This is a genomic window from Bradyrhizobium sp. AZCC 1588 (genome assembly GCF_036924735.1).
Taxonomy (GTDB): Bacteria; Pseudomonadota; Alphaproteobacteria; order Rhizobiales; family Xanthobacteraceae; genus Bradyrhizobium.
Genome location: NZ_JAZHSC010000001.1, coordinates 4,590,263 through 4,646,502, shown reverse-complemented (window position 1 = coordinate 4,646,502; position 56,240 = coordinate 4,590,263). Strand labels below are relative to the sequence as shown.

Here is a 56,240-nt window from a genome sequence, read left to right as displayed (position 1 = left end):
GTGTCTGTCGGCTCGCCCTGTGCCGTCGAATCCAGCGCCCTGGATTCAAGAAACCCCTTGCCGTGATAGTCCTCATAAGCGCGGGTACTTACGCTTTTGGTTCCAAAAAAAGGACTGGAACATTGCCGATCCGGAAATGAGCTGTCCCGCACCAGTTTCACGGCGGTTGACCTTGAAGCACTTCGGGCGGGCACCCAACGTGCGGTCTTGACGACGATGACGCCGGTTCTCGTCGCAACATCCTCTTTCACGACATACGCGAAAGTCATTGCGGTCGGTCTCGAAAGTCCCTGAAAGCCCTGGAAAACCTGCCATTCTCCGGCATCGTCTTCGGCCAGCAACGTGCCATTAGCAGCCTTTGCCAGGGTGGCAGCCGACAGATCGCAGCTCTCGGCGCCAATCGCGTGCGCACTCAACATTCCCAATAAAGCTGAAGCCATCAAAAAACGTATGATCATCAGAATCTCCCCGCTTCGAACATAGATAGGCAGGCCGAGAATCTCGTTAAGCCCTGGACGATTGAGGCCGCGCTCGGAACGTCCAGCTCGCCTACCCCACTACCAAGCAAAATACTCACTACTATTTAAACGCGAACATAGGAAAAGCTAACCCTGTAGATTTATCGCCAAGTATTCAGCCTGTCGAGCACAAGATAGTCCGATTCCGCCCTAGTGAGACAGCTGTCGCGCACCCATCAATATGGTGGACAGACAGTTCTGGGGCGCCCCCGTGGGCCAGGCAAGACCTTGTTGGCGACGCCGGCCCATCCATGAAACGAGTGGTATCTCTCTCCAAGCTCGTCACGACGCGAAGAAGCGTTGCGCCGTCGACAAGGGAAACTTCTCACCGGCCACGCGATGCAATTACGATGTAGCAACGTCCGGGCTCGTCTCGGCCATCCAAACGGTGGTGGGCACGGCGCAATCGCGCCTGTGCCCACTCTGCAAAATAGTCGCTACGAGCCCTCGAACTTGAATGAGACTTTCAGCTTGGCGCGGTAGGCTTCGACCTTGCCTTGGGCGTCAAGCTGCAAGTCAAGCTGGACCACTTCGGCAACACGAAGATCCCGCAGGGTTTCTCCGGCGCGGCTGACCGCGCCAGCGGCGGCCTTCTCCCAGGATTCGCTGCTGGTGCCGATCAGCTCGATGACCTTGTAGACGCTGTCCGCCATGTCGTCCTCCCGTTGACGCAGGATCATGCAAGACAGGAGGCAGATGCTCCTGCCGCGATACAACCTATCATCGAGAAATACGCACAGATAGGATGCGCTGCACCATTGCGCGAACGGGCATTTTCAAAATCAAATGGCCGGACGGCGTGATGCCGTCCGGCCATTTTGAGGGAGTCTGGTGTTTAAGACCGCGGCCTCATTCTGTCGAGTACTTGAACTCCGGCATCGCCTTGAGCTGATCCTTCGTCGCGCTGAACACGGCGTGATCCGGATACCACGGATTCTTCTTCGGCGCGGCAGGCGTCGTCGCAGCACCCGTCGTGCCCGTGCCTCCGCCTGCGCCTGTCCGTGCGCCACCTGAAGCGGGCGCGCCCGCGGTGCCGGTGTAGGCAACCGGCTCATCAACGAACTTCACCTTGTCGATGGGCACCGCAACCAGATGCTCGCCGACGCCGAGGAAGCCGCCGACACCGATCACGGCTCCTTTGATATCGCCGCTCTTGTCGGTCAGGAGATCATTGATCGAGCCGAGGCTTTCGTTGCTATCGTTGTACACGTTCAGGCCGACCAGCTTCGAAGCCCGCCACGTACCCTTGAACGACGAGGTATCGGTTGCAGCCGCAGGCGCGGCGGTCTTGGCGCTGTCAGTCGTTGCCGAAGGACTTTGCTGCGCAAACGCTACACTCGCCAGCAACGCGGACGCCGCGAGGCCGGCAACGGCAGTTTTCGTTAACATATCCGTTCTCCTCAGTTCAGAAACGCTCTGAGGAAAACCCGGCACTTCAACAAGTGTTCCACGCGTTTTCGCATGAAACAGGCCGTGCGACACGGCATCACAAGGCGCCCCAGTAAGGCGGCATGCGGTAGTAGCGATGCAGCTCGGCTTCCTTTGCGCGATCGCCCCAGTCGAAATCCTTGTCCGCACGGAATGACGGCGCGCGCCTCAACTCTTCATCGTCGATGTCGAGTTCATAGGCTTCGAACTTCGTGTTGTAGCGAAGCCGTCCCCAAGGCAACGGCAGCAGATTGGCTCCGATGCCCAAAAACCCTCCGAAACTCAGGATTGCATAAGATACTTTACCAGTGACCTTGTCGATCATCAGCCGTTCGATGTGGCCGATCATGTCGCCGTTCGGCCGGCGCACCGCGGTCCCCTCGACGCGGTCGCTCGCGATCAACTGATGCGGCTTGGCCATGACATCGCTTGCCATCGGACCCTCCACATGTGGATGAAGGAATCAACGTGGCAGCGCCCGGCTGGTTCCGCCCTGTGGCAACCAGCCTGCCCTATTCGGAATTTACGAAATGCGCCGACGTGGCCGCTCCGCCGCACGCAATATGGCGACGGCGCCGGCAATGATGCTGCAGCGTCGAATGAAGCCCGTGCGCGTCAGGCCGCGAGCGCGTCGGGGTCGGCCTCCTCGTAGATTGCGATCGCCTCGAAGCGATAGTCGCAGGCGCGGCAGAACCAGAGGAAGGATGTGCGGCCCGGACTGCTCTCCACCCAATCCGGTCTCGGGATCGGCTTGCCGCACTGGGCGCAAGGATTTCCGCGAGGCAGATAGCTGGAGTCGAGTCGAGACATGGCGCATCTCCCTGGACTTCGGACGTCCAAATGACGTCTCGCTTTTTAGAATGTCATTGAATGAGACAGGTTTGCTGTCGGAATGAATTGGTTTGTCGCGGCGTCTTCTTTACACCTTGACTGCGTCTTTTGCACGACATTCCTTGCGCGTCCGCATGACGCAGATTCGCGTCAACAGGTGCGATGCATCGCACGCACAACGTATGCGTCACGCTGGACGTGTTCGTTAAGGCGTGCATCGGCCGCAGACATCTCGCCGCGATGTCGTCCGTTTTCTGCCACATCTTGGCCCGTCGGTGGAACTAATCGAAAGCGCCACTCTCTCACGTGCCCACCCGCCGAGATCATTTTTATGAAAAGTTTTCCGAAATTCGCCTGGCTCGCCGCCGCGGCCGTGCTGCTGCTTTCGCCTTCGGCAATGGCGCAGAGTCGCGCGCAATATCAAAGCATGGTCGCAGCCCACGCCGCTGCCAACAACGTGCCGGAAGCGCTGGTGCATCGGGTGATCGTGCGCGAGAGCAAGTATCATGCGAACCTGGTCGGACGCGGCGGCACCATCGGGTTGATGCAGATCAAGCTGCCGACCGCGCGCGGCCTCGGCTACACCGGCGACGCCGCGGGCCTGCGCGATCCCGACACCAATCTCGCCTGGGGCATCAAATATCTCGCCGGCGCCTATCGCGCCGCGGGCGGCGATCACAGCCGCGCCGTACGCTATTATGCGAGCGGCTATTATTACGCCGCAAAGCGCCAGCGGCAGCAAAAGCCGCTGCAGATCGCGCCCGTGCTGGCGAGCGGTGCGACGCCGAAAATCGTCGCCGCGCCGGTCGGAACGCCGGCTGACGCGAACGCGCTGCAGGCGGCAAAATAGCTAAATCCAAATAGCTAAATCCCGTGTCCCGGGCGCGGTGCAGCGCTGTCCCGGCGATGCGAAGCATCGTCCGGTGCGCTGCTCCGCAGAACCGGGACCCAATGCCAACCGTGGACCCCGGGCTCTGCAGCGCACCGCTGACGCGCTGCGCTGCGTCCGGGGCACGGCAGCATTGCAAGTTCCTGTAAAGCCGCGTTGACACCTCCGCCCAACCGCCTACATTAGCCCTGTTCCGAGGGGTGCTCCGACGAGGAGCTGAGATACCGCAAGCTTGGGCAGTCAGCCTGGGACCGCGGTGACCCTTTGAACCTGATCCGGGTCATGCCGGCGAAGGGACAGGGATGTACCAGAAGTCAGATCTGCGGGGGGACTCCCCCGTCTCCATCATCGGCGCGGGCATTGCCGGCGCTTGGCAAGCGCTGTTGTTCGCACAGGCCGGCCACGCCGTCACTCTGTACGAGCGCAGTGACGCCGATATGACGCTCTCCACCAGCCACTGGGCCGGCGGCATGCTGGCGCCTCATTGCGAGGCCGAGACGTCCGAGCCCGTGATCGGCCGGCTCGGCTTCCGCTCGCTCGATTTGTGGCGCGAGCTCTTTCCCAACACCCCGTTCAACGGATCGCTGGTGGTGGCACATCCGCGCGACCGCGCCGATTTCGAGCGTTTTGCCAAGCTCACCACCGGCCATGCCAGGCTCGATGCAAGCGGCGTCGGCCAGCTAGAACCCTCGCTGGACGGCCGTTTTCGCGACGGCCTGTTCTATGCCGAGGAGGGCCATGTCGAGCCGCGCAAAGTGCTGCCCGAGCTGCATGCGCGAATCGAAGCCGCCGGCGGCACGATCAAGTTCGATTGCGATATCAGTGCGGAAGATCTCGACGGCATCGTGATCGACTGCCGCGGGCTCTCCGCGCGCGACGAGCAGCCGGAATTGCGCGGCGTCAAGGGCGAGATGATCATCATCGAGACGAGCGAAGTCGAGCTGTCGCGCCCGGTGCGGCTGATCCATCCGCGCTGGCCGCTCTACGTGATCCCGCGCGGCGACAGCAAATTCATGCTGGGCGCGACCTCGATCGAGGCCGAGGACACCGGCGTCAGCGTGCGCTCGGCTCTGGAGCTGCTCGGCGCCGCCTATGCCGTGCATCCGGCCTTTGCCGAAGCGCGCATCGTCGAATTCGGTTCGGGCTTGCGTCCCGCCTTCCCCGACAACCTGCCGCGGATCACGGTTCGCAAGAACAAGATCGCAGTCAACGGCCTTTACCGCCACGGTTTTCTGGTGGCGCCGGCGCTGGCCGAGCTGACGCTGAACTATGTGCAGCGCGGCCAGATCGACAATGAGGTGATGCGATGCGTGTGACCATCAACGGCGAACAGCGCGAGATCGCTTCGGAGCGCGTCGACGCGCTGCTCTCCGAGCTCGAATACGAGGGCACGCATTTCGCGATCGCCGTGAATTACGACGTGCTGCCGAAAAGCCGCTGGGCGGAGACCGCACTGAAAGCCGGCGACGAGATCGAGATCATCACGCCACGGCAGGGAGGGTGATGATGGGTATGTGCACGCCTCGCACTTCGCTGTCATCGCCCGGCTTGACCGGGCGACCCAGTACGCCGCGGCTTCTCGGTTCGATCGCAGGCTTCCCGGCGTACTGGATCCCCGCCTTCGCGGGGACGACGAGTGGTGGGCGCGATGACGAGTTGTGGAACGGACACTGACGCCATGCTGAACTTCTACGGCAAAACCTTCTCCTCCCGCCTGCTGATCGGCACGGCGCTCTATCCCTCGCCGGCGATCATGCAGGAGGCGATCCGCGCCTCCGGCGCCAACATCGTCACGGTGTCGCTGCGGCGCGAGGCCGCCGGCGGCAAGACCGGGGATGCGTTCTGGTCGCTGATCCGCGAGCTCGATGTCACCGTGCTGCCGAACACCGCCGGCTGCCGCAGCGTGCGCGAGGCGGTGACCACCGCAAAGCTCGCGCGCGAATTGTTCGGTACGCCCTGGATCAAGCTCGAAGTGATCGCCGACAACGACACGCTGCAGCCCGACGTGGTCGGCCTGGTCGAAGCCGCCGGAATCCTGATCAAGGACGGCTTTGAGGTGTTCCCCTATTGCACCGAGGATCTTTCGGTGGCGATGCGGCTGGTCGAAACGGGGTGCAAGGTCGTGATGCCCTGGGCCGCACCGATCGGCAGCGCGAAGGGGATTACCAACCGCGATGCGCTAAAACTGATGCGCGAGCGCCTGCCTGACGTGACGCTGGTGGTCGATGCCGGCATCGGCGCTCCGTCGCATGCTGCCCACGCCCTCGAGCTCGGCTACGACGCCGTGCTGCTCAACACCGCGGTGGCAAAAGCTGCCGATCCCGTCGCGATGGCGAAGGCGTTTCGATCAGGCGTCGAAGCCGGCCGCACCGCCTATGAAGCCGGCCTGATGGAAGCCCGCGACTTCGCCTCGCCCTCCACCCCTGTGATCGGGACACCGTTCTGGCATGCCGTATCCTGATCGCCACGCGTATCCTGATCGATTTTACCCCGTCGTTGACAGCGTCGCCTGGGTGGCGCGGCTGGCGCTGCTCGGCGCCGGCACCATCCAGTTGCGCGCCAAGAATCTCGACGACGCCGGGGCGCTGCAGATCGTGACCGACGCGCTGGAGGTCATCAAGGGCACCGACGCCAAACTCGTGGTCAACGACTACTGGCGCGCGGCAATCGTCGCCGGCGCAAAGCACCTGCATCTCGGCCAGGAAGATCTGGTCGACGCTGACCTCAACGAAATCCGCAAAGCAGGGCTGACGCTCGGCATCTCCACCCATGACGACGAGGAGTTGGCGACCGCGCTTGCCGCCAAACCGGACTACGTCGCGCTCGGTCCGATCTTCCCGACCACGCTGAAATCGATGCGTTTTGCGCCGCAGGGCATTCCAAAGATCACCGAATGGAAAAAGCGCATCGGCAACATCCCGCTGGTTGCGATCGGCGGCATCAAGTTCGAACAATCGGCCGAAATCTACGCCGCCGGTGCCGACTCCATCGCCGTCGTCAGCGACGTCACCCAGAACGCCGATCCGGATGCAAGGGTGCGGCAATGGCTGGGCGAGAACGCGGAGGCTGCGTGATGCACACCTCTTCCCCGTCATTGCGAGCGAAGCGAAGCAATCCATTGGTCCGCATATTCGGTGGCAATGGATTGCTTCGTCGCGGAGCCTGTCATCGGGCGGCGCTTTGCGCCGACCCGTTGGCTCCTCGCAATGACGGACAAATTTTCCACCGGCGTCATTCCGGAGCGCGCGCCAGCGCGAATCCGGAATCTCGCTCAACAACGTCGAGGTTCCGGATCGGTCCGCTACGCGGTCTGTCCGGAACGACGCCCATAAAACGGAGGATTCCATGAACATTCGCTCCAACCCCAACACCACGCTCCCCGCCGTCACCACCGGGCCCCTGCCCTCGTCGCGAAAAATCTTTTCTACGCCGGACGCCGCGCCCGACCTGCGCGTGCCCTTGCGCGAGATCATCCTCTCCGAAGCCGCGGGTGAACCGAACCTCCCGGTCTACGACACCTCCGGCCCCTACACTGATCCGTCCGTGACCATCGACGTCAACGCCGGTCTCCCCCGCAATCGCCTCACTTGGGTGAAAGAGCGCGGCGGCGTCGAGGAATATCAGGGCCGCGAGATCAAGCCGGAAGACAACGGCAATGTCGGCGCCTCGCACGCCGCAAAGGCCTTCACCGCGCACCACAAGCCGATCCGCGGCCTCGACGGCCACAAGATCACGCAGCTCGAATTCGCTCGCGCCGGCATCATCACCAAGGAGATGATCTATGTCGCCGAGCGCGAAAACCTCGGCCGCAGAAAGCAGCTCGAGCGCGCGGAAGCAGCGCTTGCCGACGGCGAAAGTTTTGGCGCGTCGGTGCCCGCCTTCATCACGCCGGAGTTCGTTCGCTCCGAGATCGCGCGCGGCCGGGCCATTATCCCATCCAACATCAACCATGCCGAACTTGAGCCGATGATTATCGGCCGCAACTTCCTGACCAAGATCAACGCCAATATCGGCAACTCCGCCGTCACTTCGTCGGTGGAAGAGGAAGTCGATAAGATGGTGTGGGCGATCCGCTGGGGCGCCGACACCGTGATGGACCTCTCCACGGGGCGTAACATCCACACGACGCGGGAATGGATCTTGCGCAACTCGCCGGTGCCGATCGGCACTGTGCCGATCTATCAGGCGCTGGAGAAGTGCGAAGGCGATCCCGTCAAGCTGACCTGGGAGCTTTACAAGGACACGCTGATCGAGCAGTGCGAACAGGGCGTCGACTATTTTACGATCCACGCCGGCGTCCGCCTGCCCTACATCCACCTCACCGCCAACCGCGTCACCGGCATCGTGTCGCGCGGCGGCTCGATCATGGCGAAGTGGTGCCTGGCGCATCACAAGGAAAGCTTCCTTTACACGCACTTCGACGAGATCTGCGACCTCATGCGCAAGTATGACGTCTCGTTCTCGCTCGGCGATGGCCTGCGTCCCGGCTCGATCGCGGATGCCAACGACCGCGCGCAATTCGCGGAGCTCGAAACGCTCGGCGAATTGACAAAAATCGCGTGGGACAAGGGCTGCCAGGTGATGATCGAGGGCCCCGGCCACGTGCCGATGCACAAGATCAAGATCAACATGGATAAGCAGCTTAAAGAGTGCGGCGAAGCGCCGTTCTACACCTTGGGCCCGCTGACCACCGACATCGCGCCGGGCTACGACCACATCACTTCAGGCATCGGTGCCGCCATGATCGGCTGGTTCGGCTGCGCCATGCTCTGCTACGTCACGCCGAAGGAGCATCTCGGTCTCCCGGATCGCAACGACGTCAAGACCGGCGTCATCACCTACAAGATCGCCGCCCACGCCTCTGACTTGGCCAAGGGCCACCCGGCCGCCCAGCTCCGCGACGACGCGCTCTCCCGCGCCCGTTTCGACTTCCGCTGGACCGACCAGTTCAACCTCGGCCTCGATCCGGACACGGCAAAAAGCTTCCACGACGAGACGCTGCCGAAGGAAGCCCACAAGGTCGCCCACTTCTGCTCGATGTGCGGCCCGAAATTCTGCTCGATGAAGATCACGCAGGACGTGCGGGACTATGCAGCGACGCTGAACGATCCGGCGAGCGTGGGGATGTCGGTGAGCGGGACGATCGAGGATGGCCTGCCCTCCGACTTGTCCGCCGACGCCGAAGCCTCGGCGAAGGCGGAAGCCTTGGCGAAGGAGGGGATGGCGGCGATGAGCGCCAAGTTCAAGGAGATGGGAAGCGACCTCTATCTGGATGCGGAGAAGGTGAAGGAGAGTAATCGGGTGTTGTGAGCGCTACCCACTCACGTAAACCGCAATGACCGATAGCCTGACCGGTGTCTGGGACGGCACCTTCGTTCAGCGACACGTTGGCATGGTCACGTTTCTTGCGACGCTCATCGATTCCGGCGGCGCGCTCGCAGGAAACGTGACCGAACCCTGCACGGTGCCCGGTTGCCCGATCAGCACCCATAACGCCTCGATTGCGGGCCATCGATCCGGCAGCGCCGTCTCGTTCATCAAGCGTTACGACCCGCCCGGCCACGGCTATGGCGCCGTGTCCTATGAGGGCGTCGTCAACGCCGAGGCGACGGAGATCGACGGGCGATGGAAGGTGCCGGGGACGGCGGACTCCGGGACGTTTCTGATGGTTCGCTCAAGCAAGCCTGCAGAAGCGGTGGCAGCCGAACAACGGACCAAGGAGCCGGCGCGGTAGCGGGTGGCGTTAACCCTTAGAGCGGATTAGCGGAGCGTGATCCGCCATTTTACTAACTTCAGATGAATTGGGTGCCGGCGTTGCGGTTTGAAATCTTACCTGGGCTACCGCCGTACGGGCCGCGGGCCGTGTCGTTCACCGGACGCGGCGAGCACGAGTTTCGTGAAGGGCTCGTGGTACGCTTTTATCCAGAAAAGTCCGATCCGTGGGTCGGCAACTTCCTTGGAGGGATGACGAACTGCACGGCTGTGCTTGGTCATCCTAATGGAGCGGATGTGATTGTTGTCGCAGACGGTCACACCTGTGTCATCGATCCCGAATCGCGCGCTATGCAAGATTGCTTAGCATGGGACGACATCGCGGCCGTATTTCCCCTGCAACAACTCGGCCTGGTAGTATTCCAGGGACTGGTCGATTTCGCCGCCGTGCGGTCAGACAATTCCGGATGGATAAGCCCACGGATTTCGTGGGATAGCTTCCGCAACGTCAAACTACATGAAACCGAGCTCACGGGCGAAGCATGGACTCCGGTCGGAGACATTTGGGCGCCATTCACGCTCGATCTTTTGACAGGCCACTGCACTGATGGAATATATGCAAAGGATATGGCGCGAGCAGTCCGCGTAGGGTCGTAGATGGGGTAACGGGCCCCTGGTCCCACCTTCCAAGCGAGCCGCGCTTGCTACGGCGCTTTTGGTAGGCGCGCTTCGCGCGGCTCGCTTGGAAGGTGGGCGGTCGTCCCTCACATGGATGGTGTGACGGAGTCGAAGGATGAGCCTCGCTCCAAACATCGAGGAGAGACGACCATGGACCATTATGCCGGAATCGACGTTTCATTGGAATGCTCGAGCGTGTGCGTGGTTGAGGCAACCGGCAAAATTTTGCGCGAGGCCAAGGTGGCCAGCGAGCCGGAGGCGTTAATCGCCTGGTTCCGTTCGCTCGGCTTCGGCCTTGAGCGGATCGGGCTGGAGGCCGGACCGCTGTCGCAATGGCTGTTTGCGAGGATGAAGGCGGCCGGACTTGCCGTGGAGCTGCTGGAGACACGGCACGTACGCAAGGCGTTCGAGGCCATGCCGGTGAAGTCCGATCGCAACGATGCGCGCGGGATTGCGCAGTTGATGCGGCTGGGCTGGTTCCGGCCGGTGCATTGCAAATCGATGAGCGCGCAAGAGACGCGGGCAATATTGACGGCCCGCAAGCTGGTGCAATCGAAGCTTCGCGATGTCGAGAACAGCCTGCGCGGGATCCTGCGCGGTTTTGGCCTTAAGGTTGGCAATACGACGGAGCGGGAGTTTGCAGGACGGATCAATAAACTCGTTACAGCCCACCCGCATCTTCAAAAAATCGCCGATGCACTGTTGTCGGTGCGCGAGGCACTGCGGAAGGAGTTCACGGCTTTCGAGAAGCAGACCCGCAAGATGGTACGATCCGACATGCAGGCACGGCTGCTGACGTCGGTCCCGGCGGTTGGCCCGATCATCGCACTCACCTATGCCAGCGCCATCGACGATCCGGGACGGTTCACGTCGTCGAAGCGGGTGGGAGCGCACTTCGGGCTGACCCCGAAGAGGCATCAATCCGGCGAGACCGACTACACCGGCCGGATCAGCAAGATCGGCGACGGCTCGGTGCGCACGGCGCTCTATGAGGCCGCCCACCTCATGTTGACCAAGCCGATCAAAGGCTGTTCGCTCTTGAAGAGCTGGGCGATGCGGATCGCCAGGCGCGCCGGCATGAGCAAGGCCAAGGTGGCACTGGCGCGCAGGCTCGCGGTGATCATGCATCGCATGCTCGCCGACGGAACCCCCTTCAACGCCGCCGCTGCGGCAATCTGACAGGAGAACGCAAAACAGTTTTCGGGCAGGTCACGACACCAGGCCTTCTCGAAGCGAAGTCCCATCGCCGGGACGATGGATCAGGTCAGACCGCTAATCCGCCAGTGGCATCACGACCACGCGTCCGTAGATTGGTCGGCCTATCCTCTTCCAACCCCATCAGGTGGCGGCCTTGCGCCGACCCCGTACAGAAGCGAGACCCCGGCGAACGGACAACGCAAAAAGGGATTGACTGATCGAGGCCCGTTACAGAAGGGCGGATTAGCGAAGCGCAATCCGCCGCGTTGAGGCATGGATTGCTCCCGCTCTCGCTAAAGCTTCGGCGGACAAGTCGCAGTGCGGATCGCGAGGGAACGCGCCAGATGCGACGCGGCGGCTCACGCGATTATCTGCCTGCCTTTCAAAATATACCTCTAGGTGTAGCTGATCGACGTAGAAACTTTTCCGTGCTCATTAACCTTGCATTAACCATTCGCGCCCACGCTTCCCTGCGGCAGGGGGTGTGATTCCTGATGTTTCTGCTCCGCGTTTCGGAGCAAGCGTCGATCGGGAGGTGTAGATGCCCCGTGAGTATGATGACGTTTACCTCGGCCTGGACTGTGTCCCCGTGCCCGAGATTCCACTATCGGATTCTCATACCCTTTCACCCCACGAGATCGTGCCGATGCTGATCGGCTCGACGGTCGAGGCGATCGAACGCGAGCTCGTGCTGCAGACGCTGGCGCGCTGCCACGGCAACCGCACCCACGCCGCCCGCCTGCTCGGACTTTCGGTGCGCACGATGCGGAACAAGATCCGGCAGTATGCGACTGATGGCGTCGACGTACCCGGACATGGCTAGAGTGCGGCGGCACAATCCACGCTGTCTGACACTTGAACCGAAATCACCGCACCCGTCGTTGCGACAAGCGCAAGCGATGGCCTGTCCGCCGTGCCCACCATCATGAGCACGGCGTGAACTGGCAGGCACGGCGCTTCGCGCCTTTGCCCATCCTACGGTCTATGCTCCGTTGTCAGCGATCGGAGAGTCTGATGAAGCCAACGATCTTTTCCGTCATCAAGTGCTCGTGGAGACGAATGGCATTGCCGACATTCCCCTCGATCGCGGAGAATTTGTCGGGGCTGGACGAATAGACGATCCCAGCTCCAGAAGGCACGGACAAGACCTTGCCGGCGCGAACGTCTTCCAAATTCTCCGCAGAAGCGCGCAGGAATATCACGATATCGCCCGGCAAGGCTTGCTTCTCGTTCGGAATGAATGTGAGCTTTTTAGCAAGGGCGTCCCGCCAGATCGCGATATTGGCCGGCGCCATGGCGAGATTGTCGTTGTTTCCGGTTTCCCGGATCAGCCACGACAGGAACGCCCCGCTCCAAGGCATTCGTGTGTTAGTCACGTTAATCGAAGGTATGGCGCGCCAGTATTGCAGGACACGCTCGGCGGTAGCTTCCTCGTCGACGTTGCGATTGATTTCCGCAACGGCAAGACCGAGCAGCCTGGTCGCCGCTTTGGTTTGCGACGGATTTTCCGGCGGGATCGGGAGATTGTAATTTGGACGACTGAACGTCGCAGCCGCGCCGGTCGGCGGGATGCTCGGCCCCTCGCCCGGCTTACGGTTGTCAAGGAAGGTCTTGAGCGCCGCTTTGCGTGCATCGTCGGCAATCAGGCCGGCATCCAGCAGAAACGCGAGGTTGACGGCCGCTTTTTCCGGATCAGCCGTCTTGATGACCTCCAATATGCGCGCTGCCTCGGCCTTTGAATTTTCGATGCGAAGCTGACCCTCGGCTTTTTCCCGCTCGAGCTTGATCTGCTCCTGGCTGCGCGTGAGTTCGAGTGCGCGTTGCGCCTCGCCGTTGACATAGGCCAACCACGCATTCCCGAGCGCGGCGAGCGCGGCGGCGAAAACCGCCAGAACCAGCGGGTTGGTCCAGCGCGCCCATTTCTGATCGGCAAGCTTGGCTTCGAATTCGCGGGTCTTCTGCGCGGCTTCCTGCGCCGCGGCACGCTCCTTGATGTCAAGCTCGCGCTCGCGCAGCCGAAGATCGGCCTGCCAGCGCTGCTGCTCCGGGCTCGCGTCGATGGCGTCTGAAGAAACTGGAGTCACGCGTCACCTGGAGGGCCTACAACCAAAGCGAGCTTAGCGGCAGACGGGTGATAATGGCAAGTAGACGGATGGTCGGCAAAGCGATCGCGTGCCCACCATCATGAGCGCGGCGTGAGCTGGTGGGCACAGCGCTTCGCGCCTTTGCTCACCCACGGGCCGCGGACTGATTTGCCTGCTGCGCAAGCGCGATTTCGTGCTGCGGTCTGCGACCAATTGGCACGACGGGCAAATCACTTCTGATTTTCAGAAATCGCGTCAACTCCCGGAATCAAAAATATTTCGCTTAACGTGCAGGGCAAATCAGTCGCATAACTCCGCCCGTCTCACCCATTGAGGGGCGCTCGCGATCGTCACGAACGTGCGGTGAGATGCGATGGACGCTGAATGCGCAAGACGTAGGCGCGGGAAGCGTACGGCGAAGTCGTGTGGTTCTGGCGCCGCGGTGCTGGCGTTAAGTTGCGCAAGGTTCGTCCTCGCGCGGCGACGGAGGCAAAAGAGCCGTTCTCCGGGAAGAGCACGAAGTAAGCCGTAAAGCCATTGCGCAGGGAAGGCCGGGATGCTCCCGCTGTACCTGTATGCTCGTGTGCGTGTTCTTTATGCGCACCTGCACACGAGACCGCGGGTGCAGCAAGCACCCGGTCTTCCCTGCGCCCTCTATTTGAGAGGGCGGGAAGTTGAGAGCAAACCTCGGGCGCAATGCGTCGCGAGAGTGCCGACGCACACTCAATTGTCGTCACCCGCGAAGGCGGGTGACCCAGTATTCCAGAGACGTCAACGATTGAACCGATAAGCCGCGGCGTACTGGGTCGCCCGGTCGAGCCGGGCGATGACAGCGGAGGATTCAGGGACGACGGGAAAAGACCAACAATTCGGCGTCATGATGCGCCGATCGGAAATCCAAATGTCAGGGAAGAGCTGCGCTTTTTTCGTTTAATCGTTCTACTTCAGATAGCAATGACTTATTTTCGACGCAGGAAGAGCCAAGAGAAGAACGGATGTCGCGGTATCCGCCAACGAGATAAAAACACGGCAGGGAAGGATAAAAGTGGGTGAACTTCTGGGCTCTATCGTTTTTTCTTTGATTGTAATCGTTTTAATCGCCGGCGCATGGACCTGGATTTCGGCGCTGTTCAGGAAAGGGGTCATGGCGCTGCTCGGCTTCGATCGGGTCTGCGTGCAGCAGTTCGAAACCGTGCTGCTCTACCGGAACGGGCGTTTTGAAAAGGCCCTGATGCCCGGCCGGCACCGGATCCGCGCCGGCAGCCGCCAACTGGCGCGGATCGATTTGCGCCCCGAGGTGTTTCGGTTCACGCAAGGCGCGGTGTCCGCCGACCGCTTTGCGGTCAACCTCGTCTATGTCGTCCGGACGAAAATCGTCGATCCCAGGGCCGCTTTCGAAAGCACCCAGAACTACCGGGACGAGATCTTCATCCGACTGCAATCGGTCGCGAAAGCGGTGTGCAGCCGAAAACCCCGCTTGGAAATTCAGATGGATCACCAGAGCTTTGGCAATAGCGCCCAGAAGGCCGCCAGCCAGGTGCTTCGCTCGATCGGTTGCGAATGCCTGACGTTCGAGCTGCTGCAGGTGGACTCCACCGGACCCGTCGCGGAGCTTGACAACCGGCGCATGGGATTTGCCGCGCACCACAGCATGATGAAGGAAGCCTGAACCAATGTGATCCGGCACCCGTAGAAAGGTTGCCTATGCTGCGCCGATGCCGATTTCGAAACAATTATCCTACGCACGCGCGCAAACGCTGCTGCTCGACACCCGGGCGGCCGGCACCGTGCGCAGCTCGTCTGCGCAAGCCGAATGGCTCTGGCATTGCGAAACTGCCCGCAATGCCCAACTCTTCTTTATCGTCATCCATCCGGACATCTCCGACATGAGCCAGACCAAACTGTTCGAGCCCTTCAAGCTTGGCCCGATTGCGCTGCCCAACCGCCTCGTGATGGCGCCGCTGACCCGCAACCGCGCGGTACCGCCCGGCATGGTGCCGAGCCCGCTGGCGGTCGACTATTACGGCCAGCGCGCTTCTGCCGGATTGCTCATCACCGAAGCGAGCCAGGTTTCGCAGCAGGGCCAGGGCTATCAGGATACGCCCGGCATCTATTCGAAGGAGCAGATCGAAGGCTGGCGCAAGGTCACCGACCGCGTGCATGAAAAAGGCGGGCGCATCTTCATCCAGATCTGGCATGTCGGCCGCATCTCGCACACCACGCTGCAGCCGGGCGGCGGCAAGCCGGTCGCGCCGTCGGCGATCCGAGCCAAGGGCAAGACCTTTGTGGGCGGCACCTTCACTGAAATCTCCGAACCGCGCGCGCTGGAGCTGTCGGAAATTCCAGGGATCATCGACGACTTCAAGCGCGGCACCGAGAACGCGCTGGCCGCCGGTTTTGACGGCGTCGAGATCCACGGCGCCAACGGCTACCTGCTCGACCAGTTCGCCAAGGACGGCACCAACAAGCGCACGGATGCTTACGGCGGAGGAATCGAGAACCGCGCAAAGCTGATGCTGGAAGTGTCGCAGGCGGTGGCCGCGATCGCAGGCCCCGAAAGAACCGGCATCCGCATCTCGCCGGTAACGCCGGCCAACGATATGTCCGACTCTAATCCGCAGCCGCTGTTCGATCATATCACGGATGGGCTCAACGCGCTGAAGTTGAGCTACATCCACGTCATCGAAGGCGCCACCGGCGGCCCGCGCGACAACGCACCGTTCGATTACGCAAGCCTGCGTAAGCGCTTCAGCGGAGCCTATGTCGCCAATAACGGCTACGACTTCGACCTCGCGACGAAAGTGCTCGAAGCCGACGCCGCCGACCTGATCGCGTTCGGAAAACCGTTCATCTCAAATCCCGACCTGGTCGAGCGGTTGAAGCAGGGCGCGCCGCTGAACGAGTGGGACAAGGCGACGTTCTACGGCGGCGGGGCCAAGGGATATACGGATTACCCGACGCTGGCGGCGGCGCAAGCGGCGGAGTGAGGCACCACAGTGCGCCCCCTCTCCCCGCAAGCGGGGTGAGGTAAGAAAAAAGGCCGGGATTGCTCCCGGCCTTTCGTCTGCATCACTCGTAACGCGCGAAGCTTACTTCGCCTCCGCCCGCTTCGGCGGCGTGGCCGGCCACGACTTGATCAGCGCGTCGTAGTCGACCGTCTCGCCCTTCGGCTTCTCGTTCGCCAGCTTGCGCGCCGGCGCGATGGTCTTGTCTTTCTCGGCCTTGGCGAACCAGAACTCGGCGGTTTCCTTCTTGTTCAGCTTCGGCCCACACTCTTTCTGCACGCCACTTTTCTCGAGACGCTCGAGCACCGAGTCCTGCGCTGCGGCCAGCGCATCCATCGCAGCTTGCGGCGTCTTTGCACCGGACGACGCATCGCCGATGTTCTGCCACCACAATTGCGCGAGCTTCGGATAGTCGGGCACGTTGTTGCCGGTCGGGGTCCACTGCACGCGCGCGGGCGAGCGGTAGAACTCGATCAGACCGCCGAGCTTCGGCGCGCGCTCGGTGAACGACTTGTCCCAGATGTCGGATTCACGCACGAACGTGAGGCCGACATGGCTCTTCTTCAGGCTCACCGTCTTGGAGTTGATGAACTGCAGATAGAGCCAGGCCGCCTTGCGGCGATCGGGCGGGGTCGACTTCAGCAGCGTCGCGGAGCCGGCGTCCTGGTAGCCGAGCTTCATGCCTTCTTTCCAGTACGAGCCGTGCGGCGACGGCGCCATGCGCCACTTCGGCGTGCCGTCCGCGTTCACGACCGCAATACCCGGCTTCACCATGTCGGCGGTGAAGGCGGTGTACCAGAAGATCTGCTGGGCGATGTTGCCCTGCGCCGGCACCGGGCCTGCTTCGGAGAAGGTCATGCCTTGCGCCTGGGGCGGAGCATACTTCTTCATCCAGTCGAGGTATTTGGTGATCGAATAGACCGCCGCCGGGCCGTTGGTGTCGCCGCCGCGCTCGACCGACGAGCCGACCGGACGGCAGCCTTCCATGCGGATGCCCCATTCGTCGACCGGCTTTCCGTTCGGGATGCCCTTGTCGCCGTTGCCGGCCATCGACAGCCAGGCGTCGGTGAAACGCCAGCCGAGCGAGGGATCCTTCTTGCCATAGTCCATGTGGCCATAGACCTTGACGCCGTTGATCTCCTTGATGTCGTTGGTGAAGAACTCGGCGATGTCTTCATAGGCCGACCAGTTCACGGGAACGCCGAGCTCGTAGCCATACTTGGCCTTGAACTTGGCCTTGTATTCCGGATTGGAGAACCAGTCGTAACGGAACCAATAGAGGTTCGCGAACTGCTGGTCGGGCAACTGATAGAGCTTGCCGTCCGGGCCCGTAGTGAAGGATTTGCCGATGAAGTCGTTGACGTCGAGTTGCGGGTTGGTGACGTCCTTGCCCTCGCCGGTCATGTAGTCCGACAGGATCACGGTCTGGCCGTAGCGGACGTGGGTGCCGATCAGGTCCGAATCGTTGATCCACCCGTCATAGACGTTCTTGCCGGACTGCATCTGGGTCTGCAGCTTTTCGACGACGTCGCCTTCCTGGATCAGGTCGTGCTTGACCTTGATCCCGGTGATCTCGGTGAAGGCTTTCGCCAGCGTCCGCGCCTCATATTCGTGCGTCGTGATGGTTTCCGACACGACGTTGATTTCCATTCCCTTGAAGGGCGCGGCGGCCTTTTCGAACCACTGCAGCTCTTTCAACTGGTCGGCCTTCGACAGCGTCGAGGGCTGGAACTCGCTGTCGATCCACCTTTGATTGACGGCGTCGTCCGCACGAACAGGTGCGGCAATGGTCACGGATGCGGCGATCAGCGCAGCCGCGCTGGTCATCGTCAGAAAGCTCTCCTTGGTCAAGGGACCGTTTCTTCCTCTCAAGCGTCGCATGTTGGATCCTCCGTTGCAGCGACAAACACATATTCAGGCCCGGGTTGATCCCGGATCTGTCTTTTTCCGCCGTTTCAGACCGTGCGAAAGATCGCAACGGCCGAGACGAGCGAAATCAGGGTTGCGAGCCACAGGCTCGAAATCTCAACGCCCTCCCCGATCGGCAGCGTCAGAAGCGGATCGGTGCCGACAAAGGCGATCCATAACAAATGGATGACGGCGGCAAGCACCAGCGAAATGAACAGCCGGTCGCCGCGCGTGGTCGGAATGCGCAGGATGCCGACGCGCTCGGCTTCGGGATAAGCGATCCCAAGCCATGTCATCACGCCGAGCGTCAGCGCCAGCATCACGAAGAAGATCGCGGTCGGCAGCGTCCAGGCCATCCATGCGATATGTTCCATGGCTACACCCTGCCCAGCGCGAAACCGCGCGCGATGTAGTTGCGGACGAACCAGATCACCAGGGCGCCGGGGATGATGGTGAGCACGCCGGCCGCAGCCAGCAGGCCCCAATCCATGCCGGCGGCCGAGACCGTGCGGGTCATGATCGCCGAGATCGGCTTGGCGTTGACCGACGTCAACGTGCGCGCCAGCAGCAGTTCGACCCAGGAGAACATGAAGCAGAAGAACGCGGCGACGCCGATGCCGCTCGCGATCAGCGGCACCAGGATCTTGACGAAGAAGCGCGGGAACGAATAGCCGTCGAGGAATGCGGTCTCGTCGATCTCGCGCGGCACGCCCGAGACGAAGCCTTCGAGAATCCAGACTGCCAGCGGCACGTTGAAGATGCAGTGCGCCAGCGCGACCGCCCATGGCGTATCGAACAGGTTGATCGCCGAGTAGAGATTGAAGAACGGCAGCGCGAACACCGCGGCCGGCGCCATGCGGTTCGACAACAGCCAGAAGAACAGATGCTTGTCGCCGAGAAAGCGATAGCGCGAGAAGCCGTAGGCAGCCGGCAGCGCCACCGCGATCGAGATCACCGTGTTGATGATCACGTATGTCAGCGAGTTGATGTAGCCGGAATACCAGCTCTCATCGGTGAAGATGCGCCTGTAGTTCTCCAGCGTCGGCTGGTGCGGCCAAAGCGTCATCGTGGTGACGATCTCGGCATTGGTCTTGAAGCTCATGTTGACGAGCCAGTAGATCGGCAACAGCAGGAAAATCAGAAACAGCGAGATGATGAGGCGGCGGCCGGGGATCGAATGCATCACGCGCCTCCCTGCTTGGCGGGACGCTCGGCCCCGGCATTGGTCATGACGGTGTAGAACACCCAGCACACGATCAGGATGATCAAATTGTAGACGAGCGAGAGAGCGGCAGCCTTGCCGAGGTCGAATTGCCCGAGCGCGATCTTGACCAACTCGATCGAAACGAAGGTGGTCGAGTTGCCCGGACCGCCACCGGTCACGACGAACGGCTCGGTATAGATCATAAAACTGTCCATGAAGCGCAGCAGCACGGCGATCAGCAGCACGCGGTTCATCTTCGGCAATTGGATCGCCTTGAACACCGCCCAGCGCGAGGCGCCGTCGATCTGAGCCGCCTGGTAATACGCGTCCGGGATCGACTTCAGCCCGGCATAGCACAGCAGGGCGACGAGGCTGGTCCAGTGCCACACGTCCATGACGATGACGGTCGCCCAGGCATCGAACTCGTTGGAGACGTAATTGTAGTCGAAGCCGAGGCTGTTGAGCGTATAGCCGAGCAGGCCGATATCGGGCCGACCGAAAATCTGCCAGATCGTGCCGACCACGTTCCACGGAATGAGCAGCGGCAGCGCCAGGATGACCAGGCATACGGCAACCGTCCAGCCCTCGCGCGGCATCGACAGCGCCACAACGATGCCGAGCGGCACCTCGATCGCCAGGATGATGGCCGAGAACAACAGATTGCGGCCGAGCGAGGCCAGGAAGCGTCCGCCGAGATCGGTCGAGGGATCGAGCAACTCCTTGAACCAGCCAACACCATTCCAGAAGAACTGGTTGTTACCGAACGTGTCCTGCATCGAATAGTTCACGACCGTCATCAGCGGCAGAATCGCGGAGAACGCGACCACCGCGAATACCGGCAGCACCAGGAACCAGGCTTTCTGGTTGACGATCTTGTCCATCAGGCAACCCCCTCGACCAGACGGCTGTCGGCATAGACGTGAACATGAGCGGGATCGAACACCAGTCCGACCATGTTGTCGGGCACGGAGAATCCCGGCGGCACGCGCGCGGCAAACTTGGCGTCGCCGATACGAACGCGGGCGAAGCGGGCGCGACCGAGATCGTCGATCCGTTCGATCGTGGCCGATAACAGCCCGGATGCGGGAGCGGCGATATTGACGAACTCCGGCCGCACGCCGATTTCGATCTTCGCACCCGCCGGCAGCACGCCGTAGTTTCGATGCAGACCGATGATGTGGCCGTCGATGCGCGCCTCGTGCCCGCTCACGACAGCCGGCACGATGTTCATGCCGGGTGAGCCGATGAAGTAACCCACGAATGTATGCGCGGGCTTGTCGAACAGTTCGGCCGGCGTGCCGCTCTGCACCACGCGGCCGTCATGCATGACCACCACCGTATCGGCAAAAGTCAGCGCCTCGGTCTGGTCATGGGTGACGTAGATCATCGTGAGATCGAGCTCACGGTGCAGCGCCTTCAACTTCGAGCGCAACTGCCACTTCAATTCAGGATCGATCACCGTCAGCGGCTCATCGAACAGCACCGCCGCGACGTCGGAACGGACCAGGCCGCGGCCGAGCGAAATCTTCTGCTTGGCGTCCGCGGTCAGGCGCGTCGCCTTGCGGTCGAGATAGAACGTCAGATCGAGGAGATCGGCGATCTGCCTCACCCGCGCCTCGACCTCGGCCTTCGGCACGCCGCGGTTCTGCAGCGGGAATGCGAGGTTCTGCCCGACCGTCATGGTGTCGTAGATCACCGGAAACTGGAAAACCTGCGCGATATTGCGCTTCTGGGTTGACAGCGGCGTGATATCGGCGCCGTCGAACAGGATTTTTCCGCGCGACGGCGTGACGATGCCGGAGATCAGATTGAGCAACGTGGTCTTGCCGCAGCCGGAGGGGCCGAGCAGCGCGTAGGCCCCGCCCTGCCGCCAGGTCATGGTCACCGGCTTCAACGCAAAAGATTCGGGCGCAGCGTCATTGCCGCCGTAGGAATGCGCGAGATCGACGAGGTCAATGCGGGCCATATCGCATCTCCCTCACATGCTCTTATTTGTTGACGCGTTTTCAAGCGAACCGCCACGCATTTCGCTTGAAAACGCGATGGCTGGCGCTGCGACCAGGCGATCGGCGGCGTCGAACACGAAGACATTGTCGGGATCGAGCACGGCATCGAGCGTCTGGCCGGGCTCATATTCATGCACGCCCGGCAGCACCGCAACCCAGTTGGAAGCGTCGCGGTTGAGATGCACGAAACTTTCCGAGCCGGTGATCTCGGTTACGGTGACGGTAGCGTGAAACGCGTGGCGGCCGGCGATGCCGTTCGCCACTTCGAGCTGGTGGGCGCGGAAGCCGACGCGGTAGGGGCCATCGGAAAGCTGTGCATAGAGCCCGATGGCCGGCGCCTGGATGCCACCGGCATATGCAACCTGCCCGTTCTTCTTCTCGATACCGACGATGTTGAGCGGCGGATCTGAAAATACCTGTGCGACCCGCAGCGTATCGGGACGGCGATAGACTTGCGATGTATTGCCGGCCTGAAGCACCTGGCCTTCCCACATGCACACCGTGTTGCCGCCGAGCAGCAGCGCTTCCGAGGGTTCGGTGGTGGCATAGACGAAGATTGCGCCCGACGCCTCGAAGATACGCGGCAGTTCGGTGCGCAGCTCCTCGCGGAGCTTGTAATCGAGATTGGCGAGTGGCTCATCGAGCAGCACGAGGTCGGCGCCCTTGACCAGCGCACGCGCGATCGCGGTGCGCTGCTGCTGGCCGCCGGAAAGCTGCAGCGGCGTGCGCTTCAGATAGGGCTCGAGCCGCAAGAGTTTCGCGGCCTCCTGCACGCGCCGGTCAATCTCCTCGCGGGGCCTGCCCTGCACCCGCAAGGGCGAGGCGATGTTCTCGTACACCGTCAGCGAGGGATAATTGATGAACTGCTGATAGACCATCGCAACCGAGCGCTGCCGCACATCGGCGCCAGTGACGTCGTTGCCGTCCACCAGCACGCGACCGGTTGACGGCTTGTCGAGACCGGCGAGCAGCCGCATGATCGAGGTCTTGCCCGACAACGTCGGCCCGAGCAGCACGCTCAGCGTGCCGCGCTCGAGCGTCAACGAGACGTCGCGAATGGTCGCCATGCCATCCACGGTTCGCGTGACATGTTCGAGCGTGACGCTCATGTCCGCCCTCCCGCTTCGCGCAAGGCACGTTCACCGGAGGCGCTGTTGGCCTTGATCCATTCGTCAAGCACGGCGATTTCATCGGCCGACAGTCGCAAGCCGAGTTTAGACCTTCGCCACACCACGTCTTCGGCGCTGCAAGCCCACTCGGTCGAAATCAGGTACCGGACCTCGCTTTCGGTCAAGGTAGCTCCAAACGCCTGGCCTAGATCGGCCAATGATTTCGCATTGCCGAGCAATTTTGTCGCACGCGTGCCATAGGCATGCGCGAGCCGGTTGGCATGCGCCGGGTTAAGGAACGGATACTTCCGCATCAGTTCCGCCGTCAGCGCAGCGACCGCCGAAACATCCAGGTCGCCGCCGGGCAGCGGCGCTTTGCCGGTCCAGCCTTCTTTCGCTTTGTCGCTGCGCAAGTGGGGCGCGAGCCGCTCCAGCGCCTCTTCGGCGAGGCGACGATAGGTCGTGATCTTACCACCATAGATCGATAGCAACGGCGCACCGCCGGGCGTATCGAGTTCGAACACGTAATCGCGGGTCGCGGCTTTGGCCTCGCTGGCGCCGTCATCATAGAGCGGGCGGACGCCGGAATAAGTCCACACGACGTCGGTGGGCAGCACCGGCTTTTTCAGGTACTCGCTGGCGGAGGCGCAGAGATATTGAATCTCCTCAGGGCTGGCTTTCACCTTGGCCGGGTCGCCGTCGTAGTCGCGATCAGTGGTGCCGATCAGCGTAAAGTCGTCCTGGTAGGGGATGACGAAGATGATGCGGCCGTCGGCATTCTGGAAGATGTAGGCGCGGTCGTGCTCATAGAGCTTGCGCACCACGATGTGGGAGCCCTGCACCAGCCGCACCTTTGCTCGCGCGTTGACGCCTGAACCCGACGACAGCACCTGCTCCACCCACGGGCCGCCGGCATTGACCAGCGCGCGCGCCTGGATGGTGGTGCGCTCGCCACTGATGGCCTTCTCGACGGTGACGTGCCAGATGCCGTTCACCTGCCTGATCTCGACCGCGCGGGAGCGGGTGTGAATTTCGGCGCCGCGATCGGCCGCATCCCGCGCCGTTAGCACCACCAGGCGTGCGTCATCGACGAAGCAGTCGGAATATTCGAAGCCTTTTCTGTAGCGGTTGGCGATCAAGGGTTTTCCCACCTCGTCATGGACGAGATCGACCGAGCGCGTCGGCGGCAGCAGATGACGGCCGCCGATGTGGTCGTACAGGAACAACCCTAACCTGAGCAGCCAGGCCGGCCGCAAGCCAGCGTGGTGCGGCAAAACGAAACGCAAAGGCCTGATAATGTGGGGCGCGATCTGCCAAAGGATTTCGCGCTCGATCAGCGCCTCGCGGACCAGGCGGAACTCGTAATATTCGAGATAGCGCAGCCCGCCGTGCACGAGTTTAGTCGACCAGGACGACGTTCCACTCGCCAAGTCATTCATTTCACAAAGGAAAACGGAATTGCCTCGGCCCGCCGCGTCGCGCGCGATGCCGCAGCCGTTGATGCCGCCTCCGATAATGGCGAGGTCGAATATCCGATCCAACGAAACGCTTCCCCGGCGATCGCCTCTTCGCTTCGGCGATTTTGCTTTCGGATGGGAGTTAATCACAAAGAAAAACGAAAGCAAGTCGAAAGCGGGGAACCGGATCTCCTACTTGAGGCTAGGTTCAGGCTTAGCCGCACAGCTCCGTACCACGGGCTCCAGACCGCGGCGCATTGGTCTCGGTATCAGTCAGCCCGCAGCCACGGCCTCGACTTCGAGAAGCCACGCCTCGTGGAAGATTCCAGCGATAACCACCGTCAGCGCTGTTTCCCGTCCACCAAGTACCTCGTTTCGCACGGAGCGATTGAGGATGGCGTAGCGCCGGTCGGCAAGGTAGGTCCGGTGCATGACCAGATTGTCGAGGGTCATGCCGGCTGCCTTGAGCTGAGCCTCGACGCTTCGCCAGGCGAGCCTGCACTGCGCTTCAAAGCCCTCAGGTACATTGCCATCGATGCCGAGCGGGATCTGGCCACTTACAAAAAGCAGACGGGTGTGACCGCTGACCTCTAGCGCCTGGCTGTAGCCAGTCGTCGGCACGGGTACTGTTTCGGCATTGATGCGTCGGATGTGCATTAGGTTTCTCCTGTCCTCGAAACACCTCGTGCACCGCTGCACTCGTCACGCACAAACCATTTTTCCTGGACAGTTGAGTCAGATTTTCTAATCTGCGCGCGCCTAACGCCTATGGATGGAATCCTGGTGAGCTACAGACTGCCTCCGCTCAACGGACTGCGAGCCTTCGAGGCTGCCGGTCGTCATCTCAGCTTCAAACTGGCTGCGCAGGAGCTTTCGGTAACGCCGGGCGCTGTCAGCCAGCAGATCAAGCATCTGGAGCAGATCTTGGGAGTTCCGCTGTTTCAGCGCATGCCCCGCGGCCTCACCCTCACCGGCCATGGCGAGGCCATGCTGCCCGCCATCAGCGATGCCTTCGAGCGCATGTCGGCGGCCGCGGATGCTGTCGCGCGCACGTTGCCGACAAAGGCGTTGCGGCTTGGTGTCTCTCCGAACTTGACGGACGACCCGCATGGCTTGTTGGCGAAACTGGCGAACACAGATCAGGCGCCGGACTATGTTATGATAACCTCGACCGATGATGTCGCGAACCTGCTGAGTGGCGCGCTGGATGCGATTCTGCGTCCGGGACCGGGCCCATACCCGGGAATGCATGCGGAGGTGCTGAACCTGCACCAGGCATTCTCGCCCCATGCGCAGGCTTCTCTTGTCGTGTGGCCTGGCCTCGCCAAGTGTCGTGAGTTCCTGAAAACGAGATCGCTGCTCGGCTCGCTCGGATAATCGCGCGCTACTTCAGCCGCACCACGGTCGAAGCCGGCTCGCCGCTGGAATCATCGATATCCCCCGCCGGCTTCTCCATCGCCTGGACCACCTCGATGCCGCGGTGGCTGCAGATACTGGCAAGACCCGCCGGCAACGGCGCGTCAGTCACAAAGGTCTGGATCTGGCTGAGATGGGCGATGCGCACCGGCGCGCTGCGGCGTAGTTTTGTGGAGTCCGCGACCAGCATGACGCTGCGGGCGTTGGCGATGATCGCTTGCGCGGCCTGCACTTCGCGATAGTCGAAGTCCAAGAGCGCGCCCTCCTCGTCGATCGCGGAAGCCCCGATGATGGCGTAGTCGACCTTGAACTGGCCGATCAGGCTGATCGCGGTCGAGCCGATCACCGCGCCGTCAGCGCGACGCACCGCGCCGCCCGCCACGATCACCTCGATCCGCGGATGCCGGTACAAAAGCATCGCGACATTGAGGTTGTTGGTGATCACCAGCAAATCCTCATGCGAGGTCAGCGCGCTCGCAACTTCTTCCGTCGTGGTGCCGATGTTGATGAACAGCGAGCAGCCGTTCGGAATCCGCGATGCAGCGGCCACGCCGATCGCCCGCTTTTCCTCTGCCGCCACGAAGCGCCGCGCCTCATAGGCGAGGTTCTCCACGCCGGAAGCGATAATGGCGCCGCCATGGATGCGTGTCAGCGAGCGCTGGTCGCAAAGGTCGTTGAGATCTTTTCGGATGGTCTGCGCCGAAACCTCGAACCGCTTGGCGAGGTCTTCCACCATCACCCGGCCAAAGGCGCGGGCGATGTTGAGGATTTCGGTCTGGCGATGGGATAATCCGGCCACGGCTGGCACCCTTACAATATAGACTCGGGGCACAAAGTTGCCGTTATGGTGCGGCTGATTGGGGCCGCGGTCAACGAGGGAGATCGGCCGCGGAGGCGTTTGGCAGGGCGAAACCACGAATCCTGGTTAAGGCGACCGCGCCGAAGCCAGCGAGCCGCGTCATGCGCGGCCGCTCGACAAAGCAATTTGTGGCTGCAACACTGTGATCACAACCAGAAAAGAATGGAGGAAACCATGAAGATCGATCGCCGTCAGCTCGCCTTGCCTGTACTCGCACTGGGTCTCATGAGCGTGGTTCCCGCTTTTGCCGGCGCGGACGAGGATGCCATCGCGAAGAATGTCGAAGCCTTCCGTGCAGCGCAGGCGGCCGGCAATGCCGAGGGGATCGCCCCGCTCTGCGCGGAAGAACTCAGCTACAGCCACTCCAGCGGATCTGTCGACGACAAGGCGGCATTGCTGGCGGGCGTCAAGAATGCGAAATACAAATGGACCTCGCTTGAATACAAGAACCCCACCATCCGCGTCGTCGGCTCGGCGGCCATCGTGCGCTTCAACTTCGTCGGCGAGCAGGAGTTCACCGACGGCAAGAAGACGCCGCAGAACCTGCACATCCTGATGAACTGGCAGAAGCAAGGCTCGGACTGGAAGCTGCTGTCGCGGTCGGCCACCAAGCTCTGATCGCCGGCAGACCGGCGCTGGCGGTTACGCCGCCAGCGTCATCTCGCTGACGAGACGGTAGGCCGCACGCTCGGCCTCGCGCGCGTTGCGAAATATCTGTCCTTCCAACTGGTTGAAACGGTGCGAGGCGGCGAAGAACTGATAGCCGCCGGGAGCGCGCACGATAATCCCTGCCGGCTGCGAACCGACTTCGATGATGTAGGTGTCCGACATGGCCCAGCCTCAGATTTATTCCGGGCCTACAACGGGTTGCGCGGGCAATTGTTCCTGCTTCCGCCGTTGCGCCGCAAGGCCAACCTATGCCAAAGCTGGTCGCGGAACACGCTGGCGAATCGTTCAAATGGCTGGAGAACTGACATGATGCCGAAATTCGCGCTCTCGATGCTGGTCGCCCTTGCGGCTTGCGCACCGCTCCAGGAGGCGGCGGCGCAGGAAAGCACGCTGGGCGGCGCGCTGTTCGGCGGCGCGGCGGGCGCCATTGTCGGCGGCGCGCTCGGCGGCGGCCGCGGTGCGGCTGTTGGCGCCATCGTCGGGGCGACGACGGGTGCTGCGATCGGTGCCCAGGGCGAGCCGCGGCCCGGCGGCTATCGCTGGTATCAGGGCGGCTGCTACGTGGAGCAGCCTGACGGCTGGGTCGCAGTTTCGCCGCGTTACTGCGGCGTCCAGGCGCAATACGCCCCGCCGCCGCCCCGGTACTATGATGACACGCCGCGCTGCATGCGCTCGCAGACCTATGATCCGCGCCGCGGTACCTTCATCGGCCGTGACGGCTATGAGCGTCCCTGCCCGTAATCGCTAGGTCTTGATCACGCCGTCCGGACTGACCGGCTGCGGACGGCCGTTGTCGTCGATCGAGACGTAGGTGAAGTTGCCGTCGGTCACCAGGATCTGTTGCAACTCTTTGCGGCGCACGACCCAGGCTTCGAGATGCACCGTGATCGAGGTGCGCCCCACCCGCACCAGATTGGCGTAAACTGAAACGAGGTCGCCGACATAGACGGCCTTGCGGAAATTCATCGCCTCGATCGCGACCGTCACCGTGCGCGACTTGGCGATCTTAGAAGCGAACACGCCGCCGCCGATATCCATCTGGCTCAAGAGCCAGCCGCCGAAGATGTCGCCATTGGCGTTGGTGTCGGCCGGCATCGCCAGCGTGCGAATGCAGAGATCACCGCGGGTCTCGGTCTCGGTCGAGACCGGCGCGTGCAGACGTGGTTCATTCACTTGAAATTCTCCCAACCGGCATCCGGCGTAAATCTTCCGCCGAATTTTTCCGTAAGCGCCCGCAGCGTCGAGACCACGTTCTCCACCCCTCGGGTTCGCGCATAGTTCAGGGGACCGCCGCGGAATGGCGCGTAGCCGGTTCCGAAGATGACGGCGCCGTCGACCACGTCGGCATCGTCGACGATGCCTTCGCGCAAGCAGGCGACACAGACATTCGACATCGGCAGGATCAGCCTGTCGATCATTTCCGCCGAGGGTTCCGATGTCGCGGGCAGGCCGGATGAGGTATCGGCCTTGCCGCCCTTCCAGGTGTAAAAGCCTTTGCCCGACTTACGGCCGAGTTCGCCTCTGGCAACCTTCTCACGCAACCAGGCTGGCGTCGGCGGAAGCGCGTCACCGAACTTCGAGCGCAGCATGTCGCCGACGTCCAGACAGATATCGAGGCCAACCTGGTCGGCGAGTTCGATCGGCCCCATCGGCATGCCGAACTTTTTCGCGGCGGTGTCGATGACTGTCTTATCGATCTTCTCATCCAGCATCAGCATCGCTTCCAGCATGTAGGGAGTCAGCGCACGGTTGACGAGGAAGCCGGGCGACGATTTTACGGGCAGCGGCAGGCGGTCGATGGCGCCGACGAAGGCGAGCGCTTCCCTCAAGAGTTGCGCGTCGGTGCCGTCATGGCTGACGACCTCGACGAGTTGCAGCCGCGACACCGGGTTGAAGAAGTGCAGCCCCAGCAGCCGCTCGGGCTTTTGCAGCGTGGTGCGCAGGTCCTGCAGCGGAATGCTCGACGTGTTGGTGGCAAGAATCGCGCCGGGCTTCATCTTCGGTTCGAGGTCGGCATAGACCTTCTGCTTCAGCTCCAGCTTTTCCGGCACCGCCTCGATGATGAGATCGGCGTTGCGGACGCCCTCGGCCTGCATGTCCGGCATCAGCCGGTCCAGCGCATCGCGCACGGCAGTCCGCTTGCGCAGGATCTTGCCGTAGAGATCGGCGGCGCGCTTGATTGCGCCTGCGATCGGCTCCGGCTTCATGTCGGCGAGAGTCACCCGCAAATCCTGTCCGGCGCACCAGGCGGCGATGTCGCCACCCATGGCGCCGGCGCCGATGACGTGAACATGCTCGATCCTGTTGCCGCTGCCGGCGAGCTTCTTCATCTGCTCGCGCAGGAAGAACACGCGGATCAGGTTCTGCGCGGTCGGCGTCACCATCAGTCTGGCGAAAGACGCTTTCTCCGCATTCAGCATCGCCCGCCGGTCGCCGCCGTGCTTTTCCCAGAGATCGATCAGCGCATAGGGCGCGGGATAATGCTCCTCGCGCGCCGCCTTGCCGGCCTCGCGGCGCATGCGCGAGGCGAGGAAGCCCCGGGCGAAGCCAAGGCTGAGCAGATTATTCAGCAGCCCGGGCTTCGCGCGGTTCAAGCGGCCGGACACGGCATCCTTCACGGCATTCAAGACATGCCGCTCCTGCGTCACGGCATCGACCAGCCCGAGCGATTTTGCGCGGCGGGCATCGATGGTCTTGCCGGTCAGCATCAGCGGCATCGCCTGCATCGGATTGACGAGCTGCGTGAAGCGCACGGTGCCGCCGAGACCGGGGTGCAGGCCGAGCATCACCTCGGGGAAGCCAAACCGCGCGTCCTCGATCGCGATCCGCATCTGACAGGCCAGCGCCACTTCGAGGCCGCCGCCCAGGCAGAAGCCGTGGATCACGGCCACGCTCGGAATCCGCAAGGCTTCGAGCCGATCGATCACCGCATGCGCGCGGCCGATCTCGGCCTCGACGGCGGCCGCATCAGAGGCGCCGCGAAACGCGTTGACGTCAGCGCCGGCGATGAAGCCGGATTTCTTGGCGGAGCGAATGACGAGACCGGTAGGCCGCGCAGTTTCCAGCTCGGACAAGATCTTGCTGAGCTCCTCGATCAGATCGGCGGACAGCGTGTTGGCGCTGGTGCCTTCGCGATCGAACAAGAGCCAGGCGACGCCGTCGCCATCGCGGGTCAGCCTGAAATTCTTATACGGGCTCTCAGCGTCAGGCTTCGGCCCGAGTTCGAACACGCGATCGCCGAGAACGTTCATGATCTGGCTATCCATGCTCACACCGTCTCTATCAACATCGCGCCGCCCTGCCCGCCGCCGATACATTCGGTGGCAATGCCGCGCCTGGTGCCCAATCGCTTCATGGCGTTGACCAAATGCAGCACGATGCGGTTGCCGCTGCAGCCTACGGGATGGCCGAGGCTGATCGCGCCGCCATCGACGTTCAACTTTGTCTGATCGAGCTCGCCCGCCGCGCCGTCGAGGCCGAGAATCTCCTTGCAGAATTTTTCGTCGTTCCAGGCGGCGAGACAGCCCAGCACCTGCGTCGCAAACGCCTCGTTCAATTCCCAGCTCTCGATATCCGAAAGCGTCAGCTTGTTGCGCTTGAGAAGCTCCGTCGCCGACAGCACCGGCCCCAGGCCCATGATGCCGGGATCGAGCGCCGACCACTGGCTGTCGAGGATGACCGCCTTCGGCGTCAGGCCGTGCTTGGCGACGGCCTCTTCGGAAGCCAGGATCACCCAGGACGCGCCGTCGGTGATCTGCGAGGAATTGCCGGCGGTGACCTTACCCCAGGGGCGCTCGAACACCGGCTTCAGCTTTGCCAAGCTCTCCGGTGTCGAGTCCGGCCGCACGCCGTCGTCGTAATCGTAGAACTTTCCGTCGCGCGCGAACGCGGTTTCGACCTCGCCCTTGAGCCAACCTTGCGACTGCGCGTTTGCGAGCCGCTTGTGGCTTTCGGCGGCATAGGCATCCGACTGCGCGCGGGTGATGCCGAAGAGATGGCCGACCACCTCGGCGGTCTGACCCATATTGAGTTCGGTGATGGGATCGGTCAGGCCGCGCTCAAGCCCGATGATCGGCTTGAAATAGCCGGGCTTCACTTTCAGCGCCGCCATGATCTTCGCACCGATGCCTTTTGCCCCTGCAAGCCCTGCGAACCAGCGCACGCCCTGTTGCGGCCAGACCAGCGGGGCATGGCTTAGCGCTTCGGCGCCGCCCGCCAGGATCAGGTCGGAGACGCCCTCGCGGATGTAACGATAGCCCGTGTCGATCGACTGCATGCCGGAGCCGCAATTGATCTGCACCGTGAAGGCGACCATCTTCTCGCCCATGCCGAGCCGCAGCGCGGCGACACGGGCCGGATTCATCTCGTCGGCGATGACGTTGACGCAGCCGAGGATGACTTGATCAAAGGCGGTTGGTGCGAATGGCTGCCGCGCCAGAAGCGGCCGCCCGCATTGAACGGCGAGATCAACCGGCGTGAAGGGCCCCGGGCCGGAGCGCGCTTTCAGGAACGGCGTCCGGCTGCCGTCTACGATAAAGACTGGTCGCGCCATCAGCTTGCCGCCCTCTGTTCACCCAGTTCCTGGAAGAACTGATGCACGTCGGCCCCCTTGCTGTAAATCGGCGACAACGCCTCGGGCGCGAAATCGTCGACCTCGATCACCTTGGCAACGGCTTCATGTGCAGCCTGCAGCTTCTCGCCCTGGGCCTGAGTGATGACACCCTTTTTCACCGCCTCTTTCCAGTCATGCAGCCGCGCGGCGCGCATCTGCCTTGCGACGTCGTCCGCAGCCGCCACCAGCCGGAACGCCTTCTCCAGCCGGGCGATGCCGCCATCATCATCGACGGCCGACAGATCGGAGGTGAGCCGGTCGCGCGCGGCCGATGGCTCCAGCACGAGCTGCGCGCATTGATGCACGATGTGGTCGGAGGGGCCGAGCACGCGCGCACCGAGCGGCTGGATCAGGAATTTCAGGATCACCGCCACGAACCGGTTCGGCAGATTGGCCAGAATTTCCGCAAAACGGTTCTCGATGGTGCGAAAGCCCGTCGCCATGCACCATTCGAGCGCTGCGAAATCGGCTTGCTGCCGTCCCTCGTCCTGCCAGCGTTTCAGCGCGGCGGACAGCAGATAGAGTTCGGACAGAATGTCGCCGAACCGGGCCGAGAGCATTTCCCTGCGTTTGAGCGCGCCGCCAAGCGTCAACAGCGCCATGTCGGCGCACAGCGCGAACGCCGACGAGTAGCGGGAGAGCTGGCGGTAGAACCGCGTCGCCTCGCCGGCATCGGGCGCTGGCGCAAACAGGCCGAAGGTCCAGCACCTAGCCCAGGCACGGAACATGGTCTTGAAGCTGTGGCCGACATGACTCCAGAATGCCTTGTCGAAGGCTTCCAAGCCCTTAGGCCGATCGGCTTCACCCAACGCATTCATTTCGTCGAGCAGGAAAGGATGCGCGCGGATCGCACCTTGCCCGAACACGATGAGATTTCGCGTGAGGATATTGGCGCCTTCAACGGTGATGCCAACCGGCACCGCGCGATAGAGGCTGCCCATGTAGTTCTGCGGGCCGTCGATCACGGCCTTGCCGCCATGGATATCCATGGCGTCGTCGATCACGATTCGCATCCGCTCGGTGGCGTGCAGCTTCATGATGCCGGAGATGACGGCGGGATGATGCCCCTGGTTCAGCGCGGCGCAGGTCAGCCGCCGCGCGGCATCGAGCAGATAGGCGGTTCCGGCGATGCGCGCGAGCGGCTCCTCGATGCCTTCGAACTTGCCGATGGAAATGCCGAACTGCTCGCGGATGCGAGCATAGGCGCCGGTGGTGCGCGCCGCATACGCCGCCCCCGCGGCCGACAGCGACGGCAGCGAGATGCCGCGGCCGGCAGCCAGCGCGGTCATCAGCATCTTCCAGCCCTGCCCGAGCCGCTCCTGCCCGCCGATGATGTAATCCATCGGGATGAAGACATCGCGACCCCAGTTTGGGCCGTTCTGGAACATCTGCATCGCCGGCAGATGGCGGCGGCCGATCTCGACGCCGGGCAGATGGGTCGGGATCAGGGCTACGGTAATGCCGAGCTCTTCCTGCTGACCCACGAGATGATCGGGATCATAGGCCTTGAACGCGAGGCCGAGCAGCGTCGCGACGGGACCGAGCGTGATGTAGCGCTTGTGCCAGTTCAGGCGCAGGCCGAGCACTTCCTTGCCTTCGAAACTGCCCTTGCAGATGATCCCGGTGTCGATCATCGAAGCCGCGTCAGAGCCGGCTTCCGGGCTGGTCAGGCCGAAGCAAGGAATGTCGGCGCCTTCGGCGAGCCGCGGCAGCCATCTATCCTGCTGCTCCTTGGTACCGAAGCGCATCAACAACTCGCCGGGGCCGAGCGAATTCGGCACCATCACGGTGACGGCCGCGGTCAGTGAGCGCGACGAAAGCTTTCGCACCACTTCCGAATGCGCATAGGGCGAGAAGCCGAGCCCACCAAACTCCTTCGGAATGATCATGCCGAAGAACTTGTGGCGCTTGATGAAGGACCACGCCTCCGGCGGCAGGTCGCGCCATTCCCAATTGATCTTCCACTCGTCGAGCATGGCGCAAAGTTCGTCGACGGGACCGTTGAGAAAGGCCTGTTCTTCTTCGGTCAGCGTCGCCGGCGCGACAGCCAGCAATTTCGACCAGTCGGGATTGCCGGTGAAGAGATCGGCATCCCACCAGACGTCGCCCGCCTCCAGCGCCTCACGCTCGGTATCGGACATCGCGGGCATAGCTCTGCGCGCGAAGGCGAAGATCGGTTTGCTGATGAAATCGCGGCGGAAGCTCATGGCGACCTCCTCATGATCGAGGCGCGACGTCTCGCCTCACCTATACCAAACATGGGTTCATCCTAGCTGAAAAGCACGGGTTTCGGAGACGCTTCGCATCGGGAAATGAAGCGAAACTGAACTTGGAGATAACGGCGGAGGCCCGGGCCCGTTCCCAAAATGCCTGCATTGTCCAGCGTTTAGAGACCGGCAACGTTGCCGGACGGATGCCGCTCCGGAGTGCCCACCGGTCTCAACCGCGAGCATACCGGTGTTATGAATCACGCTTGCTGCGGCGTCGCTCATTGGGGACGAACACGGCAAATACTTCCCTGACGCGAACGGCAGGCGTGACATCGCGGGTAAAGCGAAGCTCCGCGGTCGCTCGGGTTTCTGCCACGCGAGGCGCGTAAAGCGCGCTCCCGTACAGCGATCCATCGAAGCGCAAATTGCTTTCGTCGTCGGTGAGGTAAGCGTTCGAAACAAACAGGAATACGAGCAGTGTCGATCCTACGACGGTAAAATATTTGAATATGGGCATTGGTGGACGGGCCTCCCTTCTTGCGAAGAAGAGTGGACCGTTCGCAATAAACGCTCAGTTTAAGCGTGCCCAACTTTCGCCGGAGCGGTTGGTTGGCGGTTGCGAATTTATGACGAATTTTAATGAAATCGCCTTCTTCGTCATTCCGGGGCTCGCGAAGCGAGAGCCCGGAATCCATCCCGACACGGGTAATGCGGCCCAATGGATTCCGGGTCTGCGCCCATGCGGGCGCATCCCGGAATGACCCAGCGGCGAGGCAAACCCAAGCTAACCCGGACCGGCACCCTGCGTTGCCGTGTACACGGCGTAGAGCGACTGGCTCGCGGCCATGAACAGGCGGTTGCGCTTGGGGCCGCCAAAGCAGATGTTGCCGCACACTTCGGGCAAACGGATGCGGCCGATCAGCTTGCCCTCCGGGGACCATACTGTCACGCCGCTGTAGCCGACGGCGCGGCCGGCATTGCTGGAGCACCAGACATTGCCGTTGACGTCGCAGCGTACGCCGTCCGGTCCGCACTTCACGCCGTCGACCATGAAATCGCTGAACCGCTTGTGGTTGGTCAACTTGTTATCGGTGCCGACGTCGAACACGAACATGTCGCCCTTGCCGCCCGGACCGGTGTCGCCCGGCCCCTTACCGGTAGAGGCGACATACAGCTTCTTGTAGTCGGGCGAGAAGCAGAGGCCGTTGGGATCGGGCACCTGTTCCTCGGTCACGACGAGGTCGACGCGGCCGGACGGATCGATGCGATAGCAGTTGGTCGGCAGTTCGCGCTTGCCCGGCACGAAGCCTGCCGGCTGGCCGATCCGCGGATTGAGCTTGCCAGCAGAATTGCTCGGCCCACCCGCGACGTCAGGCTCACCCTCATAGAGCATGCCACCATAGGGCGGATCGGTGAACCAGTAGCTGCCGTCCGGATGCGCGACGACATCGTTCGGCGAGTTCAGCTTCTTGCCGTTATAGGAGTCAGCCAGCACGGTTGCGGTGCCGTCATGCTCATAGCGCACGACGCGCCGGGCGAGATGCTCGCAGGAAAGCTGTCGTCCCTGGAAATCGAACGAGTTGCCGTTACTGTTGTTGGACGGCGTACGGAAGACGCTGACGTGACCGTCATCCTCCGACCATCGCATCTGCCTGTTATTGGGAATGTCGCTCCACAGGAGATAGCGCCCCTGCGCGCTCCAGGCGGGGCCTTCGGCCCACAACAGGCCGGTGTAGAGGCGCTTGATCGCCGTATTGGGCTGGGCGAGATTGTTGAAGGATGGATCGACGGCGATGATGTCGGGGTCCCAGAAATAGGTGGTGGGGGCACCGCGCGGACTGAAATCGCGCGGCGGGCTGGTGACTGTTGACGGGGGCGCCACAGGACCGGTCTGGGCCAATGCGCTGCCGGCCCCTGCGACGGTAGCACCGGCGCATACCGCCAAACCCTGGACAAGCGTTCGTCGTGAAATCGCGACTTCTGGATCATGCTGTGGTGAATCGCGCCGCTCCTGGCGTGTCATCGCATCCTCCCAATCTGTTCGCCGGCCGTTGATCCGGCCTGGCAACTTGAGGTTAGTCCGGTCCGTGCCCGGTTGCGAGAGCTGCTTTTGATTTCAGCCCCGGTTCAAGCTTGCAGCCGAAAATGGCATCAACTCGTCCAATGCATGTCTGTCAGGAGGCTCCACCCATCATCGCGCTTGGGGGCAATTGCCCACGTGGCGACAAGGTGCGCAACATGCTAGTCATTCGACAGTTGGTCGAATTCTCCGGCAAATCAGTCGGTCCGCAGGGCGCAGATCAAAATGAAGACGCCGACCCGGCAGATATTGCATTGCACCGCTGGATCTCGCGGCAAGCGACTTTTTGCTGCGGCCTTGTCATTGGCAATCTGGACGGACATGGCAGCAGCCGACCAAGCGGCCAAAGTCCCCGCGTCGTCGCCGAGCAAGCTCGAACGTATCACCGAATTTTTCAACAACGAAGTTGCAACAGGGCGGTTGCCGGGCGCCGTCGTATTGATTCAGCAACACGGCAGGCCGGTCTATCTGAAATGTTTCGGCGTTCAGGACGTCGAGACCAAGGCTCCGATGACATCAGATACGATCTTTGCGCTTCATTCGATGACGAAGCCGATCACCAGTGTCGCGGCGATGATGCTGATCGATGCAGGCAAGCTCTCGCCCGCCGATCCCGCGTCCAAATTCATTCCGGGGTTTGCTGACGCGAAGGTACTTGTCGATTCTGACCCTCTTGACGGCAAGAACGTTTTAACGCTTGTCCCGGCAGATCGGCCGGTGACCATTATGGATCTACTACGCCATACGTCGGGCATCACGTACGATTACATCGGCGGCAAGCTGATCATGAAGGCCTATTCGGAATCGGGCCTTTTCGATGGGCGTTACACCAACAAGGTGTTTGCCGATCGCATCGCCAGATTGCCCCTGGCACGACAACCCGGCACGCTTTGGCGTTACGGACATTCAACCGACGTCCTCGGACGCATCATCGAGATCGTATCCGGACAGACACTCTATCAGTTTGAAAAGCAGCACATCTTCGATCCGCTTGGCATGACCAGCACGAAATTCGTGCTGGAAAGTGCCGACGAACGCGCGCGGATGGCGGAGCCGCTGCCAAGCGATACCATCCTGAAACTTTCGGAGGCTGAACGCCGTGCCCATCCGGAATGGGAATCCGGCGGCGGCGGGTTGCTCTCGACGCTGAACGACTATGCCCGTTTTGCCCAGATGATCCTCAACGGCGGGCAACTCGATGGCAAACGGTACCTCAGCCCGGCCGCATTCAAGTCGATGACGTCAGACCATATCGGGCCTGGCTCCGGCGTCGCGCGGGATTATTACTACTTTCCCGGAGATGGCTTTGGCTACGGCTATGGTTTTGCCGTGCGCACCGATCCGGGAAATGCCAAGCCGCCGCCGCCAGGTTCGATCGGAGAACTCAAATGGGATAGCGGCAGCGGCACTTATTTCGGTGTCGACCCGAAGCTGGACATGATCTACATCCTGCTGGAGCAGACCCAGAACGAACGTGGACGCATCACACCCGCGTTCAGAAAACTGGTTTACGACGCGTTTGCCACGGACGAATGATCCGGTGGTAGCCGCGCTACGTCAAACCTTCGTCGGGAATATTCAACACCGTACCGCAGGCCTTGCAGTGAACCGCATCGCTGTCGTGGCGCTGTAATCCGCAGGTGGGACAAGCAAACCGCACCTTGTTGGGCGAGAGCAGCGCGCGGGCAAGATTGAAAAACAGGGTGACTCCGAAAATCATGATGACGACCGAGATCATGCGGCCGACAGTCCCGTGCAGGGTGATGTCGCCAAAGCCGGTCGTCGTCAGCGCGGTGACGGTGAAATAGAGCGCGTCGGCATAATTCGATATCTGAGGGTTACGGAATTTTTGGGTCTCATAGACGATCGCAGTCATCACGAAGATGAAGACCGCCAGATTGGTCACCGCGAAGATCACTTCCTCGTTGCGCCGGAAGAATGAACTATCCTGGCGTAGCCGCACCAGCATCTGGTAGTCTCGCAGCAGCCGCAGCGTTCGCAGGATCCGTAGAAAACCACCGGCCTCTCCGGCCAGCGGCGCCAGGAATGAAATGATCGCGACGACATCCGTCCATGTCGAGAAGCGTGTGAACTCCAGTATTCGATGCCGGCTGACGAGCAGCCGCGCGGAAAAATCCGCCAGTATCACGATGCCGAACAGGACATCGAGTATTTCAGTGATATTGTTGGAGGGAAAAAACGACGTCGCGATGATGAACAGGACGGTTACGGTATCGAACGTCAGTAGTGCGTAGCGAAAACGGACGCCTTCCGGCGTTGCACCCACGTAGAGCTGTCGGACATTGTTCTGGAGCGAGGCAAATGACATGGCGCATATTCACCGCTCACATGCGTCATTGCAAATGATGTTGGTGGCGACCATGAAAAACTGCGTGCCAGCCCTCCTCCCACCAGACGTCACTTCCTGTTAGCCGCCTCGCGCTCGATGAAAGCAACCTCTACGCCTTTCTTCAGCAGCTTGGCCAGCTTGTCGGCATCCCAGTTGGTGAGACGCACGCAGCCGTGAGATTCCGCCTTGCTTATTTTCGACGGATTTGCCGTGCCGTGAATGCCGTAGCCTTCCGCGGAAAGTCCGATCCACTGCGTTCCGACAGGATTGTTCGGCCCGGGCTTGATCGTGAAGGCGCGCCTGGATCTGACTTCCTTGAACTTATAATCCGGGTTGTAGCGGTAGTACGGGCGGGCATCGATCGAGATCACCTTGAGCACGCCGCTCGGGGTCGGCTTTTCCTCGCTTCCGACGGTTGCGGGAAAGAAGGCGATCAGGTCTGAATTCGCGAACGCCTTGACGGTCTGGGAGCTCTTGTCGACCTCGACACGGGTTGCAATTGGTTTCGTCTCTTTCGCCATCACATTGATTACCGAGATCGTTTGGTCGGCCTGGTCGAATTTCTTGCCGGGGTTGAGGGCCGCTAGCAGCGCCTCGCTCATGTGAAATTTTTCGGCGATGGCCTCGCGCGGGCTGGTGTAATTGAGCGCCTTCAGCCCTTTCATGTTTTCCATCCTGGCGGGCAGCTTCTTTAGGAACGGCCCCTTCACGTCTGCCGCTGCGATCTTGTAGTCGACGACGATGGCATCCGCGCTGGTCGCGATCAAAGCGCTCCAGACCTCCGTGGTCAGCGGCTGCTTGTTGACGACGAGGCCTTTGGCCTCGGCGAACGCCCGCAAGGCTTTCTGGGCGTTTTCGCCGAGCTTGCCGTCGATCTCGCCCGGCGAAAAATTAGCGCGGTCGAGCAGCACCTGGGCCTTGACGACAATGGGATCGATCTTGTCGTTGGCCGGCGGCTTGCCCCTGAACTCCGCGTTGTTGACCGCCGCCGCATCGGGGCCCGCGAAGGCTGGGTGGACAAAGCAGGCGAGCAGGATCAGCCCGGCAAACAAGCGGATCATCGGCAATCTCCGAAATACAGACGATAAGCATTTCGGCGCGTCAGAGTTCCGTGTTGCCGAGGGGGCGCGCATCCGCGCGACCTATAGGTTGCTGCATCCGGACATTCGCTTAATCAGGCCGGATCATCTCGAACATGTTTTCCGGCTTGATCTCGAAATAGTCGCCGCGGCGGCCGGCGCGGACGATCGGATGGGCGAGGCCGGTCTGGTAGACGCCATCCTTGATGAAGGCCTTGTCGATGTGGACGGCGACGACTTCGCCGAGCGTCAGCCAGGCCTGTGCCTTTTCGCCGTCCTTGCCCTGCAACTGGATGATCTGCGTCAGCTTGCATTCGAAGGCAACAGGGCTTTCCGCCACCCGGGGCACGTTGACGAGCTTGCAAGACGCGGCCGTAAGGCCCGCGAGCTTGAACTCATCGACTTCAGGGGCAACGTGGGCCGCCGTCGCGTTCATCTGCTTCGCCAGATCCATCGTGGCGAGATTCCAGACGAACTCCCCGGTCTCCTGGATATTGCCCGCGCTGTCTTTCCAGTTGGTGGAGGAAAAGCCGATAATCGGCGGGTGGTAGCAGAAGGCATTGAAGAAGCTGTAAGGCGCCAGATTGATGTTGCCCTTGCCATCGCGCGAGGAAATCCACCCGATCGGGCGCGGCGCGATGATGGCGTTGAAGGGGTCGTGCTTGAGGCCGTGGCCGTTCTTCGGCTCGTAGAAATGCAGGTCTTTTGGGCTCTTGGCGTCCATTCCACCTCGTCCTTCTTCGTCATTGCCTGCGACAAACGCGAAGCGTTTGCGCAAGGGAGCGCTTGCGACGAAGCAATCCAGTCACGGCACGCGGCGCGACGGATTGCTTCCGCCTTCGCTAAAGCTAGGGCGGACAAGTCGCTTCGCTCGCAATGACGGTGGAGTCAAGTGGCGGAGAGCTCAATTCGCCTTGGCACGCGGCGAGAGGCCGGCAATGACGAAATCGATCATTTCGTCGATCGTCGGGCCGGGCTTGGTGGCGCATTGCGCGATCATCTGCGGGTGGAAGAACCGCATCATCGCAGTGCAGGCGCAGAGCGAGGCGAGCTGCAAATCGGCAACCTCGAACTCGCCGGAGGCGGCGCCCTGCCCGATCACCTGGCCGATAGTCCGGGCAACCATCTCCATATGGGCGACGCAGACGCCCCAGTCCTCCTGCATCGCGATCTCGACCATCTCATGCAGCTTGGAATCGCCGACATAGCGCTCGGTGTTCATGCGATTGATGGTCTTGATCATCTGGCGGAGGCGAACCGACGCCGGCCCGGCCGCCTGCGCGATCCGTTGCGCCTCGACCTCGACCTCGCCCATCAGCGTCCGCGCCACGCCCTCGTGGATCGCCTTCTTCGAATCGAAGAAGCGATAGACGTTGGCGGGGCTCATCCGCAATTCCTTGGCAATGTCGGCGACCGTCGTCTTCTGGTAGCCGATCTGCCTGAACAGACGCTCCGCCACCACGAGGATCTTCTCGCGGGTGTCAGTCTCGATGTGTTCCGAAATCAGCGTCATGTCAGCTCTCAATGTTCAATTATTCTGCGGCGTCGGCAAGCGGAATTGCATGCGAACCCTTGGGACGCTCCTTGGCCTGATGTTGCGCCGCAAGATCGGGCTGCTCGGCCTGACCGCTTTCTTCCAGGCTCTTCCTGAACCACAGGGCGTAAAGGCCCGGCAGGTACAGCAGGGTCAGGAAGGTTGCAACGAACAAGCCGCCCATGATGGTGATCGCCATCGGCCCCCAGAAGGCGGAACGCGACAGCGGGATCATGGCCAGGATCGCCGCCAGCGCCGTCAGCACCACCGGCCGGGCGCGCCGGACGGTGGCTTCGACGATGGCCTCCTTCCGCGTCAGGCCTTGGGAAACGTCGGCCTCAATCTGATCGACCAGGATGACGGCGTTGCGCATGATCATGCCGGCCAGCGCGATCAGCCCGAGCAGCGCCACGAAGCCGAACGGCTGGTTGGCAATGTTGAGACCAAGCGAGGCGCCGACGATGCCGAGCGGCGCGGTCAGGAACACCAGAATCAGACGCGAGAAGCTCTGCAACTGGATCATCAGCAGGGTGAGCATCACCAGCGCCATCAGCGGAAACAGCAGGGCGATCGAAGCGTTGCCCTTCTCGGATTCCTCGAACGCGCCGCCCGGCTCGATCCGGTAGGCCGGCTCGAGTTGGTCGCGGATTTCCTTCAGTTTCGGCCAGATCTGGTTGGTGACGTCGGGCGCCTGCACGCCGTCGACGACGTCGGTACGCACCGTGATCGCCATATCGCGGTTGCGCCGCCACATGATCGGCTCCTCATGGGAGTACTCGATCCTGGCAATCTGCTGCAGCGGTACGGCGACGCCGTTGCGCGACGTCACGGTCAGCTCGCCGACGCGGCCGAGGTCCAGCCGCTCCGACGGTACCGCACGCGCGACCACGCCGACCTTCTCGATGCCGTCGCGGATGGTGGTGACTGGCGCACCGGAGATCAGCATGGCGAGCGCCTGCGAGACGTCCTGCGGGGTGAGGCCGAGCGCCCTCGCCCGGTCCTGATCGACCACGAGCTTCAGGTAAGGCGACTGCTCGTTCCAGTCGAGTTGCGGTTCCACGACATTGGGATTTTGCTTCATGACATCGCGGACCTTGTAGGCGATGTCGCGCACGGTGTTGGCGTCGGGGCCGATCACGCGGAACTGGACGGGGAAACCGACCGGCGGGCCGAAATTGAAGCGGTCGATGCGAACGCGCGCTTCGGACAGTTCGCCCTCGGCGACCGCCTTCTCCAGCCGCGCCTTGATCCGCTCACGGGCCTCGACGTCCTTGGAGACGATCACGATCTCGGCAAATGCCTCGTTGGGCAGTTGCGGATTGAGGCCGAGCCAGAAGCGTGGCGAACCCTGACCGACATAGGCGGTGTAGGTCGCGATATCCTTGTCGTCCTTCAAGAGCGCCTCGGCCTTCTTGACGGACTTTTCCGTGACGTTGAAGGCGGTGCCTTCCGGGAGGCGTAGTTGCAGGAACAGCTCGGGTCGCTCCGACAGCGGGAAGAACTGCTGCTGCACATTGCCAAAGCCCACGATCGACAGCGCGAACACGCCGACCGTCGCTGCCACCACCTTGATACGGTGGTCGACGCACCACTGCACCACGGCGCGCAAGCCGCGATACATCCGCGTCTCGTAGATCGCGTGCGGATCGTGGTTGTGGTGGACCGCAATGTTGGGCAACAGCTTCACGCCGATATAGGGCGTGAAGATCACCGCGACAAACCAGGAGGCGACCAGCGAGATCGCCACGATCCAGAAGATGCCGCCGGCATATTCGCCGACCGCCGAATTGGCAAAGCCGATGGGGAGGAAGCCAGCGGCCGTGACCAGCGTTCCCGTGAGCATCGGAAACGCAGTTGATTCCCAGGCAAAAGCGGCCGCGCGAACGCGGTCCCAGCCCTGCTCCATTTTTACTACCATCATCTCGACTGCGATGATGGCGTCGTCGACCAGAAGGCCGAGCGCGATGATCAAGGCGCCAAGCGTGATGCGGTGCAGGTCGATCGACATCGCGTTCATGACGATGAAGACGATCGCCAGCACCAGCGGCACCGACGTTGCCACCACGATGCCGGTGCGCCAGCCGAGCGCGACGAACGAGACGAACAGCACGATCGCCAGCGCCTCGATGAAGGAATGCACGAACTCGCCAACCGCGCGCTCGACCACCTTTGGCTGGTCGGCGATCTGTTCGACCTCGATGCCCTGCGGCACGGCTTTCATGAAATCGTTAGTCGCCTTCTCGACATCCTCGCCGAGCTGAAGGATGTTGGCACCCTTGGTGGTGACGACGCCGATGCCGATCGCGGGCTTGCCTTCCTGGCGGGCGACGAAGGTCGGGGGATCGACGAAGCCGTGGGTGACGGTCGCGATATCGCCGAGCCGAAACACGCGGCCGTTGCTTTCAACCGGGGTTTCCGCAACTGCCTTGACGCCATCGAGCGCGCCGGTGACGCGCAATGGCACGCGCTGCGAGGAAGTCTCCACGGTGCCCGCGGGCGTGACGTTGTTCTGCTTGGCGAGCGAATCGAACAGCGCCTGCGGCGTGATGCCGAGCGTTGCCAGCTTGGCGTGGGAGAATTCGACGAAGATGCGCTCGTCCTGGGTGCCGTAAAGATTGACCTTGGTGACGCCGGGAACCTTCAACAGGCGCTGGCGCATGCCTTCGGCAGCCTTCTTCAATTGCGCGTAGTCGGCGCCGTCGCCGGTCATCATGTAGAGAATGGAATCGACGTCGGAGAATTCGTCGTTGACGTTCGGCCCGAGCAGCCCTGCGGGCAACTGGCCCTGCACGTCAGCGAGCTTCTTGCGCAACAGATAAAACAGATAGGGCACGTCCTTCGGCGGCGTCGAATCCTTGAAGGTGACCTGCAGCGCCGTGAACGACGGCTTGGAATAGGTCTGCACCTTCTCGAAGAACGGCAATTCCTGCAGCTTCTTTTCGATGGGGTCGGCGACCTGGGTCTGCATTTCGTGCGCGGTCGCGCCCGGCCAGATCGCAGAAACGTTCACCACCTTCACGGTGAAGAACGGATCCTCGGCGCGGCCGAGCCGCTGATAGGAGAAGAAGCCGGCGACGCCGAGCACGATCATCAGGAACAGAATCAGGGTCGGATGGCTTACCGCCCAGCCCGAAAGATTGAAGCGCTTCATGTCACTCTCCAACTTCGAAATACGTTTGCACTTCCACCGTCATTGCGAGCGTTCGCTCCTCGCAATGACGGCGCGGGTTAATTGACGGGGCTAGAACGACAGCGACGAGACCACCCGAACCTTCTGGGCCGGATCGAGCTTCTGCACGCCGAGCGCAACCACCTTGGCGCCTTCGTTGACGCCGCCTGAAATCACGACGGCATTGCTCTCGTAGGATTTCACGACGACCGGCTTCAGTGCGATCGCGCCGGAATCGTCGACGATATAGAGCGCGGGATTGCTGCCCTGGCTGAACAGCGCCGACAGCGGCAGTTTTGCCACGCGCTCGCTGGCCGCATCGGCAAGCGTCAGAGTGGCGGTCATGCCAAGCGAGACCTTGTCGTCGGCCTCCGGCAGCGAGAATTTGGCCAGATAGGTCCGCGTCGCAGGGTCTGCGGAAGGCGCGATCTCGCGCAACTTCGCGGCATATTTCTTTTCCGAATCCGTCCACAGCGTCACGGTGGCGGTGCCGGACTTGGCGCGGCCGACCAGCGTCTCGGGAATCGCGACCACTGCTTCCTTCTCGGCAAAGCGGGCAACTCGGACCGCGGTCTGGCCGGCGGCGACGACCTGGCCGGGGTCGATCAAGGTCGCGGTGACCACGCCGCGGGTATCGGCGACCAGCGTTGCATAGGACAGCGAGTTCTTGGTGAGTTCGACCTGCCGCTCGGCGCGATTGAGGCGTGCGCGCGCTTCATCGGCGGCGGCGCGGCTCTGATCCATCTGGGCGTCGGTGGTCCAGCCCTTGGCGCGCAGATCCTTGGCGCGCTGTTCGGCGGCGCCAGCCTGCGCCAGCACGCCGGTGGCGGCGCGGAATTCGGCCTCCGCCTGTTCGGCCTGCAGCTTCAGATCGACTTCATCGAGGGTGGCGAGCGGCTGGCCAACGTCCACGGTCTGGCCGACCTCGACCAGGCGACGGGCAACCTTGCCGGGGACGCGGAAGCCCATGTCGGTCTCGATCCGGGGACGGATGGTCCCAACGAAACTGCGTTCCGGCGTCTCGGCCGCATAATGCACGGTGGCAACCAGAACCGGGCGCCCGGGAGCGGCCGCCTCAGTCGCTTTTTCATTGCAGCCAGCCAGCACGAACACCGCAAACGCCAGAAAGGCTCCCGTCAAGAGCCTGTAATAGCTAGAGAAAATGGACCGGGCGAACATTGAACTCTCCATCGCGGACACTGATGGCGAGTATTGAATGGCGAATGACGAATGTCAATATTCGTCAGCGATCATGAATTCGTGAGGGAACGTGAAGTTAAGAGTTAACGGCCTCCTAAGGGGAATTGGCTCCGGACGGCCTGCTCTTAACCCGGCACAGGGCTCAGGCAGTCCTCGCGCCGAACGCCGCACTGGAGCAGTCCCCGACCCGGCCATGCGGCTTTCGCCCCGCCCGCATTAAGCGCGTCGAGCTTTACTGCGAGACTTCTTTGCGGTGGCCTTCTTCGCGCTTCTCGCAGCCTTGCTCGCTGGCCTTGATTTCTGGCTGCTCGACTTCCTTGCGGCTGACCTTTTCGCCGTCTTCTTGGCGCCCCGCGCCTGTGCGGTTCGAGTCTTGGCGGCTCCGGCCTTCGCAGCTCGAGTCTTCGCAGTCCGAGTCTTGGCTGCTCGAGACTTGGCCGTTCGAGTCTTGGCCGTTCGAGACTTGGCAGCTCTGGCTTTCGCGGCCCTGGCCACCGGCGCGCTGCGCCGTTGTTTCGTTGCGCGCTTCCGCCGTGCGGGCGCGGCTGCGGTCGGCGGCACCATCAGCGGATCGGACACAAGACCGTCGGCGGCAAGCGGCACGTAGCCTGCCGCGCGTTCGTCGGCCTTGAACCCCGGCTCGTCGGCTTTCAGCGCCTGGCTGGCAGCTTCCGTTGCGGTGTTCGCAATCTCCTTCACCGTGTCGGTGAATTTCTCCAGAACCGATTTGTCCTTGCCCATGTCGCCCTCCCGGGCTGTGGCACATGGAACTAACCGATGAGGCGGAGTCGGGTTCCTGAACGCAAACGCTACTCCCCCAACTGAAACCGCTCGAAGCGATCCAGCTCTTCCTCGATGCGCCGCTTGTAGTCCTTGCGCGCCGCCCTCACCGCACCCTTGCCGACCCAGCTCCATTTCTGCATCAGGAGTTTCTTGTTCTGGCGGTCGGTTTTGAGATCGATGGCGGCGACGATGTCTTCGCCGACCAGCACCGGCAGCGCAAAATAGCCGAACAGGCGCTTCTCCTTCGGCACATAGGCCTCGAAGCGGTGGCCGTAATCGAAGAACAGTTCGGTGCGCTTGCGCTGAATGATCAGGGGATCGAACGGCGAAAGAATGTGCACCGGGCCATCGCTTACATCCGCCGTCCCATTCGCCTCCAGCACTTCCGGCCGGGCCCAGTGCTCCTGCTTGCCTGCGCCTTCGAGCGCGACCGGAACCAGTTCCTTGCGCCGCACCCGCGCCTCGATCAGGCGCCGCACCGCCGGCTTGCTCGGCGCGTCGAGATGACAGACGGAATCCAGGCTGACGACGCCTTGGGAGCGAAGCGCGCGGTCGAGCAGGTAGGCGGTGATCTCCACCGAGGGAGCCGGCTTTGGCGGCTTGTCCCAACCGAAATGCCGCGTCATCAGCTCATAGGTCTTGAGCATGCCGGTGCGTTCGGAGATCGTCACCTCGCCGGTGTAGAAGGCAAGCTGCAGCGCCCGTTTCGAGGGTTTTCGGCTCTGCCATAGATGCTCTTTCTCGGTCAGAATGTCGTCCTCGATGTCGCGGATCGTGAGCGCGCCATCGCGCCGCAACAGCCGCATCACCTTGCGGGTGTCCTCCGGCTTGACGGAAGCAAACCATGGGTGGCCTTCGCGCCGGTGCTCTCGCATCGCCGGAACGAAGAAGCGAAAATCCTTCGCCGGCACATAGGACAGGGCGTGGGTCCAGTATTCGAACACGCTCTTGTCGACGCTCTGCGCCTGGCGCAGGTCGGCGCGGGCGTAAGCCGGGATGCGGCTATAGAGAATGTGGTGATGACAGCGCTCGATGACGTGGATGGTGTCGATCTGCACATAGCCCAGATGGTCTACCGCGGCCGCGACCGCCTGCGGTCCGGCGCCGAACGGTTCGCTGGTGTCGAGCCGTTGAGCGTGCAGCCAGATTCGCCGGGCTTCCAGCTTGGTCAGGGGATGGGGTTTAGTCGCGCGGGGCATCGCACGGCAATGTAGCGGGATTCGCGCGTGTGGGGAGTCCCGGGTTCCCTGACCGCCGCCTCGCGGCGCGAACTCACCTCACCGCTTCTGCTGCTCTCCGACGCTGCCGGTTGCGATCTCGGCCTCGCAGGAGGCGCGACCGGGCTGCGGCGCATGGCATTTGTAGACATGGCCGGTGAGGCGATCGACCAGCCACGCGCTCTCCTCCGTCGGGCTTTCAAACCCGACATAGCGGCTGCCGAGCGCGTTGAGCAGCGTCGACAGCAAGATTGCAGCGGCGATCATCGCCGCGCCGATCAGTGTTGGCATTGAACTTCCGGAACCGGCTGGCTCCGATGCGCTGGTGCGATGACCCAGATACTCACGCTGACGTTTGACTGACTGTAACACCCGGCCCGCCCGTTTGGTTGCCCCGAACGAATTCTTCTTCAGATTTTTTGCGAGCAGTTTTGCTAGACGCGCATCTGGCCGATTTGTTGTCCACAGATCGGCGCCGGCGCGACGAGCCGCTTTTTTCTTTTCCAAAGTCAGCGGCGGGAAGTGATGGAGCGGCCCGTTATCCGGCGAAGCGTCGTTGCCCGCTGCTCAGACCGTTCAGTCACGACAGCGTTAGCTAGCGCCGCGACCTCCGGCGTCACCGGACTCGACTTCGACATCAGGCAGCCTTCACCAATGTGATTTGAATCACATTGCCTGCTTTGAACCCGTCCTATCGTCGCAGCATCAAAACGTCATGCACGCCAGTTTGCAGGCGTTAACAGTGAGGATTACGACAATGACCCGCTTTCTCTCGATCATGACTATCGGCGCCGCGCTGTCGATGACGGCGGGGCTGGCCGTCGCCGGCGACACCGTCTCGGCCGACAAGATCCTGGATGCTCTGAAGCCGAAGCCGGGCGCGACCCGCGGCCTTTCGACCGGCCCGCAGCAGCCGGTGGATGCTGCCGCAAAGGCCAAGGAAGTCGGCTTCGTCGACACCCTACGCAACCGCAAGACCCGGTCGCTGTCGCTCGGCGAGCGCCAGGAAATCGCGGAACTTGCCGCAAGCAAGCCGAAGATCGATCTCGAAATTCAGTTCGACTACAATTCGGCCGACATCAGCAAGAACTCGGTTTCCGCGGTGCAGGAGCTCGGCAAGGCACTCTCCGATTCGAGCCTGAAGGGTTCGACCTTCGTGGTCGCCGGTCATACCGACGCGATCGGCAGCGAGGCCTACAACCAGGATCTTTCCGAGCGCCGTGCCGATACGATCAAGAACTACCTGACCGAGAAGTATGGCATCGCCGGTTCCAATCTCGTGACGGTCGGTTACGGCGAGACCAAGCCGAAGGATGCGAACGCGCCGATGGACCCGACCAACCGCCGCGTTCAGGTCGTCAACATGGATAGCAAGACCGCCTCCAAGTGAGGTTTTGAAAGGTGAGGTCTTGAAAGCCGATCCGCCTGCCGCGCCAGCGGCAGGCGGATTTTCCATGGCTAAACCGCGCGAGTGGCCGCCTCAAATCCAGTTCTGGAAGATCATCAGGCGGCTGAACGTCGCCATCGAGGTACCTATGAACGCGGCCGATATCGGCAACATTGCGGCAAAGCCGGCAAAGCCGATTGCAACATAAGCCCATAGCACCCAACCGGGCATTCTGCCGCGTTTCAAGGCATACACCAGCGCAAAGCTCGCTGTGGTCGCCGCCGGCAGATAGTAATAGATGAAGCCGAGCGTTCGCGGCAGCAATGCCCATGCGAGGTATGGGCCGAAATAGAACGCCAGTATCAGGAAGGCGTCGACCCGTCGCGTCACGATCCAGTCGCGCAGGCAGATCGCGACCGCAATCAGCGCCGGCCACAGGATCAGCGGGTTGCCGAGGAAGACCACGGCGGCGATACGGTCTTCGTCGATCTTGTCGAACAGATACCAGACCGGACGCACCAGGAACGGCCACGACGGCCATGAACTCATGTAAGTGTGCCCCGCGATCGCGGTCGTCGTGTTGTCGCTGAGGATGCGTCTCTGGGCTTCCAGAATATCCGCGATCGATAGTCCATAAAGCGGAATGAAGGTCGCGACATAAACCACCGTCGGAACCAAAACGAAGCACAGGGCGAAATGCCAGGCGTTGAAGCCGGACCAGAGATCGGGCCGGTACCAATCCTCCGGCCGGGCATCCGCGAAGTGAGTGCGCCAGCTTTGCATCAAGCGGATCACGGCGACGATGGCGATGCAGACTGCGAGCGCGAACAGCCCGCTCCATTTGCAGCCGGCCGACAGGCCAAAGGCGATCCCGGCAAGCGCGAACCACAGATGCGGCCGCTCTCTTCGAAAGCCATGCATGAATGCCGCGATGGCGAACAGGCCGAAAGCGAGCGCGAAAATATCCAGCATCGCGATCCGCGATTGCACGAACAGCATCTGATTGAAAAAGGCGAGCAGGCTCGCCGCAATCGCCGGGCCCTGAGCGGCGAACAGCGCCAGGCCGCACAGATACACCCCTACAACAGCGAGGGATCCGAACAATACGGCGGGATACCGCCAGCCCAGCGGTCCGTCGCCGAATGAATGGATCGACAGAGCGATGAACTGCTTGGCGAGCGGTGGATGCATCGGATTGAGCATCGGCTCTCGCATCACCGGCTCGAGCATCTGCCGCGCCGCCGGGACGTAATGCACCTCGTCGAAATAGAATTTTTCCGGTGCGGTGACGCCGATCAGCATCGCAAAGTGCGCGAGAACAAAAAGAAGTCCCGCGGTGATGCCGGTGCGCATCATCGAATCGGACAGAACAGAAAATGATCGGCTTGCTAGCTTCACGGACGATCTGTCACAGAATTCAGGGACGAGATGACATTGCGGCGAAATTGAGTGTGATGGCTCCCGAATTTTATGTCCATCGCATTGAACGCGTTTCGATTTCGCAATCGCTAACCCGCGGGCGAGCCAGCCGCGCGAGTGATAATTCTGCCACATCGAACGCGCGTGCGACCCTGTGCGATGTCGGGATAAGTCGATCGGCTTTGAAATGAATTTGAATTTCTGTAACTGCTTTTGTTCGCCGTCTGCGGTTGGCCTGGTTACTGATCGCTCCAGCGTACGCGCAAACGCGCGTCGGCGAAGCGGCCGTCGTCACGCGATGAGGTCTAACAGAGGTGTAGGGTGGGCAAAGGCGCGATAGCGCTGTGCCCACCATCTCTCGGTGGATCGCGAACGTAATGGTGGGCACGCTATCGCTTTGCCCACCCTACGATTCCTGCATTCATATCAGGCGGCGGCCGTGGCGGACTGAGCAGCGGTTGCGGCCGCTACATCCATCCACATCACTTCCCAATGGTGGCCGTCGGGATCTTCGAAACTGCGACCGTACATGAAGCCGTAATCCTGTTTCGGGCCCGGATCGGCGCCGCCGCCTGCGCTTTGCGCCTTGCTGACCATGTCGTCTACCGCCTCACGGCTGTCGGCAGAAAGGCAGATCAGAACCTGGCTGGTGGCCTTGGCGTCGGCGATCTTCTTCGGGGTGAACTGGCGGTATTTGTCGTGCGTCAGCAGCATGACGTAGATGGTCTCGGAAAACACCATGCAGGACGCCGTGTCATCGCAGAATTGCGGATTCTTTTCGCCGCCGATCGCCTGGTAGAAGGCGGTCGAGCGGGCGAGATCGCTGACAGGCAGATTGACGAAGATCATTTTAGCCATGATGGGCTCCTTTTCGCGGGGGTCGGACCTAGGACGAACGGACGGAAGACAGGTCCGACATCCCGTTTCAAATTATTTTCTGGCGGCGAGTTGGCGCGCGTTCACTGGAACCCGGCGGCGAATGGCCGCTACTTGCCCTTGAAATCAGGCTTGCGCTTTTCGGCAAACGCCTTGACGCCTTCCTTGAGGTCGTCGCTGTCGCGCACGACGTCAAGCAGCCGGCGCACCTCGGCGACCGTCTCCAGGGGTCCCTTCGGCATCGCATCGCGGGCGAGCTTCTTCAGGGCCTGAACCACCAGCGGCGCGTTGGCGGCGATTTTTGCGGCCATCTCCTGGGCGAGCACGACATGCCGCCCCTTCGGCGCGACCTTGTTGACGAAGCCAATCTGATAGGCCCGCTCCGCCGACATTTCCTCACCGACCAGCAGGAATTCCATGGCGATCTTGTGCGGCATGCGCGCCATCACCGAGGAGACGCCGCCGGCGGTGGTGCCGATCTTGCCCTCGGGGTAGATGAAGCGCGTCGTCTCCGAGGCCACGCACATGTCGGCCATCTGCACCAGCACGAAGGCGCCGCCGACGACCCATCCGGATGTGGCGGCAATGACCGGCTTGTCCAGCTCGACGCCCAAGCCGGGCACCGCGTGCCACATGTTGACAGGGAGATCCTTCACGTCGGCGCCGACCGAGAAATACGCCTCCTCCGACGAGGCGAGCACCGCCACGCGATCGTCGCTGTCGTGAAAACGCTGCCAGGCCTGCCGCAGTTCGTCGCACAAGGCGTTGTTGAGCGCGTTGTGCGAGGATCTGCGATCCATCGTGATGGTGGCGACGTGGCCCGTGCTCTCGTAGCGAACAAGCGTCATGGGATTCTCTCAAGCGGCGGCGATGCCAGGTAACGTTGCAATCGTTACTTCTTCTCGGCGGGATCGCGGTGCACGGGATCGACCCACAGCACCGTCTCCGGCTTTTCCACCGGCTCGATGTCGAGATTGATCGCCACCGCCTCGCCGTCAGAGCGCACCAGCACGCATTCCAGCACCTCGTCGCGGCTGGCATTGATCTCCTGATGCGGCACGTAGGGCGGTACGAAGATGAAATCGCCGGGGCCGGCCTCGGCGGTGAACTGCAGATGTTCGCCCCAGCGCATCCGCGCCTTGCCTTTCACGACATAGATGATGCTTTCGAGATGGCCGTGGTGATGCGCGCCTGTCTTGGCATCGGGCCGGATCGTCACCGTGCCCGCCCACAATTTCTGCGCGCCGACGCGGGCGAAATTGATCGCGGCCTTGCGGTCCATGCCCGCGGTCGAGGGCACGTTGGGATCGAGCTGATTACCGGGAATCACGCGGACGCCGTCATGTTTCCAGCGCTCGTCGTGATCGTGGGAGTGATGCGAATGGGTGTGGTCATGCGTGCCGGTCATTGGGCGCCTTCTCGAAATATCGTTTGTCCCGGACGGTATCGAAATCCGGGGCCGCAAACCAGAAGATTAAGGGAGCCGGCGGCGCATAGGCGTCCCGGTTTTCGTCATGGCCGGGCGCACCCCGCCTATTCAACGCCGTCTGGACATCACATCCGGATTGACGACATTCGTCGGTGTTCCGGCGGCATACGCAACGATCTGATCGAAGATATCGGTGAACTGGATTTCGTATTCGTCGCGCGAGACGTAGCCGAGATGCGGCGTGCAGATCACGTTGTCCATGTTCAGGAGCGGATCGTTGACGTCGCGGAGCGGCTCCTTTTCGTAGACGTCCACCGCCGCCATGCCAGGTCTTCCGGCGCGCAGTGCATTGACCAGCGCGTTCGGCTCGATCAGCGGCGCACGGCTGGTGTTGACCAGAAGCGCCGACGGCTTCATGCGCGCCAGATCTTCTGCTTTCACGATGCCGCGCGTGGCATCGACGAGCCGCATGTGCAGCGAAAGCACGTCGCATCGTTCGAAGAAATCAGCCTTGCTTGCAGCGGTCTCGTATCCGTCGGCGCGGGCCTTCGCCATGGCCGGTTCGCGCGCCCATACCAGCACGTTCATGCCGAACGCCTTGCCGTAGCCGGCGACGACGGCACCGATCCGCCCATAGCCATAAATGCCGAGCGTCTTGCCACGCAGCGTGTGGCCGACGCCGATCTGCCATTTGCCGGCCTTGAGCGCCGCCATCTGCTGCGGAATGGCGCGCATAGCCGCCAGGATCAAGCCCCAGGTGAATTCGGCGGTCGCATAGGATGGCGTATCGGCATGCTGGCTCGACGACACGATGATGCCGAGCCGGGTGCAGGTATCGATGTCGATATGGGGATAGACGCTGCGCTGGCTGATCAGCTTCAGTTTCGGCAGACGCTCCAGCAGCGGCGTCCGGATCTGCGTGCGCTCGCGGATTAGCACCAGCGCCTCGGTATCGCGCAGGCGCTCCGCCAGCGCATCGACATCCTGGACGTGATCGTTCCAGATCGTGACGTCGTGTCCGGCCAGCTTGCCGAAACAATCGAGGGTGCGCAGCGTGTCGAAATAGTCGTCGAGGATCGAGACCTTCACGATGCGCTCCCTCGTTCAGTGTGCGGCTACTTCACCGCCAGCAATTCGACGTCGAACATCAGCGTCGCATTCGGCGGAATGACGCCGCCGGCGCCGCGCGCGCCGTAGCCGAGCGCGGGCGGAATGATCAGCGTGCGCTTGCCGCCGACGTTCATCGATGCGACGCCCTCATCCCAACCGGCGATCACCTGGCGCTGGCCGATCTTGAACTCGAACGGCTCGTTACGGTCGACGGAGGAATCGAACTTCTTGCCCTTCTGACCATTCTCGTAGAGCCAGCCGGTGTAATGCATGACGCAGGTCTGGCCGGTCTTGGGCGAGGCGCCGGTGCCGACCTTGCTGTCGATGATCTGCAAGCCTGAAGCAGTGGTCATGGGTTTTCCTGCGGTCTGGGCCGCTGCCATCCTGATGGCAGCGGGCGTGGAAACCGCGGCTGCCACGGCGGCAAGTGCGGTCCGGAAGATCGTGCGTCGCGAGAAGCGCATCTGTTGAACCTCTTTCTGGATAGACGGAGCTTCTAGACGCTCAGTAACCCAGCGCGCAACCGTCCTTGCGGGGATCGGAACCGCCGGTCAGCGTACCCTTGTCCCAGTCGATCCAGATAGCCTGGCCGCCGCCGAGCGGACCGACCACGCTCGTGGTCTTGTGGCCGATCTTCTTCAAGCCCTCGACGATCTCGGCCGGCACGCTGTCCTCGAGCTGGTAGACGCCCTCGTAATGCAGGCCGCGCGGCATATCGATGGCTTCCTGCACATCGCAGCCATAGTCCAGAATGTTGGTCAGCACGTGCGTCTGCCCCACCGGCTGATACTGTCCGCCCATCACGCCGAATGGCATAACCGCGCGGCCGTTCTTGGTCGCGAGCGACGGGATGATGGTGTGCAGCGGCCGCTTGCCCGGCGCGATGCAGTTGGGATGGCCGGGCTGGATCCGGAAGCCGCCGGCGCGATTCTGCAGGAGGATGCCGGTCTTGTTGGAAACGATCGCCGAACCGAACGAATGCGCGATCGAGTTGATGAACGAGCAGACGTTGCGGTCCTTGTCGACCACCGTGATGTAGACGGTCGACGGGTTCATCGGCGGCGCGACGTTGGGCAATTCGAGCAGCCGGTCCATCCTGATGTTCTTGATGTGCTCGTCGGCGAATTCCTTGGCGAGGATGCCGGCGACATCGACATGAACATGCTGCGGATCGGCGACGTGCTGCTCGCGCATCATGTAGGCGATGCGCGCGGCTTCCGCCTCCAGATGGAAACGCTCGACGCTGAGCGGCGCGAATTTCGTCAAATCGAAGCGGGAGAGGATGTTCAGCATCACCAGCATGGTGATGCCAGGACCGTTCGGCGGGCACTGCCAGACATCGTGCCCCTTGTACATCGTGCCGATCGGCGATGTCGTCTCGGTCGAATGTGCGGCGAAATCTTCCAGCGTGTGCAGGCCGCCGATGCCGCGCAGCGTCTCCACCATATCCGCGGCGATCTCGCCGGTATAAAACGCGTCGCGTCCGTTCTTGGCGATCGCACGCAGGGTCTTTCCCAGTTCGGGCTGGTGGATCATGTCGCCGGCGACCGCGGGCTTGCCGTGCGGCAGCAGATAGCGCTCGGTGTTGGTGCCGTTCTTCAGCTTCTCGAACTGGTTCTTCCAGTCGAAAGCAATACGGGGCGCGACGACGTAGCCTTCCTCGGCAGCCTTGATCGCGGGCTGCAGAAGCGTGTCGAGTCCCATCTTGCCGTGGTCGCGCAGGATCGTCTCCCAGGCGTCGATCGCGCCGGGAATGCTCACCGCATGCGCCGAGGTCAGCGGCACCGAATGGATCTTGCGTTCGAGGTACCATTCGGCCTTGGCCGCCATCGGCGCGCGGCCGGAGCCGTTATAGGCGACAATCTTGCCCTCGCCCTTGGGCTGGATCAGCGCAAAGCAATCGCCCCCGATGCCAGTCGATTGCGGCTCGATGACGCCGAGCAGCGCGCAAGCCGCGACCGCGGCGTCCGCCGCCGTGCCACCCGCCCGCATCACGTCGATTGCGGCCAATGCGGCCTCCGGATGCGACGTTGCTACCATCGCGTTCTGGGCATGGACCGTCGAGCGGCCGGCGAAATGGAAATTCCTCATCGCGAGTGCTTTCTTTTCAGCGTTTCTTGAGCATCCCGCGGGAGCATCGGGCGGGTTTACAGACGGTTCTTTGGCATATTCATCCCCGGCAGGGCAATGGCTGGCATGCCAAGAAAAGTCACGATCTCCGTCGCCCCTGCGAAAGCAGGGGCCCATACGCTGTGTCCTATGGAAAAGGCACTGCGGTAGACGCCTTCTGCCATTCCGACGTCTGGTGGTTATGGGTCCCTGCGCCTGTGCGCGATTGCGCACTAGGCAGGGACGACGACGGGGTTTCCCCTGCGCGGCCCGCCTGATAAACGATCGCCATGCCGCTCAAGGTCGCAGCCTTCTATCAATTCGCCGCGCTACCGGACTTCCGGGAGTTGCGCGAGCCGCTGCGCTCGTTTGCTGCAGGCCTCGGGCTGAAGGGCAGCGTGCTGCTGGCGCATGAGGGCATCAACGGCACGGTTGCGGGCGGCGATGCGAGCATCGACGCGTTCGTCGGCGAATTGCAGCACGGCGCCCATTTCGACGGGCGGCTCGGTAATCTCGAACTCAAATTTTCGACCGCTTCCGAGATGCCGTTTCGGCGGCTGAAGATCCGGCTGAAGAAGGAAATCGTCACGCTCGGAGATACTGCGGTCGATCCGACGCAACAGGTCGGCATCTATGTCGAGCCGTCCGACTGGAACGAATTGATCGCAGCGCCCGACACGCTGGTGATCGACACCCGTAACGCGTT

General features: G+C 62.2%; 54 protein-coding genes, 1 pseudogene and 1 riboswitch (2 of these 56 running past the window's edge). Of the genes and pseudogenes, 18 read left to right on the top strand and 37 right to left on the bottom strand.

Going from position 1 to position 56,240, the window contains the following annotated elements:
* The 5 genes from V1277_RS21870 to V1277_RS21850 all read right to left on the bottom strand — a co-directional run.
* A protein-coding gene (locus V1277_RS21870) for a hypothetical protein (RefSeq protein WP_334418056.1) crosses the window boundary here: on the bottom strand, positions 1 to 458 show its 5' portion. 391 nt of this gene lie to the left of the window's left edge; 458 of the gene's 849 nt are visible here — the first part of the coding sequence; it begins with the start codon at positions 456 to 458; its stop codon lies beyond the left edge, outside the window.
* Between the two features lie 497 nt (positions 459 to 955).
* The gene (locus V1277_RS21865; protein WP_057847045.1) at positions 956 to 1,171 is read right to left on the bottom strand and encodes a dodecin family protein; all 216 of its coding nucleotides are present in this window, start codon (positions 1,169 to 1,171) and stop codon (positions 956 to 958) included.
* A 196-nt stretch (positions 1,172 to 1,367) separates the two neighbouring features.
* On the bottom strand, positions 1,368 to 1,907 hold the full coding sequence (locus V1277_RS21860; protein ID WP_334418055.1) for a PRC-barrel domain-containing protein: 540 nt from the start codon (positions 1,905 to 1,907) through the stop codon (positions 1,368 to 1,370).
* 97 nt (positions 1,908 to 2,004) lie between these two features.
* Positions 2,005 to 2,382 carry a PRC-barrel domain-containing protein gene (locus V1277_RS21855; RefSeq protein WP_334369956.1) on the bottom strand — a complete coding sequence of 126 codons (378 nt, stop codon included), beginning with the start codon at positions 2,380 to 2,382 and terminating at the stop codon, positions 2,005 to 2,007.
* A 179-nt stretch (positions 2,383 to 2,561) separates the two neighbouring features.
* Positions 2,562 to 2,756 carry a hypothetical protein gene (locus tag V1277_RS21850; protein ID WP_334369957.1) on the bottom strand — a complete coding sequence of 65 codons (195 nt, stop codon included), beginning with the start codon at positions 2,754 to 2,756 and terminating at the stop codon, positions 2,562 to 2,564.
* A 352-nt stretch (positions 2,757 to 3,108) separates the two neighbouring features.
* Here V1277_RS21850 and V1277_RS21845 point away from each other — a divergent pair, with 352 nt between their 5' ends.
* From V1277_RS21845 to V1277_RS21800, 10 genes are all read left to right on the top strand, one after another.
* Positions 3,109 to 3,627, top strand: coding sequence for a transglycosylase SLT domain-containing protein (locus V1277_RS21845; RefSeq protein WP_442894508.1), 519 nt, complete (start codon positions 3,109 to 3,111; stop codon positions 3,625 to 3,627).
* Between the two features lie 225 nt (positions 3,628 to 3,852).
* Positions 3,853 to 3,981, top strand: a riboswitch (TPP riboswitch).
* The gene (locus tag V1277_RS21840; RefSeq protein ID WP_334418054.1) at positions 3,969 to 4,982 is read left to right on the top strand and encodes an FAD-dependent oxidoreductase; all 1,014 of its coding nucleotides are present in this window, start codon (positions 3,969 to 3,971) and stop codon (positions 4,980 to 4,982) included. Its footprint overlaps the riboswitch before it by 13 nt.
* A complete protein-coding gene (thiS, locus tag V1277_RS21835) occupies positions 4,973 to 5,170 on the top strand; it encodes a sulfur carrier protein ThiS (protein WP_028349567.1) in 198 nt (65 codons plus the stop codon). Before V1277_RS21840 ends, thiS begins: the two co-directional genes overlap by 10 nt.
* 174 nt (positions 5,171 to 5,344) lie before the next feature.
* Positions 5,345 to 6,127 carry a thiazole synthase gene (locus tag V1277_RS21830; RefSeq protein ID WP_028349565.1) on the top strand — a complete coding sequence of 261 codons (783 nt, stop codon included), beginning with the start codon at positions 5,345 to 5,347 and terminating at the stop codon, positions 6,125 to 6,127.
* On the top strand, positions 6,114 to 6,740 hold the full coding sequence (locus V1277_RS21825) for a thiamine phosphate synthase (protein WP_334418053.1): 627 nt from the start codon (positions 6,114 to 6,116) through the stop codon (positions 6,738 to 6,740). Before V1277_RS21830 ends, V1277_RS21825 begins: the two co-directional genes overlap by 14 nt.
* Positions 6,741 to 7,011: 271 nt before the next feature.
* Entirely contained in the window at positions 7,012 to 8,976 is a 1,965-nt protein-coding gene (gene thiC / locus V1277_RS21820) for a phosphomethylpyrimidine synthase ThiC (protein ID WP_334418052.1), read from the top strand.
* Positions 8,977 to 9,001: 25 nt separating this feature from the next.
* Positions 9,002 to 9,400: a hypothetical protein gene (locus tag V1277_RS21815; protein WP_334418051.1), complete on the top strand. Its 399-nt coding sequence runs from the start codon at positions 9,002 to 9,004 to the stop codon at positions 9,398 to 9,400.
* 128 nt (positions 9,401 to 9,528) lie between these two features.
* Positions 9,529 to 10,035 (top strand): hypothetical protein, encoded by a 507-nt coding sequence (locus V1277_RS21810; RefSeq protein WP_334418050.1) that lies wholly within the window; start codon positions 9,529 to 9,531, stop codon positions 10,033 to 10,035.
* 171 nt (positions 10,036 to 10,206) lie between these two features.
* Complete coding sequence (locus V1277_RS21805) at positions 10,207 to 11,235, top strand: IS110 family transposase (RefSeq protein ID WP_334418049.1); 1,029 nt, start codon at positions 10,207 to 10,209, stop codon at positions 11,233 to 11,235.
* A gap of 559 nt (positions 11,236 to 11,794) precedes the next feature.
* Positions 11,795 to 12,076 carry a helix-turn-helix domain-containing protein gene (locus V1277_RS21800; protein WP_334418048.1) on the top strand — a complete coding sequence of 94 codons (282 nt, stop codon included), beginning with the start codon at positions 11,795 to 11,797 and terminating at the stop codon, positions 12,074 to 12,076.
* 172 nt (positions 12,077 to 12,248) lie between these two features.
* Here the strand turns inward: V1277_RS21800 and V1277_RS21795 are convergent, their stop codons facing one another.
* Positions 12,249 to 13,337, bottom strand: a complete 1,089-nt coding sequence (locus V1277_RS21795; protein WP_334418047.1) for a DUF2272 domain-containing protein — start codon at positions 13,335 to 13,337, stop codon at positions 12,249 to 12,251.
* Positions 13,338 to 14,481: 1,144 nt separating this feature from the next.
* Here V1277_RS21795 and V1277_RS21790 point away from each other — a divergent pair.
* Positions 14,482 to 15,006, top strand: a complete 525-nt coding sequence (locus V1277_RS21790; protein WP_334418046.1) for an SPFH domain-containing protein — start codon at positions 14,482 to 14,484, stop codon at positions 15,004 to 15,006.
* A 217-nt stretch (positions 15,007 to 15,223) separates the two neighbouring features.
* Positions 15,224 to 16,324: an alkene reductase gene (locus V1277_RS21785; RefSeq protein WP_334420426.1), complete on the top strand. Its 1,101-nt coding sequence runs from the start codon at positions 15,224 to 15,226 to the stop codon at positions 16,322 to 16,324.
* Positions 16,325 to 16,426: 102 nt separating this feature from the next.
* Here V1277_RS21785 and V1277_RS21780 read toward each other — a convergent pair whose 3' ends face one another.
* From V1277_RS21780 to V1277_RS21745, 8 genes are all read right to left on the bottom strand, one after another.
* Positions 16,427 to 18,169 carry an ABC transporter substrate-binding protein gene (locus V1277_RS21780; RefSeq protein ID WP_334376907.1) on the bottom strand — a complete coding sequence of 581 codons (1,743 nt, stop codon included), beginning with the start codon at positions 18,167 to 18,169 and terminating at the stop codon, positions 16,427 to 16,429.
* Positions 18,170 to 18,297: 128 nt separating this feature from the next.
* Positions 18,298 to 18,624, bottom strand: a complete 327-nt coding sequence (locus tag V1277_RS21775; RefSeq protein WP_334418045.1) for a DUF2160 domain-containing protein — start codon at positions 18,622 to 18,624, stop codon at positions 18,298 to 18,300.
* Between the two features lie 2 nt (positions 18,625 to 18,626).
* Positions 18,627 to 19,433, bottom strand: a complete 807-nt coding sequence (locus V1277_RS21770; protein ID WP_334369965.1) for a carbohydrate ABC transporter permease — start codon at positions 19,431 to 19,433, stop codon at positions 18,627 to 18,629.
* Positions 19,433 to 20,335 (bottom strand): carbohydrate ABC transporter permease, encoded by a 903-nt coding sequence (locus V1277_RS21765; RefSeq protein WP_065743369.1) that lies wholly within the window; start codon positions 20,333 to 20,335, stop codon positions 19,433 to 19,435. The genes V1277_RS21770 and V1277_RS21765 overlap by 1 nt, the downstream gene beginning before the upstream one ends.
* Positions 20,335 to 21,420, bottom strand: coding sequence for an ABC transporter ATP-binding protein (locus V1277_RS21760; protein WP_334418044.1), 1,086 nt, complete (start codon positions 21,418 to 21,420; stop codon positions 20,335 to 20,337). Before V1277_RS21760 ends, V1277_RS21765 begins: the two co-directional genes overlap by 1 nt.
* A gap of 12 nt (positions 21,421 to 21,432) precedes the next feature.
* Positions 21,433 to 22,569, bottom strand: coding sequence for an ABC transporter ATP-binding protein (locus V1277_RS21755; protein WP_334418043.1), 1,137 nt, complete (start codon positions 22,567 to 22,569; stop codon positions 21,433 to 21,435).
* Complete coding sequence (gene glpD, locus V1277_RS21750; RefSeq protein ID WP_334418042.1) at positions 22,566 to 24,110, bottom strand: glycerol-3-phosphate dehydrogenase; 1,545 nt, start codon at positions 24,108 to 24,110, stop codon at positions 22,566 to 22,568. Before glpD ends, V1277_RS21755 begins: the two co-directional genes overlap by 4 nt.
* 189 nt (positions 24,111 to 24,299) lie before the next feature.
* Complete coding sequence (locus V1277_RS21745) at positions 24,300 to 24,683, bottom strand: RidA family protein (RefSeq protein ID WP_334418041.1); 384 nt, start codon at positions 24,681 to 24,683, stop codon at positions 24,300 to 24,302.
* Positions 24,684 to 24,794: 111 nt separating this feature from the next.
* Here V1277_RS21745 and V1277_RS21740 point away from each other — a divergent pair, with 111 nt between their 5' ends.
* Complete coding sequence (locus tag V1277_RS21740) at positions 24,795 to 25,403, top strand: LysR family transcriptional regulator (protein WP_334418040.1); 609 nt, start codon at positions 24,795 to 24,797, stop codon at positions 25,401 to 25,403.
* 7 nt (positions 25,404 to 25,410) lie between these two features.
* On the opposite strand, the gene V1277_RS21735 is transcribed toward V1277_RS21740, so the two are convergent.
* Positions 25,411 to 26,241, bottom strand: a complete 831-nt coding sequence (locus V1277_RS21735; RefSeq protein ID WP_334418039.1) for a DeoR/GlpR family DNA-binding transcription regulator — start codon at positions 26,239 to 26,241, stop codon at positions 25,411 to 25,413.
* A gap of 234 nt (positions 26,242 to 26,475) precedes the next feature.
* On the opposite strand from V1277_RS21735, the gene V1277_RS21730 reads away from it, so the two are divergent.
* Positions 26,476 to 26,919, top strand: coding sequence for a nuclear transport factor 2 family protein (locus V1277_RS21730; RefSeq protein WP_334418038.1), 444 nt, complete (start codon positions 26,476 to 26,478; stop codon positions 26,917 to 26,919).
* 24 nt (positions 26,920 to 26,943) lie between these two features.
* Here V1277_RS21730 and V1277_RS21725 read toward each other — a convergent pair whose 3' ends face one another.
* The gene (locus V1277_RS21725) at positions 26,944 to 27,132 is read right to left on the bottom strand and encodes a hypothetical protein (protein WP_334369974.1); all 189 of its coding nucleotides are present in this window, start codon (positions 27,130 to 27,132) and stop codon (positions 26,944 to 26,946) included.
* Positions 27,133 to 27,276: 144 nt separating this feature from the next.
* Here V1277_RS21725 and V1277_RS21720 point away from each other — a divergent pair.
* Positions 27,277 to 27,576 (top strand): annotated as a pseudogene (locus V1277_RS21720) (glycine zipper domain-containing protein); the annotation flags it as partial.
* Between the two features lie 138 nt (positions 27,577 to 27,714).
* Here V1277_RS21720 and V1277_RS21715 read toward each other — a convergent pair.
* The 5 genes from V1277_RS21715 to V1277_RS21695 form a co-directional block, all read right to left on the bottom strand.
* Entirely contained in the window at positions 27,715 to 28,065 is a 351-nt protein-coding gene (locus V1277_RS21715) for an acyl-CoA thioesterase (protein ID WP_141686447.1), read from the bottom strand.
* 74 nt (positions 28,066 to 28,139) lie between these two features.
* On the bottom strand, positions 28,140 to 30,236 hold the full coding sequence (locus V1277_RS21710; protein WP_334418037.1) for a 3-hydroxyacyl-CoA dehydrogenase NAD-binding domain-containing protein: 2,097 nt from the start codon (positions 30,234 to 30,236) through the stop codon (positions 28,140 to 28,142).
* Between the two features lie 2 nt (positions 30,237 to 30,238).
* Positions 30,239 to 31,522: an acetyl-CoA C-acetyltransferase gene (locus V1277_RS21705; RefSeq protein WP_334418036.1), complete on the bottom strand. Its 1,284-nt coding sequence runs from the start codon at positions 31,520 to 31,522 to the stop codon at positions 30,239 to 30,241.
* On the bottom strand, positions 31,522 to 33,789 hold the full coding sequence (locus V1277_RS21700) for an acyl-CoA dehydrogenase (RefSeq protein WP_334418035.1): 2,268 nt from the start codon (positions 33,787 to 33,789) through the stop codon (positions 31,522 to 31,524). The genes V1277_RS21705 and V1277_RS21700 overlap by 1 nt, the downstream gene beginning before the upstream one ends.
* A 787-nt stretch (positions 33,790 to 34,576) precedes the next feature.
* Positions 34,577 to 35,815, bottom strand: a complete 1,239-nt coding sequence (locus tag V1277_RS21695) for an SMP-30/gluconolactonase/LRE family protein (protein ID WP_334418034.1) — start codon at positions 35,813 to 35,815, stop codon at positions 34,577 to 34,579.
* Positions 35,816 to 36,193: 378 nt separating this feature from the next.
* On the opposite strand from V1277_RS21695, the gene V1277_RS21690 reads away from it, so the two are divergent.
* Complete coding sequence (locus V1277_RS21690) at positions 36,194 to 37,408, top strand: serine hydrolase domain-containing protein (protein WP_334420425.1); 1,215 nt, start codon at positions 36,194 to 36,196, stop codon at positions 37,406 to 37,408.
* 16 nt (positions 37,409 to 37,424) lie between these two features.
* Here the strand turns inward: V1277_RS21690 and V1277_RS21685 are convergent, their stop codons facing one another.
* The 9 genes from V1277_RS21685 to V1277_RS21645 form a co-directional block, all read right to left on the bottom strand.
* Complete coding sequence (locus tag V1277_RS21685) at positions 37,425 to 38,201, bottom strand: potassium channel family protein (protein ID WP_334418033.1); 777 nt, start codon at positions 38,199 to 38,201, stop codon at positions 37,425 to 37,427.
* Positions 38,202 to 38,290: 89 nt separating this feature from the next.
* A complete protein-coding gene (locus tag V1277_RS21680) occupies positions 38,291 to 39,283 on the bottom strand; it encodes a L,D-transpeptidase family protein (protein ID WP_334418032.1) in 993 nt (330 codons plus the stop codon).
* Between the two features lie 109 nt (positions 39,284 to 39,392).
* A complete protein-coding gene (locus V1277_RS21675; RefSeq protein WP_334369982.1) occupies positions 39,393 to 40,025 on the bottom strand; it encodes a flavin reductase family protein in 633 nt (210 codons plus the stop codon).
* Positions 40,026 to 40,205: 180 nt separating this feature from the next.
* Positions 40,206 to 40,814 (bottom strand): TetR/AcrR family transcriptional regulator, encoded by a 609-nt coding sequence (locus V1277_RS21670; protein ID WP_334418031.1) that lies wholly within the window; start codon positions 40,812 to 40,814, stop codon positions 40,206 to 40,208.
* 19 nt (positions 40,815 to 40,833) lie between these two features.
* A complete protein-coding gene (locus tag V1277_RS21665) occupies positions 40,834 to 43,986 on the bottom strand; it encodes an efflux RND transporter permease subunit (protein WP_334418030.1) in 3,153 nt (1,050 codons plus the stop codon).
* Positions 43,987 to 44,076: 90 nt separating this feature from the next.
* Complete coding sequence (locus tag V1277_RS21660) at positions 44,077 to 45,183, bottom strand: efflux RND transporter periplasmic adaptor subunit (RefSeq protein WP_334418029.1); 1,107 nt, start codon at positions 45,181 to 45,183, stop codon at positions 44,077 to 44,079.
* Between the two features lie 237 nt (positions 45,184 to 45,420).
* Positions 45,421 to 45,945 carry a hypothetical protein gene (locus tag V1277_RS21655; RefSeq protein ID WP_334418028.1) on the bottom strand — a complete coding sequence of 175 codons (525 nt, stop codon included), beginning with the start codon at positions 45,943 to 45,945 and terminating at the stop codon, positions 45,421 to 45,423.
* A gap of 68 nt (positions 45,946 to 46,013) precedes the next feature.
* Positions 46,014 to 47,186 (bottom strand): winged helix-turn-helix domain-containing protein, encoded by a 1,173-nt coding sequence (locus V1277_RS21650; protein ID WP_334418027.1) that lies wholly within the window; start codon positions 47,184 to 47,186, stop codon positions 46,014 to 46,016.
* A gap of 78 nt (positions 47,187 to 47,264) precedes the next feature.
* Complete coding sequence (locus tag V1277_RS21645) at positions 47,265 to 47,495, bottom strand: hypothetical protein (protein ID WP_028349533.1); 231 nt, start codon at positions 47,493 to 47,495, stop codon at positions 47,265 to 47,267.
* Between the two features lie 466 nt (positions 47,496 to 47,961).
* Here V1277_RS21645 and V1277_RS21640 point away from each other — a divergent pair, with 466 nt between their 5' ends.
* Positions 47,962 to 48,594, top strand: coding sequence for an OmpA family protein (locus V1277_RS21640; protein ID WP_334418026.1), 633 nt, complete (start codon positions 47,962 to 47,964; stop codon positions 48,592 to 48,594).
* 90 nt (positions 48,595 to 48,684) lie between these two features.
* Here the strand turns inward: V1277_RS21640 and V1277_RS21635 are convergent, their stop codons facing one another.
* From V1277_RS21635 to ggt, 7 genes are all read right to left on the bottom strand, one after another.
* Positions 48,685 to 49,944: a phospholipid carrier-dependent glycosyltransferase gene (locus tag V1277_RS21635; protein ID WP_442894507.1), complete on the bottom strand. Its 1,260-nt coding sequence runs from the start codon at positions 49,942 to 49,944 to the stop codon at positions 48,685 to 48,687.
* A gap of 492 nt (positions 49,945 to 50,436) precedes the next feature.
* Positions 50,437 to 50,868 carry a VOC family protein gene (locus V1277_RS21630; protein ID WP_334418025.1) on the bottom strand — a complete coding sequence of 144 codons (432 nt, stop codon included), beginning with the start codon at positions 50,866 to 50,868 and terminating at the stop codon, positions 50,437 to 50,439.
* Between the two features lie 128 nt (positions 50,869 to 50,996).
* On the bottom strand, positions 50,997 to 51,734 hold the full coding sequence (locus V1277_RS21625) for an enoyl-CoA hydratase/isomerase family protein (RefSeq protein ID WP_334418024.1): 738 nt from the start codon (positions 51,732 to 51,734) through the stop codon (positions 50,997 to 50,999).
* Positions 51,735 to 51,778: 44 nt separating this feature from the next.
* Positions 51,779 to 52,294, bottom strand: coding sequence for a cupin domain-containing protein (locus V1277_RS21620; RefSeq protein WP_028349528.1), 516 nt, complete (start codon positions 52,292 to 52,294; stop codon positions 51,779 to 51,781).
* Positions 52,295 to 52,423: 129 nt separating this feature from the next.
* Positions 52,424 to 53,404, bottom strand: coding sequence for a D-2-hydroxyacid dehydrogenase family protein (locus tag V1277_RS21615; RefSeq protein ID WP_334418023.1), 981 nt, complete (start codon positions 53,402 to 53,404; stop codon positions 52,424 to 52,426).
* A 26-nt stretch (positions 53,405 to 53,430) separates the two neighbouring features.
* Positions 53,431 to 53,889, bottom strand: a complete 459-nt coding sequence (locus V1277_RS21610; protein ID WP_334418021.1) for an FKBP-type peptidyl-prolyl cis-trans isomerase — start codon at positions 53,887 to 53,889, stop codon at positions 53,431 to 53,433.
* 40 nt (positions 53,890 to 53,929) lie between these two features.
* Positions 53,930 to 55,516 (bottom strand): gamma-glutamyltransferase, encoded by a 1,587-nt coding sequence (ggt, locus tag V1277_RS21605; RefSeq protein ID WP_334418020.1) that lies wholly within the window; start codon positions 55,514 to 55,516, stop codon positions 53,930 to 53,932.
* 308 nt (positions 55,517 to 55,824) lie between these two features.
* Here ggt and trhO point away from each other — a divergent pair, with 308 nt between their 5' ends.
* Positions 55,825 to 56,240 carry the 5' portion of an oxygen-dependent tRNA uridine(34) hydroxylase TrhO gene (trhO, locus tag V1277_RS21600; protein ID WP_334418019.1) on the top strand. Its footprint extends 337 nt past the window's final position, so the window shows 416 of its 753 coding nt (coding positions 1-416); the start codon lies at positions 55,825 to 55,827; the stop codon falls past the right edge of the window.

What these genes read in the sequence shown, in the direction of transcription:
- V1277_RS21865 (WP_057847045.1), bottom strand. Translation starts at nt 1,171, where the DNA reads ATGGCGGACAGCGTCTACAAGGTCATCGAGCTGATCGGCACCAGCAGC.
- V1277_RS21860 (WP_334418055.1), bottom strand. Translation starts at nt 1,907, where the DNA reads ATGTTAACGAAAACTGCCGTTGCCGGCCTCGCGGCGTCCGCGTTGCTG.
- V1277_RS21855 (WP_334369956.1), bottom strand. Translation starts at nt 2,382, where the DNA reads ATGGCAAGCGATGTCATGGCCAAGCCGCATCAGTTGATCGCGAGCGAC.
- V1277_RS21850 (WP_334369957.1), bottom strand. Translation starts at nt 2,756, where the DNA reads ATGTCTCGACTCGACTCCAGCTATCTGCCTCGCGGAAATCCTTGCGCC.
- V1277_RS21845 (WP_442894508.1), top strand. Translation starts at nt 3,109, where the DNA reads ATGAAAAGTTTTCCGAAATTCGCCTGGCTCGCCGCCGCGGCCGTGCTG.
- V1277_RS21840 (WP_334418054.1), top strand. Translation starts at nt 3,969, where the DNA reads ATGTACCAGAAGTCAGATCTGCGGGGGGACTCCCCCGTCTCCATCATC.
- thiS (WP_028349567.1), top strand. Translation starts at nt 4,973, where the DNA reads ATGCGTGTGACCATCAACGGCGAACAGCGCGAGATCGCTTCGGAGCGC.
- V1277_RS21830 (WP_028349565.1), top strand. Translation starts at nt 5,345, where the DNA reads ATGCTGAACTTCTACGGCAAAACCTTCTCCTCCCGCCTGCTGATCGGC.
- V1277_RS21825 (WP_334418053.1), top strand. Translation starts at nt 6,114, where the DNA reads ATGCCGTATCCTGATCGCCACGCGTATCCTGATCGATTTTACCCCGTC.
- thiC (WP_334418052.1), top strand. Translation starts at nt 7,012, where the DNA reads ATGAACATTCGCTCCAACCCCAACACCACGCTCCCCGCCGTCACCACC.
- V1277_RS21815 (WP_334418051.1), top strand. Translation starts at nt 9,002, where the DNA reads ATGACCGATAGCCTGACCGGTGTCTGGGACGGCACCTTCGTTCAGCGA.
- V1277_RS21805 (WP_334418049.1), top strand. Translation starts at nt 10,207, where the DNA reads ATGGACCATTATGCCGGAATCGACGTTTCATTGGAATGCTCGAGCGTG.
- V1277_RS21800 (WP_334418048.1), top strand. Translation starts at nt 11,795, where the DNA reads ATGCCCCGTGAGTATGATGACGTTTACCTCGGCCTGGACTGTGTCCCC.
- V1277_RS21790 (WP_334418046.1), top strand. Translation starts at nt 14,482, where the DNA reads ATGGCGCTGCTCGGCTTCGATCGGGTCTGCGTGCAGCAGTTCGAAACC.
- V1277_RS21785 (WP_334420426.1), top strand. Translation starts at nt 15,224, where the DNA reads ATGAGCCAGACCAAACTGTTCGAGCCCTTCAAGCTTGGCCCGATTGCG.
- V1277_RS21780 (WP_334376907.1), bottom strand. Translation starts at nt 18,169, where the DNA reads ATGACCAGCGCGGCTGCGCTGATCGCCGCATCCGTGACCATTGCCGCA.
- V1277_RS21775 (WP_334418045.1), bottom strand. Translation starts at nt 18,624, where the DNA reads ATGGAACATATCGCATGGATGGCCTGGACGCTGCCGACCGCGATCTTC.
- V1277_RS21770 (WP_334369965.1), bottom strand. Translation starts at nt 19,433, where the DNA reads ATGCATTCGATCCCCGGCCGCCGCCTCATCATCTCGCTGTTTCTGATT.
- V1277_RS21765 (WP_065743369.1), bottom strand. Translation starts at nt 20,335, where the DNA reads ATGGACAAGATCGTCAACCAGAAAGCCTGGTTCCTGGTGCTGCCGGTA.
- V1277_RS21760 (WP_334418044.1), bottom strand. Translation starts at nt 21,420, where the DNA reads ATGGCCCGCATTGACCTCGTCGATCTCGCGCATTCCTACGGCGGCAAT.
- V1277_RS21755 (WP_334418043.1), bottom strand. Translation starts at nt 22,569, where the DNA reads ATGAGCGTCACGCTCGAACATGTCACGCGAACCGTGGATGGCATGGCG.
- V1277_RS21745 (WP_334418041.1), bottom strand. Translation starts at nt 24,683, where the DNA reads ATGCACATCCGACGCATCAATGCCGAAACAGTACCCGTGCCGACGACT.
- V1277_RS21740 (WP_334418040.1), top strand. Translation starts at nt 24,795, where the DNA reads ATGGATGGAATCCTGGTGAGCTACAGACTGCCTCCGCTCAACGGACTG.
- V1277_RS21730 (WP_334418038.1), top strand. Translation starts at nt 26,476, where the DNA reads ATGAAGATCGATCGCCGTCAGCTCGCCTTGCCTGTACTCGCACTGGGT.
- V1277_RS21725 (WP_334369974.1), bottom strand. Translation starts at nt 27,132, where the DNA reads ATGTCGGACACCTACATCATCGAAGTCGGTTCGCAGCCGGCAGGGATT.
- V1277_RS21715 (WP_141686447.1), bottom strand. Translation starts at nt 28,065, where the DNA reads ATGCCGGCCGACACCAACGCCAATGGCGACATCTTCGGCGGCTGGCTC.
- V1277_RS21710 (WP_334418037.1), bottom strand. Translation starts at nt 30,236, where the DNA reads ATGGATAGCCAGATCATGAACGTTCTCGGCGATCGCGTGTTCGAACTC.
- V1277_RS21705 (WP_334418036.1), bottom strand. Translation starts at nt 31,522, where the DNA reads ATGGCGCGACCAGTCTTTATCGTAGACGGCAGCCGGACGCCGTTCCTG.
- V1277_RS21700 (WP_334418035.1), bottom strand. Translation starts at nt 33,789, where the DNA reads ATGAGCTTCCGCCGCGATTTCATCAGCAAACCGATCTTCGCCTTCGCG.
- V1277_RS21695 (WP_334418034.1), bottom strand. Translation starts at nt 35,815, where the DNA reads ATGACACGCCAGGAGCGGCGCGATTCACCACAGCATGATCCAGAAGTC.
- V1277_RS21690 (WP_334420425.1), top strand. Translation starts at nt 36,194, where the DNA reads ATGGCAGCAGCCGACCAAGCGGCCAAAGTCCCCGCGTCGTCGCCGAGC.
- V1277_RS21685 (WP_334418033.1), bottom strand. Translation starts at nt 38,201, where the DNA reads ATGTCATTTGCCTCGCTCCAGAACAATGTCCGACAGCTCTACGTGGGT.
- V1277_RS21680 (WP_334418032.1), bottom strand. Translation starts at nt 39,283, where the DNA reads ATGATCCGCTTGTTTGCCGGGCTGATCCTGCTCGCCTGCTTTGTCCAC.
- V1277_RS21675 (WP_334369982.1), bottom strand. Translation starts at nt 40,025, where the DNA reads ATGGACGCCAAGAGCCCAAAAGACCTGCATTTCTACGAGCCGAAGAAC.
- V1277_RS21670 (WP_334418031.1), bottom strand. Translation starts at nt 40,814, where the DNA reads ATGACGCTGATTTCGGAACACATCGAGACTGACACCCGCGAGAAGATC.
- V1277_RS21665 (WP_334418030.1), bottom strand. Translation starts at nt 43,986, where the DNA reads ATGAAGCGCTTCAATCTTTCGGGCTGGGCGGTAAGCCATCCGACCCTG.
- V1277_RS21660 (WP_334418029.1), bottom strand. Translation starts at nt 45,183, where the DNA reads ATGTTCGCCCGGTCCATTTTCTCTAGCTATTACAGGCTCTTGACGGGA.
- V1277_RS21655 (WP_334418028.1), bottom strand. Translation starts at nt 45,945, where the DNA reads ATGGGCAAGGACAAATCGGTTCTGGAGAAATTCACCGACACGGTGAAG.
- V1277_RS21650 (WP_334418027.1), bottom strand. Translation starts at nt 47,186, where the DNA reads ATGCCCCGCGCGACTAAACCCCATCCCCTGACCAAGCTGGAAGCCCGG.
- V1277_RS21645 (WP_028349533.1), bottom strand. Translation starts at nt 47,495, where the DNA reads ATGCCAACACTGATCGGCGCGGCGATGATCGCCGCTGCAATCTTGCTG.
- V1277_RS21640 (WP_334418026.1), top strand. Translation starts at nt 47,962, where the DNA reads ATGACCCGCTTTCTCTCGATCATGACTATCGGCGCCGCGCTGTCGATG.
- V1277_RS21635 (WP_442894507.1), bottom strand. Translation starts at nt 49,944, where the DNA reads ATGCGCACCGGCATCACCGCGGGACTTCTTTTTGTTCTCGCGCACTTT.
- V1277_RS21630 (WP_334418025.1), bottom strand. Translation starts at nt 50,868, where the DNA reads ATGGCTAAAATGATCTTCGTCAATCTGCCTGTCAGCGATCTCGCCCGC.
- V1277_RS21625 (WP_334418024.1), bottom strand. Translation starts at nt 51,734, where the DNA reads ATGACGCTTGTTCGCTACGAGAGCACGGGCCACGTCGCCACCATCACG.
- V1277_RS21620 (WP_028349528.1), bottom strand. Translation starts at nt 52,294, where the DNA reads ATGACCGGCACGCATGACCACACCCATTCGCATCACTCCCACGATCAC.
- V1277_RS21610 (WP_334418021.1), bottom strand. Translation starts at nt 53,889, where the DNA reads ATGCGCTTCTCGCGACGCACGATCTTCCGGACCGCACTTGCCGCCGTG.
- ggt (WP_334418020.1), bottom strand. Translation starts at nt 55,516, where the DNA reads ATGAGGAATTTCCATTTCGCCGGCCGCTCGACGGTCCATGCCCAGAAC.